The organism is Acetomicrobium thermoterrenum DSM 13490, assembly GCF_900107215.1.
GTDB classification, from domain to species: Bacteria; Synergistota; Synergistia; order Synergistales; family Acetomicrobiaceae; genus Acetomicrobium; species Acetomicrobium thermoterrenum.
Map to the genome: position 1 here is coordinate 173,015 of NZ_FNPD01000002.1, position 57,671 is coordinate 230,685.

Here is a 57,671-nt window from a genome sequence, read left to right on the forward strand (position 1 = left end):
GGAAAGGTAATAAACGTATCGGGAGAGATCTTGAAACAAGAAATAACCGTAATACCTCAGAAAAAGAGCAAAACCCTATCTTCGTTAATCAAAGCACTCACAGAAATCTGAAAAACGTCAGAAAATGCAAAATAATTAAGCGGGAGGATTCTCCCGCTTAATTATTATATTCGAGCTAGGGATACAAAGTATATTTACTCTTCTTCCGCCTCAGCTTGAGCCTGAGCTATTATCTTTTTGGCCAGGTCTTGAGGGACTTCTTCGTAGTGAGAATATTCCATGGAGAAACTGCCTCGGCCCGAAGTCATGGAACGAAGGACGATGGCATACCTGAACATTTCCGCAAGAGGCACTTGGGCCTTAACCACCTGTAATCTCCCTCTGCTCTCGATACCCATAATTCTCCCTCTTCTAGAGTTCAAATCGCCCATGACATCGCCCAGATACTCCTCGGGCACTACTACTTCCACGTCCATGATCGGTTCAAGTAAGACGGGAGAGCCTTCCATAAAACACTTCTTGAAAGCCATTGAAGCTGCTATTTTAAAGGCCATTTCTGAAGAATCGACTTCATGGTAAGAGCCGTCGTAAAGAACGGCCTTAAAATCTATGGCAGGATAGCCGGCAAGGACACCCTTTTGAGCTGCCTCTCTTAATCCTTTTTCGACGGCAGGAATGTATTGCTTGGGAACGACCCCACCGACAATACGATCCTCAAACTCGACACCGCTGCCCCGCTCTGTAGGCTGCAACTCAAGCCACACGTCCCCGTATTGTCCTCGGCCACCGGTTTGCTTCTTGTATTTGCCTTGCGCTTTAGAGGGCTTTTTGATGGTCTCTCTGTATGGAACTTTGGGTAAACGAGTTTCGAGTTCCACGCCATATCTTTCTTTAATGCGCGACAGGACTACGTCCAGATGTAAATCTCCCATGCCTGAAAGGAGGTGGTCTCCGGTTTCAACGTTTTTCTCATAGCGCAACGTGGAATCCTCTTCGAGCATGCGATGAATAGCGTTAGACAGCTTATCTTCGTCAGCCCTGCTTTTAGGAACGACTGCCAGGCTATAAACGGGATTCGGAAATTGAATCGCGGGAAACGTAAAATCGACTCCCTTGACTGCAACGGTATCCCCGACACCGGCGTTTTGCAACTTGGGGATAGCCACAATGTCTCCCACTGTCACCTCTTTAACGTCCTTCCCTTCCTTGCCCCTCATGAACCTTAGAGAGCTTATCCTTTCCTCGACCTTTTTATTTACAATGAATACAGATTGATCCGAAGTCAAGGTCCCTGAAAATACTCTAACGAATGATAGCTTTCCCACATAGGGATCGACCATGACTTTAAAACAGAGAGAGCTGAATTTCTCATTGGGATCGGGCTTCACTTTTACTTCATTGCCCTCTGCATCTATCGCCTTTCTGGGAAACATATCTACTGGGGAGGGCAGAATATCGGTTATGGTATCTAAAAGCTGGAATATTCCGATATTCGCAAGAGCCGAACCGGGCAATACGGGCATCACTATCCTATTTAACACCGCCTTTTTCAATGCCTCTACCAACTCTTGTTCTTCCAGTTCTTCTCCGTCGAGGTAACGCATCATCAGTTCATCGTCAACTTCCACTACCCTCTCCACCAAGGCTTCACGGGCAGAGGAAAGTCCTTCCTCGAGTTCGGAGGGACAATCAATCTCCTTATACTCTCGACTTCCATCACCTTTATATATAAAGGCCTTTCCGGTCAGCACATTTACTAAGCCTTTAAAATTTGTTTCCTGACCGATGGGTAAAAACAACGGAAGTGCTTTATTCGTCAAAACCTCCTGAATTTCTTTCAATGTCCTGTAAAAATCAGCATTTTCCCTTTCCACTTTATTTATAAAAAACAGTACGGGTACGGAAAAATCCTCGGCAAAATCGAAGGCCTTTTCAGTTTGAACTTCCACGCCATCGACTCCGCTTACAACTATAACCGCCGAGTCAGCCACTCGCATTCCCGAACGCAGATCTCCAATGAAATCGGCATAACCAGGGGTATCAAGAACAAACATCCTTTTGCCATTATAGTCGAAGGTTGCGACAGATGTATTGATAGAAATCTGTCTCTTCTGTTCTTCGGCGTCATAATCGCTGACGGTATTGCCATCCTCTACTTTACCTAAACGTCCAATAACTTCCGCATCGAACAACATTGCCTCGACCAGCGATGTCTTTCCTGCACCTCCGTGAGCTGCTACCGCAATCGTTCTCGTATCCTCAGGTTTGTGCGCTCCCATCGTCCTACCCCCCTAATTTAAATCTTGCTCATGATGAGCGATTGCACCTCTTTCGGATCTGCCTGTCCTTTCGTTTCTCTCATGACAATGCCCTGTAAAAATTTAACTTTTTTACCTTTTTTATCCTTGCCAGCTCTTATCTCTTCTACAACCTCAGCGTTTTCAGCTAGGACTTTGACGACAATTGCTTCCAAATCGGAGCCTGTTAATTTACCTGTGCTTAACCCTAAAGCTCTAATGGCGTCATCGACATTTAATGATTTTTCCAACATCATGGCGAAAACCTCTTTTGCAGCTGTCGTCGAAAGATCCCCTCTATCGATTCGAGACAAAAGAAGGGCCATCTCATCCGGCGGTATCGTAAGCTCCTCTGCAGAAATTGCTCTCTCGTTTAATACCCTCATTATTTCAGTCCTTATCCAGTTTGACGCCACTTTAACGGGAGATCCTCGTTTGACTAGATCATCCATGAGAAGAGCCACATCGCGCCGCTCCGTAAGTACCTCCGCCTCTTCGAGGGATAAACCGTAATCGCTGATAAATCTGTCCCTTACTTCCCACGGAAGTTCGGGCAGTTCCTTGCACAACTGAACTATGGTTCTCTCATCCACGACAAGGGGAGGAAGATCGGGATCGGGAAAATATCTGTAATCCTCGGCTTCTTCCTTGCTGCGGCTTGAAATGGTCTTACCCGAATCGTCATCCCAATGCCTGGTCTCGCGAACTATCGTCTCCCCTTTGCTTTTAACTTCTTTCTGCCTTTCGTATTCGTACTCCAGGGCTCTCTCTAAAGCTTTTAGGGAGTTCATATTTTTTACTTCTACCTTTTCACCCCATTTGCCGCCCGATTCCATTATCGAAATGTTTGCGTCAACTCTCAACGATCCCGACTCCATGTCGCCGTCAGAAACCCCGAGATATCTGACCAATTGACGCAATCTAGACACGAACTCCCTTGCCTGCTTTGGGGATGTTATGTCAGGTTGGGTGACTATTTCCATCAAAGGAACTCCCGACCGGTTATAATCTACAAGAGAATAATCAGCACCCATCAACCTTCCGCCGACAGCAGCATGGACAAGTTTTCCGGCATCTTCTTCCAAATGAAGTCTTTGTATTCTGATCTTGTGCGCCTTTCCGTCATCATTTACCTCAAGATGACCATCAACGGCAAGGGGCAAATCGTATTGACTTATCTGGTAGGCCTTGGGAAGATCGGGATAAAAATAATGTTTTCTATGGAACACGGTATGGGTATTGACTTTGCACCGCATAGCCAAGGCCATCCTGACTGCATACATTATGGCCCTTTCGTTAATGACCGGAAGAGATCCCGGCAAACCCAGGCAGATAGGGCATACATGGTTGTTTGGCCTAGCGCCAATATAATCAGTCGAACAAGAGCAAAACATCTTGGATTTCGTCGATAATTGAACATGAATTTCCAGTCCTATTACAGGAATAAATTCGTTCACTTTCGATCGCCCCCTAAAGCAGTTGCAGCCGGTCCTACTACCTGTTCAATAACCGAAGCCGCTTTTAAGATATCGCCTTCTCCAAACTTCTTTCCTATCAATTGAACGCCCACGGGCAGCCCGGACTGGCTCATCGATGCTCTCATCGACAAAGCTGGCAAGCCCGCCAAATTAACGGGTATAGTAAAAAGGTCTGCCATGTAGGCTTTGACTGGGTCAGTCAGCTTCTCGCCCCGTTTAAAGGGTAACGTAGGCGTTGCAGGAGTTATCAAGACATCGGCTTTTGAAAAGGCTGCATTGAATTCTCTGATGATGAGCTGCCTCACCTTCTGTGCCTGCAAGTAATAGGCATCGTATCTGCTGGAACCTAGGACGAACGTCCCGATCAGTATTCTCCTTTTTACTTCGGGGCCGAAACCTGAGCCGCGGCTTTTGAGGTACAGTTCCTTCAAATCATCGGCAGCCACGGAAAAACCGTATTGCACTCCGTCGAAACGGGCCAAATTGGAGCTTGCTTCGGCTGGCGCTATAGTGTAGTAACAAGGAAGGCCGTATCGTGTCGATATCGGCAAATCGACCTCCACTATTTCAGCACCAGACTCCTGGCATATTTCTATGGTTTGGGAAATTGCTCTTTTTATCTCATCATCAATTTCTAGGGATTCATAACCCGCCAAATATCCAACTTTAAAACCTTCAAGGGAAGTTACGTTTAAAAATTCGGCGTAATTCGGCCTTTCCTTTCTGGCACATGTAGCATCTCTGGCGTCAGGTTCAGATATGACCTGTAAAATTGCCGCTACGTCCTTCAAACTTCTGGCAAAAGGGCCAATTTGATCCAACGAAGAAGCAAAGGCAATTAAGCCGAACCTACTGACTAGGCCGTATGTCGGCTTTAATCCATACACCCCACAAAAGGCAGCAGGTTGCCTAATGGAGCCACCGGTGTCACTTCCCAAAGCAATGGGAGCATAACCTGCAGCAACGGATGCGGCACTACCTCCCGAGCTTCCCCCAGGCACTCTGGACAAATCCCATGGGTTCAAGGCCGGGCCAAAGGCAGAAAACTCCGTCGAGCTTCCCATAGCAAATTCATCCATGTTGGCTTTGCCAATTATCACCGCTCCGGCGCGCTCTAAGCATTCAACTACATGTGCACTGTAGGGAGAAATCCAATTTTCCAGCATCCTACTTCCGCAGGTAGTCCTTACCCCGTCGACTGTAATGTTATCCTTCACTACAACGGGCACTCCGAAAAGGGACCCCAACTCTTCGCCCCTCGCTAAAGCAGCATCCAACATCCACGATCTGGAACGGGCCTCTTCGTAGAGAGGCGTTATAAGGGCGTTCAAATTTCTTTCGTTAACCTCTATGTATTCCAGGGCCGTCTCTATTACATCTGAAACCGTGAAATCACCTTTTTTGTAACCTTCCACAAGATCTAAAGCCGATAACTTCAAAAACTCGCTATTTTTCATCGTGATCGCCCTCCACAATTCGCGGCACCTTGAAGTAGCCCTCTTCGGAGACCGGAGCCTGGGAAAGCACCTCGCTGTATCTGTTCCACGCCACAACTTCGTCTTTACGCCAGGGCATGGGTTCCATATCCTCTAGACTAAAGGGATTTATATCCTTTGCATTAAGTTCGCTTAACGTCTGAAGCTGATCCAAAATATTTTTAAACTGCGTACCGATATGTTTAATTTCATCTTCATTGAGCTCCAGCATGGCCAACTTGGCTACGCGTCTTATTTCTTCGACTAGTCCATCCGATGTCCCACTCATAGCACAAACCTCCTCAATTTCCTTTTTTCGACTTTGCTTCGTCGACCCATATCCAAAAAGTTTGCTCATCAACAATTTTAACACCAAGTTCCTGGGCTTTTGCCAACTTGCTTCCCGGGTTACGACCAACTACGACGAAAGCTACATTCCTGCTCACGGAACTAGATGGAATTGCCCCAAGATCCTTAACTATATTTTCTGCCTCGTTCCTGGTAGCCTTTTCAAGTTCGCCTGTAAAAACTATTTTCCACCCTTCCCAAGGTCCCTCTTGCCTTTCGGACTCTTCCTCCGCCATCTTAATGCCACATCTGGCCAAATCCTTTATGGTAGCAAGGTTTTTTTCATCTCTGAAGAATGCCACGATGGATGAAGCGATCTGGGGGCCAATACCCGGAATGTCCGATAGATCCTGGATGTCCGCCTTGGCCAGGTTATCCATACTTTTAAATCTTTCGGCTAATATTTCTGCCGTCCTGGAACCGACATATCTAATGCCAAGGGCATATATAAGCCTCGAAAGGGGCCTGTCCTTTGAGCTGTTAATGGCATTTATTAATTTTTCAGCAGATTTTGGACCCATTCTGTCGAGGGAAATTAGATCTTCCTTTTTCAGCTTATACAGATCCGCAAATCCACCGACCATCTTTTTATCCACCAACTGCTCTATTATCTTTTCGCCCAAACCCTTTATATCCATAGCGTCACGGGAAGCAAAATGTTTTATACTTTCCTTTATTTGAGCCGGGCATGACTTGTTCGGACATCGATAAGCAACTTCGCCTACCAACCTGACCACTGTTGCTCCGCAAACAGGACAATTCTCCGGTATGGCAAAAGGTCTCTCTTGGCCCGTCCTTGCCGAGTAGTCCACTCGAACTACTTCCGGTATAATTTCGCCCGCCTTGCGCACGTATACGTAATCTCCAACCCGCACATCCAGGCGCTTTATTTCGTCTTCATTGTGTAGGCTTGCACGCTGGACCACGGTACCGGCAAGCCTGACCGGTTCTAGTATTGCAACGGGGGTGAGGGCACCCGTTCTGCCGACTGAAACTTCTATCCTCAAAAGGCGCGTCCTTTGTTCTTCCGCCGGATATTTAAACGCTATCTGCCATCTTGGAGCTTTAGCGGTAGTTCCCAGCAGTTCGTAGGCTGTCAGATCGTCTACTTTAACCACCACGCCATCGGTAGCATAGGCCAAGGAGTGTCTTTTTTCTTTCCATTCTTCTATGTAGTTCCACAACCCTTCAAAGTTTTTACATATCCTCTCATTCCCCTGGGTGGGAAAGCCCTTGTTTCGCAGCCAGGAAAGGACTTGAAATTGAGAAAACAGGCCGTACTCTTCCGGATGGACTACCTGATAGACGAAAATGCGAAGCCTGCGTTTGGCGGTCACGTTAGGATCAAGCTGTCTTAAACTGCCAGCAGCAGCATTCCTCGGGTTGGCAAAAAGGGGCTCCCCATCTTCTTCGCGAGATCTGTTGAGCGAGGCGAAGTCTTCCTTGGTCATGTAAACTTCGCCTCTGACCTCAAGTCTTCCAGGCAAAAGTTCCATAAGCCGCAAGGGAAGGCTCTTGATGGTCCGCAAATTCTCTGTAACGTCCTCGCCGACCCTTCCATCTCCCCTCGTGGCTCCCAAAACAAAGCGTCCATCTTCATAAACTAAAGACACGGCAATGCCGTCTACTTTCAGTTCTGTAGTAAAATCTACTTCTCTTTCCAGAATTCGATGTACCCTGGAGACGAAACTTTGAAGCTCTTCTTGAGTAAAAACGTTGTCCATGGAAAGCATGGGAATCTCGTGAACTACTTTCCTGAATTCCTCTTTCGGTTTCCCGCCCACTCTTTGAGTAGGAGAATCGGGAGTTATAATTTCCGGGAAACGCCTTTCAAGCTCTACCAGCTCTCTGTAAAGGGCATCATATTCCTCATCTGTAATAACCGGAGAATCGAGGACATAATAGTAATAGTTGTGTTTTTCTATCTCTTTTCTCAGCCCTTCTGCCCTTTTTTTAGCTTCCCCCAAATCCACCAACATCACTCCTTGGGACGCATCGTAGGAAACAGAATGACATCTCTGATTGAACTTGAATTGGTCAAAAACATCGTCAATCGATCTATTCCGATGCCCAATCCGCCCGTTGGCGGTAAACCGTGCTCCAGGGCTGTTACAAAGTCCTCATCGAAGGCATGGGCTTCCTCATCTCCTGCTTCTCTCTTTTTAAGTTGATCCAAGAAACGTTCTCTCTGATCCAGTGGATCGTTAAGCTCGCTAAAGGCATTTGCGACCTCAGCTCCGCATATAAAAAGCTCGAACCTTCGGGTAAAGTCGGGGTTTTCAGGATCACGTTTGGCAAGTGGCGATATTTCCACGGGATAACCCAATACGAAAGTAGGTTGTATAAGTTTGTCCTCCACAAAATTATCAAAAAATTCTGTCATGATCAAAAGCCTGCTCTCGTTTCCCTTTATTTCGAGACCCCTTTCCTTTGCTATCCTTCTGGCTTCCTCGTCGGTAATATTTAAAAAATCAACACCACAATGTTCCTTGACCAAATCCACCATGGTTGCCCTCCTAAAAGGGGGTTCGTAATTTATCATATGCTCTCCGTAGGGCAATTGCCTGCTTCCCATGGCATCAGCACAGGCCACTATAATTTCCTCGGTCAGGTTCATCATATCATCGTAGTTGGCATAGGCCCAGTAAACTTCCATTGCCGTAAATTCGGGATTATGCATGGAATCTATGCCTTCGTTTCTGAAATTCTTACCTATTTCATACACGCGTTCATACATGCCGACGATCAGTCGCTTCAGGTAAAGCTCGGTGGCTATCCTAAGATATAGGTTTATGCCCAAAGCATTGTGAAAAGTAATGAAAGGCCTGGCCGTCGCCCCTCCTGCTATGGGAGATAGCATTGGCGTCTCGACCTCGAGCGTCCCGTGGGACTCCAATACTTCTCTGAAGGTCTTTATGATCTTTGCTCGCTTCCGAAAAACTTCCCTAACCTCAGGATTGGCTATGAGATCTAAGTAACGCTGTCTATAACGAACCTCTGTGTCTTTCAGGCCGTGCCATTTTTCGGGCAATGGCCTTAAAGCCTTGCTCAATAACTTGAAATCAGTCACCAAAAGCGATAGCTCGCCCCTCTTCGTTCTGAAGGGATGTCCGACGATTCCAAGATAATCTCCGGTATCTACCCACTTCTTGAACCATTCGTAATCCTCATTGAGAGTATCAAACCTAAAATAAAGTTGAAGCCTGTCGGTATCGTCTTCGAGATGGACAAATGATGCCTTACCATGTTTTCTGATTGCCATTACGCGACCGGCAGTTTTAATGAGGGCGTCTTCGTCCATCTCGTCCGGTCCTAAATGGGAAAAATTAGAACGAACGAAAGATAATTTATGCTCCTTATCCCACTTATCGATCACAAAGGGGTTAAATCCGGCATCCTTGCGAAGCCGTTCTAATTTTTCCATCCGTTGTTTTATTATTTCCCTTTCCGGAGTAGATCGTTCTTCCATATTAGTGTTTTCGGTGCTCATTCATTGCTTCCTCCTTAGCGCAAAAGTCACTAAAATTATTGGCAAAAGAATTAAATAATTCAAAGGCTTGTGTAATGCCATGGGCTCTTGCCATAGAAGATCGCAATTGTGAAGCCCCAGGCATTCCTTTAAAAATACATGATAAGAAGCGACGAAGCAAGTGCATGGCTAAATTATCCTTAACTTGACACAAATCGGATAGAAAAGAACGAAATATCTCCCTCTGAAATTCAAAGGTAGCTTTTCTGTCATTTCGAAAGCCCAACTTAGCCAGGGCATCTAAAACGATGAAAGGATCTTTCAAGGCACCTCGCGCCACTAAAACCCCTATGCAACCCTTTTCCAAATAATCGAGTACGTCGTCTGAGGTAAAAACGTCTCCTGTACCCGTTATTTTACCCGGGAAAGCTCTGGCTACCTCGCCGATAATATTTCTGTCGGAACTTCCCTTATACCCCTGCGAAACGGTTCTTCCATGCAAAGCTACGTTCTTGGCGCCAGCAGAGATCAATAGATCACACCAACTTGCTACATCCTTCAAATTGCGACTGGGAATTCTGGTTTTAACCCATATCGGAAATCCTAAATTTTTGGCCTGTCTAATCATCTCAGCGGCCACATGGGGGCGATTTATTAATGACGCGCCGCCACCGGATGCCATAACTTTTTTCGAAGGACAGGCCATGTTAATGCTTAAGGCCTCAAAGGAGCTGATTCGGAAGGCTTCCTGAGCGGCTTCCAAAAGGGAAGCCACATCTCCAGAAAAAAGCTGCAACACCAACGGACCCTCGTCATGATGCCGTTGCAAAGAATAAAATGCAGAGGAATGTCCTTCCATCAAAGCTCTGGAAGCAACCATCTCTGTATGGGCCAAACCGACACCTACCCGAAAAAACATCCTTCTGACGGGCCAGGATGTTATATCTGCCATTGGGGCAAGCCATAGAGGGTTATTTGGCATTTTGTTCATATATAAGTCTCAAGCCCTCCAACGTTAAATTGGAATCAACTGTATTTATTCTGCTCGACCATCTAGCGACTATCTCGGCATGCCCTCCCGTAGCAATGACTTTTGGCGTTTCCTTCTGCTCTTGCGACATTCGATCAACTAAACCATCTATCAAACCCGCATATCCTATAAGTATACCTGACCTCATCGATTCTGACGTAGATCTGCCAACGACCCTCTTTGGAGGCTCGAGAGTGACGAGGGGGAGTTTTGCCGTCTTTCCGAATAGCGCCTCTATGCTGGCAAGCAAGCCAGGTGCTATTGCACCACCGAGGTAAACGCAGTTTGACGTCACGTAATCAAGGGTAACTGCCGTGCCAAAATCGACAACTATTACAGGACATCCATGATGATGAACAGCCGCCACCGCATTTACAAGCCTGTCTGCTCCGATTTCGGCCGGTGCTTCGTACCCCACTTCGATTCCAAGATCAAGCTCTGAATTTACAACCATAGATTCGATGCCCAAGTATTTGCATATGCCACGGCTCCAGGCAGCTTCCAATGGCGGAACCACACTCGATATTATTGACCCTGAGATGAGATCTTGACTTATTTTAGTCATATTAAGCAATCCCGTAAGGTATATCCCCAGCTCGTCTTCGGTACGCCTTTCAGAGGTGAGTCTCCAATCGGCGATCAGGCAAGCGCCATCAAAGATACCAACGCAAGTGTGGGTATTTCCTATATCTAGCACAAGAAGCATTGCAAAAACCTCCCATCAAATCAAGATAATAACATTATATAAACGAACAACCCACAACTTGAAAGACAAAAATTCCTAAAATTGTTAAAACTTAATCTTTTGGCCAATATAATAAAAAATATTCCAAGGGAAATAAAGGGCCAGGGCCAAACTTCCGTAAGGGTTGCAGGCATCAAAGATGAAATCAGATTAAGCGCCCTTTCAACGGCTACCAACACTCCCTCTATCAAGAGAAGGAAAGGCCTGCCAATTTCGAAGGGCAAGAAAGCAAATGGAGCAAAAAGAATTACTGTCAAAAACAAAATGCCGAACATCGGAATGGCAATGGGATTAATTACAAGCCCTGCCAATGGCAGCGTTCCAAATGTTGCAAGGACACAACCGGCGTTAACAACCCAAAGGAGAGAACTCAGTATAAAGGGCAAAAACTTTTTGGGAAAAATCTCCATGCAACCGATTGTCAGAGCAGACATCACGGATAATTTCCATCCGATATCCCACACGAACCACGGTCTCCACAATATTAAAGATATGGCCGCTAAGCTGACGGCCTGAAGAAGCTTTATCGGTCTTCCGATCAACTTACCGATCAAAGCGAAGGTAACCATCAATCCGGCACGGGTAGCGCTCGCTGCAAAACCTGTAAAGATCAAGTATACAAATAAAAAAAGAATGGATATTTGTACCTTGAGCCTAGATCCTCTTAAAGTCGAAAAGATTACCCCCACAAGAAGGGCTACGTGGAAGCCGGAGACAGCCAACAAGTGAGAGGTGCCCCAGCTTGAATGAAGTTTCACCAATTCCGGGTCCCTCACGCCCAAAAGCATTGCCAAAAGATATCCCCGAACTCTTGGAGGATAATTCAGCAGTATCCATTCTTTCAACGATGATCGCCAACGATAAACGCTCAAAGGAGAGCTCTTGCGGGACTTTTTCACTTGAAGGCCTACCAGACGACCCACTACACCCCTGGACCTCCAATAAGTATAGGGATTAAATCCGATGTTCCTGCGCTCTATCGGCAATACCGACGCCTTTATACCGACGAAGTCTCCTTCCTTTAAAGCTAAAGAAGGAGATGTAAAACCGACAAATTTTCCCTTGGGTGTCTTGAATACGACTGCCCTTTTGCCGCCCCAGGGCCTTTCGAAAGCAACAACGGCCTTTTCCGCGAGCCTGCCGCTTAAAAAGAGATCTGTCTCTACTCTATAGCTCGACCACAGGCTACCAAACATGCTAACAACAAAGCAGAGGATAAAAACATACGAAGAATTCGGTGTTCCATCGTAGGCACAAAATCCTAAGCCTAAAAAAATAAACCCAGAGACAATGCCCGACAGCCAAAAAGGGAAACCCTTTCCCGTCAAAAGGATGGAAATCACTAGGGATAATAACAAGGATAAACAAGGAGCTTCCCTGAATAACTTCATCGATAGCCAACGGTAATCAGAGGCCTGATTTTTTCCATCTTCTTGGGACCTATTCCCTTTACTTCAAGCAGCTCCTCGACAGAACGAAAACCTCCCTTGTCTTCCCGATAGGATAATATCGCTTGAGCTGTCTTGGGCCCTATTCCGGGCAGCGACTGCAACATCTCGGCAGTTGCACTATTCAGATCTATTAAATCGGAACTACCATGATAGTCCTCAAAGGCATCTTCATCTATTTTCGGGGGCTTCAATTTACCATTTTGGTCTATAAAGACCGCTCCATTTTGCTCACTCAACGTTAGCGGGATATGTTCTCCTTTTTCGGGTACATGGACGTGACACCCATCTTTCAAGTTCGCCGCTAAATTGACGGCAACTGAATCGGCTTTCTCGGTAAGCCCCCCTGCTTCTGCCACCAATTCGTATACCCTGGATCCTTCCGGCAGTTTGTATACGCCCGGACTTTTAACTGCTCCCGTGATATACAAAACCCACACCTTCTCGGGAATGGACGTTCCTGCACCATTTGCGTCGTTTTCTCTTTTTACTCCTTCGAATTTGGTGTTTGTAAGCTCATCGAGGCCGTAATATTTTTCATCTGTTTCATGGACTTTCGATTTGCCTAACGAATAGGCTGTCGAAATGCCGATTGCCAAGATTAAGCATAGAAAAGCTGCTGCTATCCCTTTGAATCTTTTCCCTTTGCTGTATTTTTCAATTTTTCTTTTCGCTTCCTGTATTTTAAATTCTGACTTCGAGGACATCGCTAAAATCTCTAAAAGATACTATTTCGCCATATAAATACCAATTAGACGCACCAGTTATGCGCACTTTGCACAATTTGCCGAGCATGCTTTCATCTCCCGGCACAAGCACCACCTTATCCGTAGGCGTCCTGCCCTGCAACATACCTTTGCCCTTAGGGGCAAAGTCGTCGAGCAATACTTCAAAAACCTTACCCTCTAAGATTTTGTTTTTTTTAAATGAAATAGCGTCTTGCAATTCGTTTACGATTGAAAGCCTTCTCTTTTTTTCTTCTTCAGGGATTTGATCGGGCATATTGGCTGCCGGAGTACCCTCTCTCGGAGAATAGGAAGCGGTATGAACTAAGCCGAATTCCATTGTTTTCAACATCTCTAATGTGCATTGAAAGTCTTCCTCCGTCTCACCAGGGAAACCAACGATTAGGTCGCTGGTTATAGAAACTTCGGGCAGGGCCTCTCGCAGGCGCTTTATTATTCTTCCGTAGCCCTCAACTGTGTAACCCCTGTTCATTTTCTTCAAAATCCTGTCGCTCCCCGACTGAATCGGGAGGTTAACGGCCGGACAAATTTTCGATTCCTCTGCCATTGCTTTTATTACGTCTTCGGTGAAGTCGCGTGGGTGAGAAGTGGTAAAACGAACTCTCAATAGTCGGGGAACCTTAGCCACATCTCGCAGGAGATTAGAGAATCGATAACTTTCTTTAAGATCCTTGCCGTAGGAGTCGACGTTCTGCCCTAAAAGAGTGACCTCGAGGACACCATCATCTACGAGCTCGGATACTTCCTTTAATATCTCGTTAGGTCGCCTCGACACAAACCTCCCCCGCACATAGGGCACAATACAATAAGTGCAGAAATTGTCGCATCCATGGGCAATGGTTACGAATGCCTTATAGGGATTGCTTCTGATTACTGGAGCATCATGTAGATCTATCATTTCCCTGGGATCTTCGTCGAGATATAAGACAGTTTTATGCCTCATTGCATTCTCTAAAGCATCGGGAACCCATCCTATATGTCTCGGTCCTGTTACGACCTTCACTTGAGGAAACCTCCGAAGCAAATCAGCTCCCATGTTCTGGGCCATACATCCGATAACTGCCAAAAGAGGCTTACCCTTTGTCTTGTAGAGTTTCCCGTAACGCCCAATCTCGCTTAACACCTTTTGCTCGGCCTTTTCTCTAATGCTACAGGTTACAATTACCACTGCATCAGCTTCGTTTCTATCGGTCTCAATCCAGCCTCTTCGTATTAAGGATGTTCTCAACCGATCTCCATCGTATTGATTCATCTGACAACCGTATATATCGATAGCGAAACTAAAAGCCATTAATATCATTCCCTTTGCTGATCTTATCTTACAAAGATATTATAGGAACTTATCCATGGTCTAACATCACAGACTTAACAACATCCTTATGGCGCTTACCGTCACCACAACAGACAGTATCAACCTTAGCCACCTATTTCCTTTTAAAATGGCAAAATGCGCCCCTGCAATACCCCCCATGAAATTGCCTATTGCCAAAACGACACCTAATGGAAAGTTAACCATCCCGTTAAGGAGGAAAATCGCTAAGCTTAATGTGGTGAACATTGCTATGACTACGACTTTTAACGCATTGGCGTGAAGAAGATCCTTACCTCCCAACCCGACAAGTGCCCATAAAAGTAAAAAACCTACACCCGCCTGTATAAATCCTCCGTAAATACCTATTAGAAACATGGCAAGGATCAAAACCCATCTGGGCAAGGAAATCTCGCGTTCGCGCTCCCACATATCCGGCTTCAATACCAAAAGTACGGCCATGCAACATATCAACACTGCTACTGCTATCCTCAAATATCTCTCATCCAAACTAACCGCTCCAAATGTGCCCAAGGCAGCACCTAAAAGAGAGGGCAACCCAAAAAACAAACAATCTTTGAGACGAAAAAGTGATTTTTTATGAAAGTGTTGGGCAGCAAAGACGTTTTGAAACAAAACACCAACGCGATTAGTTGCGTTAGCCACCGATACATCTAAACCCATAAAAACTAAAAGAGGTATGGTAAGCAGGCTTCCCCCTCCGGCTAACACGTTCAAAAAACCTGAGCAAAAACCAACGGCAATCACCAATGCAACAGACAATATTGACATTAAGATTCCTCCGATATTTTCAAAAAAATTTTAACGAAATGTGCATGATAATTAAACCAAGCCATATGACTTTGTCAAGTATTGTTTTGCTTTAATATCCTGACATTGCACTTTTTATCGCCTTCACCATCGGAAATCGCTGTGAAACCATTGAAATTCTCTCCATTTTGGGATACAATTTAGGTAAACCTAAATTAGAGGTGACATACCATGAAAAAATCAGCAATAGCGGTGTTAGCGGTAACAATACTGATATGCTTTTTTGGCTCAGCTTTGGCTCAGGGAAGTTATGGATTCAATGGAAAACATTTAGGTTATACACAGCACAATATTTATAACCCTAATACGATAAAAGAATGGAACCACGGACATGCGACAAGTCATATTGCAGGATACAGGTATTATTCTGCTGCCGTGCCATATAAAGTCAAAATCCCCACTTACATAAACCATAACATACGTCACATACAACAACATCGATTTAACTTACGATCAACATTGTATACAGATCCGGCAAACAGATTTAGGATATATCGTCTTCACGAATCGATGTTATCTCTTCAAAACGAAATCGATAGTTGGAAACTAAGACAAAAAATCAGACTGCACAACTTATATGAAAAATAAATCGCCACATCCAGCAAAGGAAGACCCTCAACCTCGTCATTTCACGGGCAATTACGATGTTTCGATTGACATAGCCGATAAATGTTGTAAAATTCTTAAAGCCTAAGCGATCCATAAAGCTCTTTCCTCAAGGAGGTAAGGTATATGTCGACACAGAGAACCCAACAAGACGATGTCATCCTTATGACACGTGAGGGATATCAGAAGTTGAGGGCCGAATTGATTAAACTAAGAAGCGAAGGCCGATCGGAAATATCTCAGCAACTCGAAGAGGCCAGATCCTTTGGCGATTTGAGCGAAAACGCAGAATATCATGCAGCTAAAGAGGCCCAGGCAAAACTAGAGGCCAGAATTCAACAGTTGGAAACACAGTTATCCAAAGCTAAGGTGATAGAGAACGACCAAATAGATACCAGCCAGGTGACTTTAGGGACCAAGGTAACATTGAAAGACTTGGACTTGAATAGAGAATTCACCTATGTAATCGTTAATTCGGAAGAAACCGATCCCAATAATCACAAAATTTCTGTCTCCAGTCCCGTAGGACAGGCGATAATAGGAAAGAGCGTGGGAGATGAGGTTATAGCAAGGGCGCCTCGCGGCGTTAGACGTCTTAAAATTCTTAATATAGACGTATAAAGACAAAATGCTTGAAAAAAGTCTATAAGCGTCTTGATTTTTCTTTATATTTAATTAGAGCTTCTTATTCAGCGTATTTTGGATAAGTTCCTTCACAAATCTGTCGAAATCCCATCCGATCGCCTTTGCAGCTTTAGGGACCAAACTGGTACTCGTCAGTCCTGGAACAGTATTTACTTCCAATACATAGGGATTCCCTTGGGTATCGAGGCGCATATCTACCCTGCTATACAGGCCACACCCCAAGCTGATATGGGCCATGAGCGCGGCCTCTTGAGCCTTTTTGGCAATCGAATCCTCTAATTGCGCCGGCACGAAATATGCGCTGTTGCCGGGTGTATATTTCGCTTTATAGCTATAAAGCGAATTTTTGGGGACTATTTCGATCACGGGAAAAGCTTGCGGCTTGTCGTCGTCCCAAACAGCAACGGTTATCTCTTTTCCAGAGATGTAACGCTCTGCAATGATAAGGCTATCGTAGCTTGAAGCCAGCTGAACAGCTTCATATACGTCGCTGGAGGATGTAATGACGGAAACGCCCAATGTACTGCCACACCTCGCCGGTTTGATGACCATTTTACCGCCATTCAAAAAATAATCGTAGTATTCCAAGATTTTTTTGCAAGCGCCATTGATCCCCTCTTGAAATAAATTGGCCTCAACGCCATCGGGGGTGGGAATTCCGTCTCTTTGAAACCTGTATTTACTCAATACTTTATTCATGGCAAGCATACATGCCTCAGATCCCGACCCTGTGTAGGGGATGTCGTAAAAATCAAGAAAGGCCTGCAACCTGCCATCTTCTCCCCAGCTTCCGTGTAAGGCTATAAATATTACATCGCAATCACGCTCATTCATCAGCCTAACTACGTCTTTGACCGTTTCAACACAGCCATCCAATACATCGAACCCACACCTTGAAGCTGCTTCCAATACAGCCTTCCCACTCGCCAAAGAGACCTCACGTTCCGGGCTATCGCCTCCATACAACACTAAAACTTTCATTTTATAAAACCAACCTCCTGGGCCGGACTTCTTATCTCTTCGACCTCTCCTCCAAAGGTAATATTGCTCTCAGGGAAAGCTTTTATAACCAACCTCAAGCCGATCCAGTCGTCTTCATCATCGGAATATAACGGTCTTTCATCTTTATATATTATCTCCCAGGCATAACAATGCTCATCGTATACCAGGCTTCCCACAACCTCATCCAAATGTTCGTCCCTAAAATCGTAAGCCATCCTTACGGCAACCCTCCAGCGACTGCCCAAAGGAATCCCAACAGTCTGGAAGATCTCTCGCCTATCGCTGTAATTGTCCCAACTCATCGGCGATTCGCCCGTCGTCCAACGCTGAGCATAGCTTGTCACCATGGGGAATTCCCCGATACGGTAACGCAAACCCCATATTGCATCGATAATTTCCTGACGTTGACTTGGGTCATCGTACTTGAACCACTGATACCTAGACCAAATGAAGGGAGTGAAATTATTGTTCTTTTTATCCAGGGGCGAAAAAGAAGTAGAAAAGTCGAAACCGTAACCCCATCTGTCGACCGATGCCTCATCTCCACCTCTAACTCCCATAGCTTCATAATGTCCCCAATAAAGGGCGAGCCGCGATTTAGTCTTTGAGGTCAGATCGACCCAGGGAGTGAACAACTCGACTTCGGGAGACCGCCAAAGTATGCCCTTGTAAGTTCTTCCCGATTCTTTTTTTATAGAAACGCTTTCTGCCTGAGTCCAATGAATCCTTCCGGAAAATCCTGCATTATGGTAACCTGCACCCCAGCTGGGACGATATCTCTTTTCGTCCTCATCCGAATTATATAAATAGGCTGCCGAGGCAAACAAATTCCACTGATCAGTAAGAACGTAACTGCCCGATAATATCCACTCTTCATTCATATCAGACCAATAAGCCAGATGGGCATTTACGGACAGTCTGTCGTCCGTGACGATAGGGCCGTATCCTATGATTCCCGTTCCCTTATCCGAGTCGTCCTTGAATTGATAAACGAAGGGACCGCCCGGCTTTCCTTCTTTTAAACTAACTTCATAGTTAAAAATATATGTGAAGAGCAATTTACCGTCCATATAGACTTTGGGACGCTTTAGAACCACTTTATTTCCCGGTATTACAGTCATTTTCGTAGTATAAAGGTGATAATGAGGTTGAGGCGCATCGCAAGTCGTATAGTTCGCCCTTTCCCAGACGGCGACGTGGATCTCTTTGTCGGTCTTTTTTAAATCCTCCTTGCCCAACCAACCTTTCTCTAATGCCGCCTCTGCGGGAGCTACCATGACATCCCCGCCATATACGTAGACAGGGCCTTCTTGGCCCGATCCGTTTTGCATTACACCCTCCTGAGTCATTAAGTTGTACTCTAATTTATCTCCCCTTAAAATCCTTTCGCCCCATTCTAAAACGACAGGCTCGTTATCCTTGCTCTGGGCAAATACCATTGAGTCATTTACGTAATACTCAACATAAGGAGCTGTAAGCGTCATATCGGCTCGCTTTATGACAACGCTCCCTTCGGCCTCAGCACGGTTCTCAGCCTCAAAAAAAACCACCCTATCCGCTTCCAGCGTGATTGGCAAGGAAGCATCTTGAGCAACTGCACAAGTGCTTGCGAAAGATACAAAAAATATCAATAAAAAAATATAAATACCTTTTTTGCGTAGACTCGAATGGTCGCGTCTCATCATATTTATTCCCCTTCTATTGGAACGAAAGTGACGTCATTTGTTTGCCAAGTCTTGCGCTTTATATACTACTTTAACCCTTTCAGACAATTGCATTTCACCGGAAAGGCGCACCACTCCTCTCTGGGACTCTATTTCTATCAAATCGCCAAAGGCACGAATGCCGTTATCAAAGAAAAAAAGTTTTTCGTCAGGTTTCCAGTGTATCTCAGGGGATTCCCAATGATACTTATCCGAACTTACCTGTGTAATGCCTTTGGCATCCTTTAAACTGACAACACCCCCGGACAATTCGGGAACGCTCCCCTTCTTAGCCTGCACCTTCCATTCGGTATCGCTGCTTCCTTTAATGGAAATACTAATATCTTCAAGCACATACATATCTTTCGTCTTCCATCCTTTTTTAGCGTCCAATATGTACAGACTGTCGTCAATTATATTTTGATAATGGATATTTTCTACTGCAAAGACATTTTTATCACCGTCATCACTTTCGACAGTCAAATACAAATCCCTCACCAAAAAAGCAGCGAAGAAGCCGGCAAAAACGATAAAAAGAATTATAAGCCACAGCCTCTTTTTACCAAACAATTCGCCACCTTCTCCTTTCTTCGACAACACCTAACACCTTACTTCGTTCAACTTTTAAAAGGAGCATTTTCTGAATCCCGCTAATTTTTACTCTGTTGTCATTGATCCACGCGAGATCATATCCATCGCTAAAGGCCCATCTGATGTTGGACTCCATCGCTGCTTTCTTGAAATCTTCATATGAATAGGCATTTTGGCTTTCAGTCGATAGAAGCTCATACATTGTTTCAGTATCTCCGGCTATCCAGCTTTCTACAAAAAGCCTTACAACCTCCTCTTTGGTCATGGAAGTTTCTTTTTCGATATCCTTCAACATGTTCTTCAAAAGAACATCCGTATCTGTCTCTTGCGGTTCTTGTGCCCTAAGCAACGGATCGGGCCCGGGGGCTATCCTGGGCACAACAGTCTTATCGCTTTTACCGGCGACATTCTCTTTTTCAGAAGGAATTGTTTCATCAGGGGCTTTCTTCTCCTTCATCCCTGTTTCTTTATCGTCACTTTCTGCCGTGTGTGTAGCGGGAAGCTCTACCACGATCTTCTCAAATTTCGGTTTTTCCCCAGCATTTTCACTTTCATGCCAGGTTTCCTCAGCCTTTGTATGTTTTTGAATATCGGCCTCAGCTTGTAATGTTTTCGACCCAAAGGGGAAAAGCATTTCTCTCGGCTCAAGTCCGCCTAAAAGGACGGTAAATTCTTCGGCGTCGATTTTTGGAAAATATACCAAACCCTGCAATAAACCGTATATGGGTTCATCGAAGCTGCTGTCATAAGCCAATAGGCTCAATCTCTCTCCGTCTTTTTTCAAAAACAGGTGTTCTGATAAAGGATTCAAAGACAGAGACTTTATGCCGAAATTATATATCGTAAGGAGAAAAGGCTCGCTTTCGTCGAGCCTTAAATCTTTGACAAAGGCCCGGCGATACTTTTCTTTATCTTGTTCGCCGAACCCTTGTCTTTTAGCTTCAATGGAAACCCAAGGGTCTACAATATCTTCGGGATAATGAACCAGCCATACCAGGCAATCCGTACCCCAGCAAAAGGCCGTGCTGCCTTGGAGCTTTTCCACCAGTTCTATGGCAACATCTTCTGCCCACGCCCACCCCGCAAAAAGAGGACATAGGCAGAAGAATATCGAAATCAAAGCTATCCAGCTTACCTTCCTCAAAAGATGAACCCCTTCTTTGTACATTTGCGATTATAGCTTGTAATCTATAACAGCAGAAACACCCACTCCTTGAACTCTTCTAAATCGCTCCAAAGGGTTTAGAGAATCAATGGGTATTAAAATTTCTATCCTGAAGCGATCCTGAAACTTGGCATCAATCCTTGCTACAGCTTTCGTATTATCTATGGCCGATTTCGGACCCGAAACCTGGGCAGCACCTATGCGCGTCCCTTGGCCTACGGATACTATTGGCACAACTTTGGTAGATTCTTCGGAAGCCACACCTCTATTTAACGTGACAGTGTTTATGAAATCGTTAAGGGGATCAGCTATAGTCTCTACCAAAAAACCTCCCCCGATAACGCCTATTATATCCGATACATCGAAGGCATATGCAATGCCTCCTCCTGTAGAAATCATTGCAGCCAAAGTCAAAATTAAGATAATTTTCTTCATTACTTTACCCCTCCAACAACATATACATTAGTCGTTAACAACTAGGCATAATGTAATTATCTTTATCCCTATTTGGTTTTATTGATAGTCGTAGATGTATTTTCCGTTTGCTCGACCTCTTCCGCAGGAGGAGGTGTCTGCGACGGGTTAATTATGCTTTGCAATATCTCGGGCACGGGATAGGCCCTTACAGTCGTAGCTTTAGCAGTTTCCAGATAAAAAGGGGTACCTGCCGGTATGTCTTTGACATCGCCCTTAACGAGCATTCCACCTGCAAAACCGAGAGGACCGAGCAAAATAGCGCCGACAAAACTGGCTCCGGCCGCTGCAATTACGCTATCGTCAGCCTGGCTAGCTTTTTCTGCTTCTTCGCCCATCATTACCGGGATTTTATTCACAAGATCTAAAGGTATGATATGATCAAAGGCGATTTTAACCTCTGCAGGTCTACCAAAACTCCTGGGAGGTTTTATGCTGTCAATTCTACCGAGAACGTAGCTTCCTGAAGGGGCGATCAAGGATGTATTTACGACAAAATCGCCCTGCATTACAAGCTCAACGGGATCTCCCACCTTTACGTCCTGAGGCGATAGAGTGTTCTTCAAGGCCACTTTAAAAACCTTTTTGTCGGGAACTTCAACTTCCTCCCATGTTATGCCCTCAGGAAGTATTAATCCTACTATTCGCTCAAGCCTCATCGCAAAGGGCCCGTCTATTTTAGGTTCACCCTCCAGCAGCTTCTCAAGAGCTTCTAGGCGTTCCTTCAAATTACCGTCGCCAATCTTCTGTGTTACGATCCACTCGCATACCCCTAACTTAAAAATGAAGGACGGTTGATCCGGCAATCCATTCTCCAGAAAATTCAAGAAAGCTTGCTGACGTTCCGAAAGGCTTCCCGGCAACTCTCTGCCGAAATAGGCTTTTTCTATTTCGGACAAACGAGACATTAATCCTCCGCTTTTAGGCTGCCCATAGGTCAACTCTTCGATGTGGGATAGAATCTCAAAAGGGGGTTTATCAAGGGCTTCTTCCCCGTATGCAGTCATGTTACTAGAGATAATCATCGCTATTGCCATTACTATAAGCAGACTTTTCAATTTCCCTGTCATGACAGTCGCTCCCTTCAGTTTATAATAGAGCCATTCTTCAAAGCTGCCCCTACAAAAGACGAGAATAGGGGATGCGGTCTCGTAGGGCGAGATTTAAATTCGGGATGAAACTGAACACCGACAAACCACGGGTGATCCCTTAATTCGACAATTTCAACCAAATTTCTGTCGGGGCACACTCCTGAAACAAGTAAACCTTCTTTCTCCAAGCGACTCCTGTAATCGTTATTAAATTCCCATCTATGACGATGTCTTTCGTAGACCATAGCTTCTCCGTATGCCTCATAGGCCAGAGTACCCTGTTTTATTTCGCATGGGTAGGACCCAAGCCTCATACTACCGCCCACATCGGATATGTTTTTTTGTTCTTCCAATAAATGAATGACAGGGTTGGGCGTTCCCGGATCAAATTCGGAGCTATGGGCAGAAACGATGGAACAAACGTTTCTGGAAAATTCTACTACGGCAATTTGCATTCCCAGACACAGCCCGAGGTAAGGTATCCTATTTTCGCGAGCATATCGCGCAGCCATGATCTTTCCTTCAATTCCTCTTCTACCAAATCCGCCGGGCACCAATATGCCATTCACCCCTTTTAGGATGTTAACTCCCTGTCGTTCGAGCTCCTCCGCCTCAACGTAACGAATGCTTACATGAGCACCGTTGTTGACCGACGCGTGTTCCAATGCTTCTTTGACGGAGAGATAAGCGTCTTTGTGTCCTACATATTTCCCCACTAGGGCTATTTCGACATTTTTTGAAGAATTTTCGCTCCGTCGTAAGTAATTTTCCCATTCTTTCAAATCTGGCTCTTCGCTGTTTTCAAGGTTCAACATCTCCATAACCATGGTATCGAATCCCTGGTCGCGCAGCAGCATGGGTATTTTGTAAATATTATCACAATCAATGGCTTCTACAACATTCTTTTTCTTTACATTGCAAAATAGAGCTATTTTATCTCTCAGTTCTTCTTGCAAAGGAAGGCTTGCCCTGCATACAACTACGTCAGGTTGAATTCCAATGCGCCGTAACTCGTTTACGCTATGTTGGGTTGGTTTGGTCTTCAATTCTCCTGCCGTGGGTATAAAGGGAACCAGAGTGACATGACAATATACTACGTTTTCCCTGCCGACCCTGTAACCAAACTGCCTGATGGCTTCCAAAAAAGGCTGACCCTCAATATCCCCTACAGTTCCACCTATCTCTACCAATACTACATCAAAGCCTTCTCCAGCTTTTTGAATCCTCTCCTGTATTTCATTCGTGATGTGCGGTATGACCTGAACGGTGGCCCCCAGATACTTGCCCTCCCGTTCTTTTTTTATTACAGAGGAATACACCTGACCTGTAGTGACATTATTTTTAGCCATTAAAGATTCGTCAATAAACCTCTCGTAATGCCCAAGATCCAAATCCGTTTCTGCACCATCGTCGGTCACAAAAACTTCACCATGCTGATAGGGGTTCATCGTGCCGGCATCCACATTGATGTATGGATCCAATTTAATAGCCGTCACCTTATAGCCTCTTCGTTTAAGCAACAGCCCCAGCGATGCTGCCGTAATGCCTTTTCCAAGAGATGAAACCACGCCTCCGGAAACAAAAACGTACTTACTCATATGTATACCTCCGTAACGAGCCTTAAATTTATTTTAAGATAGTCAATATCATATCATCTAAAAAGGCCGAGGAGGCTCTTCTCTCGGCCAAAGGTAGCAAATATAAATTTATTTGACATGGTAAAAACTGCTTATTTTACATCAAGTCCGAATACGTTCACTGCACTCTCTTTAAATTTTTGTAAGATATCTTCTCCCTTTGCCTCGACATAAAGGCGAACTACGTCTTCAGTTCCCGATGGTCTCAATAAAATCCACGCCCTCTCGCAGATTATTTTCAATCCGTCATCTCTTTTTACAGATATAACAGCATCGCCGCAAAAAGAACGATCCTGCCAACTGTTGATTAGAGAAATTACTTTTTCCTTCTGCTCATGGGCAACTTTGAAATCGAGCCTTGTGGAGACATATTTTGCACCAATTTTATCGTATACTGCTTCAAGCAATTCCTTTAAACTGCGCCCCGTTTCAACGACGGCCTTTAATACCAGAAGGCAGATAAGGATGCCATCTTTTTCAGGGATATGTCCTGCTATGGAGGCTCCCCCGGACTCTTCCCCTGCCAGCAAAACCTTTTCCTTCAAAAGCAATTGGCCTAAATATTTAAATCCTACGGGGGTTTCCCAAACCCGTTGGCCTGTAAGTTTAGCTATTTCGTCCAACATATGTGTCGTAGCCACAGTTCTTGCCACTCCACCGGTGCGGCCGGTTTCCAGCAAATATGAATATAGTATGGCTAATATATAGTTTGCCGGGTAAAATTCACCTTTTTCGTCGACAACTCCAAATCTATCGGCATCGCCATCCGTAGAAAGTCCAATTACATTCAATTCCTTAACCTTACCTATGAGAGACTCCAAAGTCTCTTTTTTGGGCTCCGGACTTAATCCTGCGAAGTCAGGCCTTATATCTTCATTTATAGAGATTGCTTCAAACCCACACTCTCGCAATATTCGAGGCAAATATCTGCCGCCAACACCGTGTAATGTATCGACAACGATCTTTTGGGCATTGCCTTCCAATTGAACGATACCCTTGATGTGGGCTATATATGATTCGGTGGGGTCGGCATATTCTATGTTTTCGTCGGAAGTTTCTACAGAAGACGGCGCCATCGCTATGTAAGACTCAATTTTGCCGGTGATATCGGGAGTGGCCGGACCCGCGAAATAGGGAATATATTTGAGCCCCTGATACTCGGGAGGATTGTGACTTGCAGTGAACATTACTGCTCCTCTTGCCCCATATTCCTTCACAGCATAAGCACACGTTGGAGTAGCTGTCGGTCCTTCCAATATCGTCGGCTTAAGCCCCATAGCTGCCAAAACCCCGGCAGCTATGGCTGCAAATTTTTCGCCCAGAAAACGGCCATCACGAGCCACTATCACACTTGCCCTATCACCGTATTCTTCAAGTATATATTTACCTATCGCCCAACTAACCCTTTTTACATTATCGACGGTAAAATCGTCTGCTATTATTCCACGCCAACCATCGGTCCCAAATTTAATCACAATTATCACCTCAAGTACTTCAAAGGATTGACGGGAGAATTATTTTTTCTGACCTCAAAATGTAGATGTGGTCCCGTAGCCCTGCCAGTCGCTCCAACAGTCGCAATTACCTGACCTGCGCTAACCCTCTGACCTTTCTTTACCGAAATGCTGTTGCAGTGGCCGTATAATGTCCTATATCCTCGACCATGATCTATTACGACTGTGCGGCCATATCCACCCATCCATCCGGCGTGAACAACACGACCTGCCGCAGCAGCAGCTATGCGAGTACCCCTCGGGGCGGCAATGTCCAAACCCGTATGAAGATCTTTACGACCCGAAAAGGGATCTCGCCTATATCCGAATCGGCTCGTAATTCGTCCTCTTACGGGCCATCTAAATCCTATAGAACCGCTGTTTCCATCGGCCCTCGAAGTCCCGCTTGTAAAACTGTTCAGATCCTTTGCTCCCGGCAAGAAGATTTCGCTTCCGGCTATCAAGACTGCATCAGTTTCAATCGAATTCGCAGCCGCAATTGCCTCAATGTAAATTCCGTATTTTTTTGCAATAGAGCTTAGAGTATCTCCCTTGTTTACCTTGTAAAATATACCGTCCTGGTTGGGGATCCTTAATTTGCTGCCTGGTTTCAGTAAGTCAGGATTCTTCAGATCATTACAGCCAAATAAAGTATTGATATCTAAATTCACTTTATTTGCTATCGTCCAGAGGCTGTCCCCTTCTTGGACTGTATAAGTACGGGTTTCTATCTTTGGGGCGGATTTTGCTTCTTCTTCGGCTTTGGCGCGCCTTTTTAACAGCTCTTTCAAAACGACGTCGACATTGTCCTTAGATGTTGGGATTAAGAGAATATCGCCGACATTCAACTTGTGTATGTTGCTAATTTGATTGGCCTTGGCGATATCTTCGATCGAAATTCCATACTCCGTGTATCTTTTGACTATGCTGGCCAAGGTTTCGCCCTGTTGAACTTCATGTACCCGATAATCGGGCGTTACCTCTTCGAGAACTATTTCACCGCTACTATTGTCGTTTCCGGCTTGGAAAGCAGTATCCTGCCCGTTAAAATACTCTTCTTGCAACTTGTTTAGTTTTTCCTGGACATCATTTCCCGGCTCTTTTTCTTGCGTGTCGGCGTTGTTCAAAGTCTTCTCCTTAAACATTATTGCCCCGGAGCCATCGGGCAAAGGACCTATGGCACCCATGTCTCCATCTGGAATAAGTAGGTCTGTCACATCAACGATCAAATACCCCGGCAAGCCAAATTCTTTTGCTTCCAAAAAACTCAAGCTTTCCAGTGCTTCTACTTTTGACCTTTGAAGGGCGGCTCCAGTTATAAATACCGTAGCAGAAATCATTAACGCAACAAATACCAGGAAATCCAACCTTTTCTTAAAGGACTTACCATTAACAGGATCGTGCTCGAACATCTTTCCCCCTCCTAAAGCCTAGGCTACGGTATTGATTTAGCTCCTAAGGTTAAAATTACCTGAAAAACAAAAAGGATGCAACCGTAATTTTGATATTAAACCTTGATAGTCATCAAAAATTCCTTATTTGAGGATGTTTTCCTTAGTTTTTCCAATATCAAATTCAAGACCTCGGCTTCGTCGAGGTTCGCTATTCTCCTCCTCAGAGTCCATATCTTAGCCATCTCCTCTTGACTTAAGAGCAATTCTTCCCTTCTGGTGCCAGATCTGAGAAGGTCCATAGCAGGGAAGATCCTTTGTTCGGCCAACTTTCGAGACAGATGAATTTCCATATTTCCAGTACCCTTGAACTCCTCGTATATTACGTCATCCATCCTGCTTCCAGTGTCCACTAAAGCCGTACCCACTATAGTTAGGCTTCCGCCTTCTTCGATGTTTCTGGCAGCACCAAAGAACCTCTTTGGAAAATATAACGCGACGGGATCCATACCTCCAGACAGAGTCCTGCCCGATGGTGGAACGATCAAATTAGACGCCCGAGCAAGACGAGTAATGGAATCAAGCAATAAAACAACATCCCTATGAACTTCGACCAGACGCTTAGCCTTTTCGATGGCCAAATTAGCTACTCTTATGTGTTCTTCGGCTGGCCTATCAAAGGTAGATGCGATAATCTCCCCATCGACGGAGCGTTGCATATCCGTTACTTCCTCAGGTCTTTCGTCTATAAGCAGCACCATTAGTATGGCTTCGGGGTTATTTGCGGTAACGGCATTGGCTATCTCCTTCAGAAGCGTAGTCTTGCCGGCTTTTGGGGGAGATACTATCAAAGCCCTTTGTCCCTTTCCCATAGGAGCAAAGAGGTCGATTAAACGAGTTGACAATATGTCCAATCTGGTTTCTAATTTAAGCTTTTCGTTCGGAAATATCGGCGTTAGACGTTCGAAATGAGGCCTTTGCCTGGCTATCTCGGGATCGGAGAAATTTACCATCTCGACCCGCAACAACGCATCGTAATGTTCTTGATCCTTCGGGGGTCTAACCATTCCCCAAACTACATCGCCATTACGCAGATCGAATCGCCTGATTTGAGACACAGAAACATATATATCCCGATCACTGGGCAGCAATCCTGAAGGTCTCAAGAAACCATATCCCTCGGGCAGAATTTCCAACGTTCCCCCGCTAAAGCGCAATCCAAGTTTATCAGCCTGCCTAGCTAAAATAGCAACAACCAAGTCATCCTTACGCCTTAAAGTTGTAACAGAAGGAACGGAAATTTCTCTGGCTATCTGGCGTAGATCCTGGATTGTGGCCTTAATCAATTCCCTGAAGGTGTATCTGGGGCGCGGAACTGCCGTTACCACTTCCTGTTCTTCCTCGACCGCTATTTTTTTGGTGCTTTCCGTTGCTTGATCTTCAATGGCATTAGTTCCCATGATGCTTAACGTATACCTCCCAATCAGCTAAAAACTTTTTTAAACCCTTATCCGTCAAAGGATGATTAAACATTTGCTCCAAAACGTTAAAGGGGAGCGTAACAACATGCGCTCCCGCAACGACAGCATCAAAAACATGTCTCGAATGTCTGATGCTCGCTGCAATAATCTCAGTTTTTATGTTATGGATCGAAAATATCTGCGCTATATCTCGAACCAACCCGATTCCATCCTCACCAATATCATCAAGCCGACCGACAAAGGGGCTGACATAGGCAGCTCCCGCCAAGGCTGCAAGCAAAGCCTGTTGAGGCGAAAAAACCAACGTGACGTTTACTGGAATTCCCTCTGAAGATAGCTTTTTAGTAGCTGCTATCCCGTTTTGTATCATAGGGATCTTAACCACGATATTTGGATCCAAAGAACTCAACGATCTTGCCTCTGCAATCATTTCTTCGGTATCCATAGATATTACCTCGGCACTAACGGGACCTTTAACAATCTCCGCTATCTTCTTCACATGTTGACGAAAAGAAATTGATCCCTCTTTCGCAACTAAAGAGGGGTTTGTGGTAACGCCTCTGATGACCCCCCATTCAAGACCTTTTTCAATCTCGTTGATATTTGCAGTGTCAAGAAATAATTTCACTCTCAGAACCTCCTATCGAAAAGGAAATATCAGCTAATCGCACGCCTTTGCAAGTTATATAAAATTCATACAATCCTTTTTTTAAGGGAGTACCATCGTCGCGAAGTAAATAAAAAACCTTCACCCCTTCTCCATCTAAATAAACACTCTCGTTATGAATCAAATCACCCTCGTAATACCATTCAACACAAGAATCAAAGTAACTGCTGCCCCGGTAGGTAAAGGCGACACACACTTGCGTTATACCATAGGAAAAACCGGAAGAACTCGAAACTACATTAACGGGCACGAGATCACTAGTTAAATCCTCACATACTATGATATTAGTAATCTCTACTGCACCAGAAATCATGTCGCTACGAACCGTAACGACAAAGGAGGGAACTAACAATATAGCGACTGCAAGAATAAATATTAAAGGCTTTTTAGTCGTACCATCCATTAATAAATACCACACCTTCCAAGTTATGGCAAGTAGTTATTGGCCCTTTTTGCGTTATTCTTCCCGGTATTTCCATGATGTCAACTAAAAACATCAGCTTTATATACAGTTCATACGGTTTTTAGTGGTCCAATAGCAAAAATGTACTGTTGCCTACTGCTCGAGGGTGCTGTTTAATGATACTACAATAGGAAAAATTTTTCAGTATATATAAACTGTACGTAATTTATTTGTGAAATTTTTGGAGTGAATTTGACTCTTTTTCAAAAAAACAACGTTAGATTTTATTGTCGAAAACTTGAGAAGCGATCTCTCAGATACCTACACGGGTCTTTCCGTGTAATAGTCTTAAATTTCCCGATGACAACTCATACCAGGGGCCTGTAACTTCCTCCGCAAAATCCGTATCGTGGGAAGCCATAATAATGGTTTTATCAAGATGAGTTAAAATTCCCGACAGATTGTTAGCAGCCTCTTCGTCGAGACCGCTTGAAGGTTCATCGAGTAAAAGAAGTTGCGGATCCATAGCAAGAATCGCCGCCAGAGCACCTAGCCTTTTTTGCCCTCCCGAAAGCGTGTAGGGGGGATTATGGGCCAGATCCTCTATTTTAAGTTCCTTCAAAACGCTCCATGCCCTATCCGTAGCCTCTTCCCTGCTAAGCCCCATATTCAATGGGCCAAAAAGCACATCATCGAGCAAAGTGGGACAAAAAAGTTGGTCCTCGGGATCCTGAAAGAGAAAACCGACTTTTTGGCGTAAATATCGCAGATCTTCCTTAGTCCGAATGCTTTTGCCTTCAAAAATAATTTCTCCCTGGAGTTGTCCGAGCAAACCCATGATCGCATAAAAAAATGTCGTCTTGCCGGCCCCATTTTTGCCAATAATACACACTTTTTCCTTTGCATAAATTTCGAAGTTAAGTCCATTAAAAATCGGAGGTTTGCCCGGATAAGCAAAGATAAGATCTTTTACAACTAACAACGGCTTCATACCATCAAACACCCCACAAGAATGGCGTAAAGGACAGCTAGCTTTAAAAAGTCGGGTCGTGAAAGCCTGGATTTAAAGGTCAGAAAGGTATAGGTTCCATTAAAACCCCTAAGCAGCATAGCACTATAAACTCTTTGCGATCTAACAAAACTTCGAAATAGTAACATGCCAATTAAATATCCGTAGGCTCTAAAGGTTCGCAAATTCAAAGAAGGCTCAAAACCCCTCAATGCCATGCTGCGGTGTATCCTTGAAGACTCCTCAGCCAATACATGAATATATCTGTAGGTAAAATGAAGCAAAGCTACCAATTTTGACGGAAAACGCAGTTGACATAAAGCCTGCAATATCTCAGGCATGGAAGTCGTCTGGAGAAGTGCCATAAATGCCAATACAGCTGCATGGATGCGAATTGTTATGAGCGTGGCTGTTGCGACTCCTTCTTCTGAAGAAAAAGGAAGAGTCAACCATAGCATTAAAACGAACCCATCTACAGCCATCAAACGTTTTAAAAGCCTTTTAACCGGTACTCCCGAAAGCCCGACTAAGACAATAGAATACATCAACAAAAAAATCTGAGCCATAAGGGAATTTAAAAGAGCCACACACAAGGCTACGGAAAAAGTTAAAAGCAACTTTACATAAGGCGGAATACGCTCTAAAAAACTCCCCTTTGGCTTACTATGATAATTGATGTAACTAACGTTTATCATGCCCGTCACCGCTTCCCTTTTTAAACCAAAGAGCAATGCCTATCAAGCCAAAAATGTACCCTACGCCGCCCATGATTTGATTAAATCCCGGTTTTGAGAGCTCCTTACGAAGTTGTATAATTTCTGCATGCAACGGTTCTATCTCGCTACGAAGTGCAGATTTTACAATAAACGCAATCTCCTTTTCGTCTAAAGTGACAACCAGGTTTTCTATTTGCTCTTCCTCCATAGGAACTTTATCTGTAGAATTAGAATCAGACATATCGGTACTATTATCAAATGAAGATAAATTTATATTTACTCTTCCAAGATGCCCCATACCTCCATCGACTACTACAGTTACAATTTTCCTATTTGACGGGTCAATATCCACCGAAAACTTGCCATCTTCATCCGTCCATCCTCTTCCTACAACAGAGCCGTCCCCTTCTGCCTTGACCAATACCTCGCAATTTCTGGCCGGTGCCCCATCGTTGAAGTAAGCCTCCCCAAGGATCGAGCTGTCCTCCGAGTAGGCAAATACGTTAAGTTTATGAGCCATAGCAATGGTCGCCGGATAAACGATAACGAACAATGCTAGAATAACCGCGAAGAATAAAGGTGCCCTGTTTACTCTCATTTTTCGTCCACCCCTAACAATGAAGGCATCATTTTGTAGATAAATGACGCGATAAAAGCACCTATCAAGGATTCAAGAATCACAACAGGAATATGGGCAATCAACACCAATTTAGCCGTTATCAAAAAAACCTCTCCGCTAAAAGCCAAGGCAAGCGCAGTAAAAAGAGTGGCTAAAACAACCCCTATCCCTCCAGCCACGGCCCCGCCAAGCCAGGACGGTTTTCCTGAGATTATAACGCATCTCCCCAAACGACCGCCTACAAGTCCGGAAATAGCCATTGTGCAGATGTTAACCCCGAGAACCGCCAAACCGCCGAATTGAAACAACAATACCTGCAAAAAAAGCGCAACAAGATATGCGGGAAACAACTTCATTCCCAACAAAAGGCCACCTATGCCGTTAAGCAGGAGATGCACGCTGGCTGGCCCGATATTAATATGAATTAAAGACGAAACGAACAAAGCTGCAGATACAATCCCCACTCGAGGAACTTCATCTATTTCCATTTTCTTCAGTCCAGCCGCTATGCCGACAACTGCCCCAACTGCTCCGATTGTCAAAGGGTATAAGGACAGTACACCCTCTGAGATATGCATTAGTTCCCCCTCTCCGCCTTTATCCAAATAACTGCCCCAAGCTCTATATCAGCATCTTTTCCGCCAGGAGACTTCATTTTTTCGGGAGCATCAACCAGTGCAGCAAAACCCCACCAACCATCCCAGGGCATGGCATAGGTAAATACACCCTGATCATCGGTCCGCACTACCTGTGTAACATAAACATCTGAGGGAGCCTTAACTTTTTTTCCTTCATTGTAATACTCCACTTCTACTACGGCACCTGCCAAGGGCTTCCCCTCCATAATAACCTTACCTTGAAAAACATTGCCGGGCCACAATCCGTAAGGCCTCGTCAACGGCACTATCTCAGCCCTGAGCCCGAGGGGTTTCTGCCAACTTTCTTCCATGCCGAAAGCATTGACGACGGTTTTCGCATAGTGGATGATATATTTGTTTTCAGCCTCTTCCCAATAAGGTGAGGGCTCTACATAAAAAATGTGGTCTCCCGGCCGCTTTACATCGAAGACAGTTTCCCAGTATCTTAAACCCGAATCGTTTTTGCGAACCTTTAAATGTTTCATAAGATCAATATTCTCAGAACGAACAAAGACACCAAACTTTTCTGGCTTTTCCATATCCATCATTTCCTGTTCAAAGGGATGAGTAAAAAGAAGCCTTAGGTTTAACTCAGAATTTTCGTTTTGAGAAATTATGTTTTTATCGGGCAAAATTACCTGGAAATGAGCCCACGAAGGAGAAGTCGAGAGACAGACACAAAAAGCTACAAATACCGCAAAGAATATTCTGCTTAAAACTTTGTTCATCAGAAGAGGACCCTCCTTAAGTGTTACGTTTCTTTAGTTTAGTATTACTCATGAAAGTCCGTTTGTCAAGGGACTGCTAAAAAAGTGTTAATATTATGTATAGAAAAAATATCAGGAAGGGAGATGAGGTATCGGCATTCAAGTGCCGAAAATATCATGAAAAAGATTGTTATTTTGCTCGGGAGTCCCAGAAAAAACGGAAACAGCGAGAGGTTGGCCAAATCCTTTGCCACAGGCGCTGAATCTCAAGGTGCCCAGGCCAGATTTTTTAGACTCCACAATATGAATATACAAGGTTGTTCTGATTGCAGGCAATGCTGGTCCAAGGGCAAACATTGTATAGTAGCAGACGATATGTCTCAATTGTACGAGTCCATCGATAATGCCGACGTCGTTGTTTTCGCAACGCCCCTTTACTGGTATAGCTGGAGCGCACAAATTAAAGCGGTTTGGGATAGAATGTTGCCCTATATGTCAGACAAGGCAAAAACCACCGTTAAGGGCAAGCAAAGCGTATTATTAGTCACGGCCGGAGACGAACGCGAAGACGTCTTTGCCGCAGTTTTGGAATCCTTCGACAGATCCGCATCCCTTTTAGGGCTCAAGTTGGCAGGCAAAATATGTGCCCACAATGTTTACGATATTGGAGATATAGAAGAGGGAAATTGGCTAGATCAAGCCAAAGACTTGGGAGCATCCGTCGGCAAAGCTAGTTAGTATAATCTGCTGATTCAAACAAGATAACTGCGTACGCAAACGCTAACGTACGCAGTTATCTTGTTATTCGAAAGAAACATTAATCCACAAGAATTTTCTACGGAACAGCCCAGACTTTAGGGAATATCTCCTACTGTCTTCCAAGAAGCTTTCTAATAGGCCCTTCGATATAGGGCAGAATGACCAGAGCTATTATCGCACCTACGCCGGTTTGGGCCAAATCGGTGAGAAACTCAATGGGAGCAACCTTCCATCCATATAGAATACCTGCAACCAATGTATATCCTGCAATCATTACGCATGCGCCCGCTATCACTGCCCTTTTTCGATTCTCTCGCATTTTCCCAACCACAAAACCCTCGATTCCCTTGATCACGAAAGTAAAAGGTGCCCATAGGGGATAGCCAAGCACAATATCGGCAAGAGCTCCTCCGATACCCCCGCAAATAGCTCCATATTTTGCCCCCATCAACATAGCAACACAATATATAACGCCTTCGCCTAAATTAAAATAAATCCTATATCCAGGCACGGGGACATGAATTATTGTTGCTACCGCTACAATTGCCGCAAAAAGAGCACCCAATGCCACTTCCTTGGCGCTTCCCTGTGAAGAAGTCATTTCTTGCCACCCTCTCTATATTTGAAAAATAAAAACATCATTTCCAACTGATTTATTTTATACCACATTATAGACGTAACCGGTAGTATCAGTAAAAGATCCCAACCATTCCAATCTGTCTTGAATATAAATTGCGCATTTGCATCATATGTGATAATATTGCCACATATCTGTCAAGGAGGGTTAATAATGGATATGGAAACTCAAGGCAAAAAGGCGACGCTGTTAAAGGCCATGGGGCATCCAGTCCGTATCGAAATCATCGAACTGTTGGGCAATAAGGAGATGTGTGCCTGTGAAATTGCAAGTTTATTTGACTGCGACAGGACTACTGTGAGCAAACATTTGGCCATCCTGAAAGATTTGGAAATTATCGAGCAAAGACGAGAGGGTTTATATATTTACTACAGACTTAAATTGCATTGCTTAGTTCCCATGCTTCAGTGTATAGAGCATGCCATTTTTGGCGATCCGGTGAAAATTCAATTTGACTGTAAATGTTCGTGCTCCCAAGATAACTGCGAAATTTAACATAAATATATTATTTTTAGTTAGTTAGGAGGCATTTTTATGAGCGACAACAAGAAATTAGCTTTAATTCTTCTTACATTTCTCTTTTTTTACTTTATACCGGCCGATTCACCCAGAGTAACAGTCGCTGCTTCGGAAGCCCTGGCAATGCTTCATGAATATGCCAGACAACACGTCCTGCTTTGCCTGGTTCCTGCTTTTTTCATAGCGGGCGCCATTTCCGTTTTCATCAGTCAACAGTCCGTCATGAAATATCTCGGAAGCCATGCAAAAAAGTTCGTATCCTATGCCGTTGCAGCGGTTTCTGGCACAATTTTAGCCGTATGCTCCTGCACCGTTCTTCCCTTGTTTGCCGGAATTTATACCCGAGGAGCCGGAATAGGCCCTGCTTCCGCATTTCTTTACTCCGGACCGGCTATCAATGTGTTGGCCATAATTTTAACGGCGAGAGTACTGGGTTTTGAGATGGGCCTGGCCAGAGCGGTTGGAGCCATTCTTTTCAGCGTTGTCATCGGATTAGCAATGTCAATTATATTTAGAAAAGACGAAGAGAAAAGGCAGGAAGCTTTTGCCTTCCCAGCCGAAGATGGTACATCTCATCCTCTATGGCAATCGGCATCAGTTATGGCAGGCATGATTTGCTTTTTGATATTCGCAAACCTTGCAGCTCCAAAGGCGGATATCGGTTTTTGGGCACAACTTTATAACGTTAAATGGATAGTAGCAACGATCAGTATTTCCTTTACTGCCCTAGTGATTAAAAAATGGTTTTCAGCAGAGGAAAGATCCGAATGGTATAGCGCCACTTGGGGATATGCGCTTCAAGTATTGCCATTGCTTTTCGCTGGGGTCCTGATTGCCGGTTTTCTCCTCGGTCGCCCCGGGCACGAGGGTATCATCCCAGGTGCATACGTATCTTATCTAGTGGGCGGCAACTCAATCTTTTCTAACTTTTTCGCGTCTATCGTTGGAGCCTTCATGTATTTTGCCACGCTAACGGAAGTGCCGATATTGCAGGGTCTTTTGGGCGCAGGAATGGGTAAGGGACCGGCACTTGCCCTTCTTTTGGCAGGCCCGGCTTTATCATTGCCAAATATGCTGGTGATACGAACAGTACTGGGAACAAAGAAAACAGTAACATACGTTATCCTCGTAGTGCTGCTTTCTACGCTGGCTGGAATAATTTATGGTAATCTTTAGCGTAGGATAATAATCTCTTTATGATTAACAGGAGGAAGTTAAAGTCATGAATTACGTTACTGGATTCATTAATTGCAAGGTCTACGGGGACATCGGGAATAGCCGGCATTTTGAAGCCTTTTTGGTCGTTAATGGTAAAATCGCCTCCACAGGATCAAACATAGAGATTTCGGAGCAAACCAAATCTTTGACAGGTGAAACAGTAGACTTGGGAGGGAAAATTGTCCTACCCGGTTTCATTGATTCTCATTTGCACATCGATGAACTTGGAATGTACATTAACTCTCTGAATTTAAGAAACACGGCAAGCATCGAAGATCTTCGAGATAAACTAAATAATTTCTCTTCAAAGGCTTCAACTTCGTGGATCTTAGGACATGGTTGGGACCAAGAGCTTTTCAGAGAAAAAAGATGGCCTACAAAAGACGACTTAGATGCCGTTGAGAAAGAAAGACCTGTTATTCTCTCAAGGGTATGTCTTCATGCCGCGGTCCTAAATTCAAAAGCCTTAGAGATGACGGGCATAACTTCCTCCACGGGCATAGTGGTGGAGAGTGAATTTCAACGAGCCAGGGAAATATTTAAAGATAGCCTTTCTATTTCCGAGTGCAAAAAAATCCTGAAAGATGCCCTCATTTATGCTTCCAAACAGGGGTTGACCTGTCTTGGGTTTGTAAGCTGTGACGCAAAGATGCTGTCTGCTTTAATGTCACTATGGCATGACGGAGAAATTACCACAAGAGTCAGGGCATATCTGGAGCCAGGAAAAAGATGTCAAACCGGGGAAAAAATGTACGAAAATACCGAGATCTTATCCGCCTTAGACAAACTAGGCATAAAGAGGTGCTTCGGCGACGACATGTTAAGGATACAGGGAATTAAAATACTCGCCGACGGGTCGCTCGGTGCCCGCACAGCATGGCTTACCAAGCCCTATTCGGATATGGCTGACCTGCAGGGATTCCCAAACATAGGCAAAGAAGAACTTTTACAGTTGGTCAAATCAGCTGATGCTGCTGATTTACAGATCGCTGTTCACGGAATAGGCGATGCCACAATAGACATGATACTTGACACATTTCAGGAAGCTAAAATTTATGATCGAGGACACCGAATCGAGCACCTTTCCGTTTTAAGACCAGACCAAATTAAACGCATGAAGGATATAGGCTTGTATGCCTCAATCCAACCGCATTTCGTGATCACGGACTGGTGGGCCATTGACCGATTAGGCTCAGATAGGGCAGAGTTCATACACCCCTTTAAAAGTATTTTCTCTTACGGAATATCGACTGCATTTGGAACAGATTCGCCTGTGGAAGAACTCAATCCCTGGGAGACCGTCTATGCTGCAGTTACAAGGGGCAAGTACGAGGATATTCCTCTCGCAGCAGCGACACCAAACGAAGCGCTGGACATAACAGACGCCATTTATTGCTATACTGCAGGAGGAGGCAATATCATGCTAGACCCCGATATAGGAAATTTGGGAATAGGCATGCCAGCTGATTTTATAGTGTTAGACAAAGACCCCTTTGAAACTGACCCTAGATATATTAAAGATATAAGGGTCCAAAAAACATACATTGGGGGCAAGGAGGTTCGATAGATTCGATTATAATTGGTGCCTATAGATAACAAAATATTTGCCTCACGTTAACCTCAGTAAAAATTGCCTCTCCCACTCAGTTAAAAAGAGGTTGTTGGAATAATCTCAAAGAGCTAATTCAAGCTTATTTAAATTCCAATAACCTCTTTTTATTTGTGAGTCATATATCATTAATAAGAGATATCTTCTGCTATATAATGCATAAACTTATATAATCGTTTAGTTTAATATTTGACTTTTTATTAAAAGTGCTATATAAACATGGATTATTAAATTCAGCCCATGGGTCACACTTATGTTATACATATGCATGTGCGCATCATGCAGCCTAAATGTCTATTTGTTTTAATAACATTATGAAGGAGTGATCTTTATATGCAGCTTAATCCATATGAAATGCTAAAAAAACAAATCGATGATGCCGCAAGATACATCGACATTGATCCGGAGTATTTCGATATTCTAAAAGAACCAAGAGAAATTTTAGAGGTATCTCTTCCGGTTCGTTTGAGCGATGGCTCAATAAAGATTTTCAAGGGATGGCGCTGTCACTATAATAATGCTCTTGGACCCTATAAAGGCGGAATACGCTATCATGTTCAGGTAAACAGGGATGAGGTAATTGCTCTAGCCGGATGGATGACTATAAAATGCGCTGTAGCCCAACTGCCCTTCGGAGGCGGAAAGGGAGGTATAAATTGCTCACCTGCAGATCTATCGATTGACGAGCTGGAAAAGTTGACCAGGGCATATGCCTTGGGAATATCGCGCTTCATAGGCACAGATTACGATGTCCCCGCTCCCGATGTAAATACCAATCCTCAAATCATGGCATGGATAGCCGATACCTACGAAAAGATCAAGGGCTTCAGTCAGCCCTCCGTCATTACGGGCAAACCAGTCGAAGTGGGCGGTTCTTTGGGTCGAAGCAAAGCAACTGCACAGGGCGGAGTATACGTTCTTACTGAAGCGTTAAAAGCGCTAAATTTCAATAATAAAGATCTCTCCTGCGCCATCGAAGGATATGGAAACGCCGGAAGTTATATGCATCTTTTATTGGAAAAGATGGGAATAAAAGTTATCGCTGTATCGGATACCAGAGGTGGAATTTATAATCCAAAGGGCTTGCCTGCTAGCGAGCTAAAGGAACATAAAATGAAAAACAGGACAGTTGCCAATTTTCCGGAGGGCGAGAATATAACAGACAAAGAATTATTGTCGAGTAATGCGGATATCCTAATACCCGCCGCCTTGGAAGGGATGATAAACGAGACAAACGTCAGCGATATAAAGGCCAAAATTATTTTAGAATTGGCAAACGGCCCTGTCACTCCGCAGGCGGAGAAAACGCTTTCCGACAATGGAGTCTTAATAATTCCTGATGTTTTGGCAAATTCCGGCGGAGTGATCGTTAGCTACTTCGAGTGGGTCCAGGGAAGATCGGGGGAATATTGGGACGAATCGACCGTGGATAAAAAACTTTACAACAGGATAACCGAGGCATTCCGGGAGATATGGGAAATTAAAGGCAGAAGAAAAATAAAAATGCGCGAAGCTGCATACGTAACAGCAATCGGAAGAATATCACAAGCAATGCGCATACGCGGAATTTGGCCATAAATTATAATTACATGCATAGCAACTATGCCTCTACGAGCCTGCCTCTGCTGCGTTAAATTCCATCATTAGGCAGGCTCGTTAAAGTTATGTTCAGAGGTTATCTAATTACCCGATAAGTTTCTAAATGTATCTTTCAGCGCCCCTTCCGACGGAACTTTACCTGCAATGACAACCTTCCCGTCAACAGCTAAGGCAGGGGTAGCCATTACTCCAAAAGATATTATTTTATTAATATCTGTAACCTTTTCGACTTCATAATCTAGACCGAGTTCTCGCGCAACTTTTTCAGCCATATCCGCAAGTTTCTTACACTTAGGGCACCCCGTGCCAAGAACTTGTATCTTCAACTCAAGATCAACTCCTTTGTTCATGAGATATGTGGCAATTATATCACACATAATGGCTTTTCAGAAACAAGCTTGTTTCAAGACAATTTTCGAGGGATAATTTTATAGAATGCAATAACAATTATTAAAGGAGGGACAGAATTGTTTGCAATAAAGGACTTTTTGCGAACGGAAGTGGTGCCTGCGCTTGGTTGTACCGAGCCCGGCGCTGTAGCGCTGGCCGCAGCCCGGGCAAGAAAAGAAATAGGTTCCGAGGAAATCAAAAGAATAGAAGTCGATGTAAGCCCTAATATTTACAAGAATGGCTATGCAGTAGGCATTCCGGGTGTCAAGGATTTAAAGGGGAATGCTGTGGCAGCAGCGCTAGGGGCTATTTGCGGCAAATCGGAGTATGGCCTGGAAGCGTTAAAATCTTGCGATAAAAGCGACATCGAAAAAGCTATACAACTTGTCAAAGCAGGCCTTGTTACCGTATCTCCAAATTTTGCAAAAAACGGAGTATATGTAAAAGTTTCGATAATAACCGACAAACGTACATGTTCTTGTTTTATTGAGGATAGGCATGATAACATTACAAAAATTATGATGGATGGGAAACTTATACTTTCAAAACGCAAAAGACTCCCCGTAATCCAAAATTCGGAAAAAGCAAGCATATTTGATGCTATTAAAAATATGACATTCAATGAATTGACTTCCCTATTAAACGACATAGATGGTGAAGATATAAAGTATATTTACGACGGGATAAAAATGAATATGGCTGTCGCGCATATAGGTCTAGACCCCGACAACGATTATGGTCTTGGAGTAGGAAAAACTATTTTCAAGATGATCAAATCCGACGATCTTTCCGCCCTTCCGCTAAAAATAAAAGCTTACGCCGCAGCTGCCGCAGACGCAAGAATGGCAGGAATTTCTAAACCGGTAATGAGCAGCGCCGGAAGCGGAAATCACGGTATAACAGCGATTCTTCCGGTTTGCCTGGTGGCAGATTTTTACAAAAAATCAATGGAAGAAACTGCCAAAGCCGTGACCTTGAGCCATCTCACTACAAGTTTCTTAAAAAGCAGAACTGGGCGGCTAAGTCCGATCTGCGGATGCACCGTTGCCGCAGGCGCTGGAGCCGCAGCCGGAATTACATACCTTCTTTCTCAAGATATGACTAAAGTGGAGGATGCAATTGAAATTCACGTCAGCAACCTGATTGGCATGATATGTGACGGTGCAAAAGACACTTGTGCCCTTAAGGTAGCTACCGGTGCCTATGAAGCCTTTACGGCAGCGATGATTGCCTTAGAAAAAAACGGACACGATATCCCGAGGGGCATCATAGGAGAGACTCTCGAAGAAACTGTAGACAATATGGCCGAATTGAGCAATAAGGGAATGAAGAATGTTGACACTATAATAATCAGCCTACTTCAGAATAACATTTTATAGCAATTCCTTATTTGATAACTTCATACCGAACAAAATAAAATATAAACACGAGTCCAATAGGCGTGACAGCTTACATGAACTCGTGTTTATATTTGTTATTTTATAGAATCAATTTGTTGCCCGGCTTGCCTCCTTTGGTTATTTTATCCAGTTCGGATAATATTGCCGGAGATGCCACATCCAGGCGCGGTTTCTTGTTTTCCTGAGAGGTTAGTTCGCGAAGCTTTTGTTCGTATTCTTCCATGCTCTTTTTAATCGTATCAGCGTCTCCCTTGAGCCATAGAAGGATATTTTCCGCTATGGCCTTTACCTCTTCATCGGTCAGATCGTTTTGCGTAGCACCAATTGCCTTCATGAGCTTTCCCTGCTCTCTGACCGCATCTACAATGTCGTCATCGGTTATAATGCCCTTCTTATAAAGGGCTCGACCCAATACATCGAACTTGGTCTTCATGCTCTCTTCGGACATGGCCACGCTGTCTATACGAGCCATCATCAAAGAAAGCATATCTTCCAATGTCATTTGCATTGCTCTGGGTTGCATTATATATTCCCCCTTATGGTAGATAAATTTCTAATATTTCCGTTCTTGCCTACGCGTCAAGCACGTGTATTTTAACAGAAACAGAATGAATTATAAATGGAAGTTTAATAAAAAAGGGACCTCAACGGGTCCCTTTTTTTGAGGAGGAGATAGGGTTTGGATACGGTATTTGGCTTTGTCTTCCATTGCCGCACCCAGCAAATGAGAGTTTAATCACCTATAGCTGTTTTGTCAACTTGAAAATTATATTCTATATTTTTCCATTATTTATAATTTTCAGAATATTTTTTGAGATAATACAGTATTGTTATGCTATGGCAATCACTTCCATCTCAAGTAGAGCCTTTTCCTTTGGTAGTTTGCTCACTTCAACGAGAGATCTGGCAGGTCTATGATCGCCAAAGAATTCTGAATACACCTTGTTGATGGCCTGAAAATTGGCAATATCGGTTACAAAAACTGTGGTTTTAACGACTTTCGATATATCAGACCCGGCACTTTCCAGAATTGCCTCAATGTTTTGCAACACCCTGACCGTCTGCTCCTCTGCAGAACCTTCTACAATCAAGCCGCTTTCCGGGTCTAGAGGCAGCTGCCCCGAAACGAAGACAAATCCGTTTACTTTTACAGCAAGCGAATAGGGCCCAACTGCTTTAGGTGCTTTATCACTATGGATATATTGCATTTACTTCGCCTCCCAAAAAGAGATAATCTATATAGTTAAATCATATTACCACACCTCGTAAACCCCTTTGAAGTACTTATTTCGCAAGCGTCTTCGACCACCTATTTTTGCTAACTTTTCCCCAAAAATGATATATTTTAAGAGACCCAAGACATTAGTAATAAAAATCCAGTGGATTTAGAAAACAAAACAATTTTAAGGAGGTGTGAAAGGTGGGAAGAGTTATCGCCGAGATAGTCGTGGTTCCCCTGGGAACGAACAGTCCCAGTATAAGCTCTTACGTGGCCGAGGTGGAAAGAACCTTGAGAAAATTCAATCTGAAAGTCAGGTTAACGCCTATGAGCACTGTCTTGGAAGGTGAACTGGATGAGGTGCTCAATGCCGCTAAAGTAGCCCACAATTGCTTATTCGAAAAAGGAGTGTCAAGAGTTTCAACTAATCTCAGAATTGATGAAAGAAGAGATAAAGAATTAACTATGGACGGCAAAATTAAAGCCGTCGAGGAAAAGCTTTAGCTTCCCGCTAAATATTCAAATGCCCCGCAAGCTTGCGGGGCATTTGAATATGTTCAATTTATAACTTTTGCATTTTAGAGTCCTTGATATAATTGCCTAAAAAATCAACTTCCGCCTTCGGAGCATATTTTTTGATTATTTCTTCAAGCAAAGGTGCATCGGAACGCTTAAACAATAACTTCCATCCAGTGATTCCTCTTTCAAAAAAGACCATCACCATATCGCCCTTGTAGGCAAAAGTAGCTGCTTTTACATCTTCCCATGGAAGAAATTCTTTGGATATTCCAAGTATTCCATATACTTCTTTTGTTATTCCATTAGATGAAATGTAGATTTTCTTTTTATACATAATACCGTAAAAGGAAACGATGATTAATATTATCTTATAAAAAGAAAAATCTAATACTGCCGAAAAAATGCAATAACACCCGAAAACAAATAAAATGAATTTCATCCAAATGGGAGTCGAATAGCTTGATCGTGATTCGATGATGGTCTCCATCGGTCATACCTCCGTAGACAATTCTACTATACGTTTACGATATCCTCATCCGTATCCTTGCGCCAGAATATCGATTTGCCCATAGCTGTTAAAGCAATGGCCACGATCGGGTTAAGGTAATTAAGAAAAGCGTAGGGCAAATACTGAATAGTAGGCACTCCTAAGACGCTTGTATGATAAGCTCCGCATGTATTCCATGGGACTAAAACCGATGTCAATGTGCCGCTATCTTCCAAACTTCTGGAAAGCATTCTCGGGTGAAGCCCTCTTTCATCGAAGGCGGGCTTAAACATCCTGCCAGGCAACACTATTGAAACATACTGATCCCCCAAGAAAATGTTGGAAACTATACAAGAAATTATTACCGATGTAACCAGTCCTGTAACGCTTTTTACATGGCGCAAGAGGGCCTGCAGTAATACCTCCAATATTCCGCAGCGCTCCATGACACCACCGAAGGAAAGTGCGCATAGTATCAAAGAAACAGTCCACATCATGGAATCGAGTCCGCCACGTTCGAGTAAATCGCTGAGCATCCCTCCCACTTCTTGAGCAAGTTCGGGGGCGACATCGCTGACACCCTGCGCAGCGAGGATGCCCGCTACGGCATCGAGACTCTCCGCTCCTGCAACTTCCGCGCTAAAGGCAGGGCTGTAACCGTAATGAATTGCAGTGACCATCGTTCCCAGTCCGCTGCCTTGAAGAAGTATCATTATACCGCCCAGTACCACACCTGCAAATAAACTTGGTATTGCCGGAAATCTTAAAGCTGCCAGCAAAACTACCACTATAGGGGGAATAAGACCCACGACGCTTATGTTAAATTCTGCAGCTAGCAGCTTTTGAAAAGCGGCTATCCTCGACACATCTAAAGTCCCGCCTGCAAACCTGAGGCCCAATACTACGGTAATAATGGCAACTATAACGTAGGTGGGCAAAGTTGTGGAAACCATGGCCCTTATGTGACTAAAAAGAGTCGTCCCCGAAACTGCGGGTGCAAGATTTGTAGTGTCAGAAAGAGGCGACATTTTATCGCCAAAGTATGCCCCGGAAATAACTACGCCGGCTGCCAGCGGCATTGGAACTCCTAGCCCCGCAGCAATACCTATCAAGGCCAAACCTACAGTGCCTGAGGTGCCCCACGAGGTGCCCGTAGCCAATGAAACTATAGAACAGATTATCAAAGTTGCAAGTAAAAATATGCTGGGCGAGAGGATGCCCAAACCATAATATATGAGCGTCGGCACGATGCCGCCCTGTATCCATGAGCCAATTATCATTCCCACTATCATTAATATCAAAACAGCCTGAAGCCCTGCAAGGATACCGCGAAACATGCCCTCTTCCATATCTTTCCATTGAAAATGCAACAAATAACGGCCCATTAAACACACAAAGGCAGCAGAGAATACCAGGGGAATGTGCACATCTACGCCCAAAACCAAAACACCGGTTCCAATACAGACAGCAGCTACGCAAACTGCCAGAACAGCTTCAAAAAGAGTAGGTTTTCTCGTCGAACTTCTATTTTCGCTCATTCTCATTTCTACCTCCTCTCATATTTTAATTATTGCCATGAAAACAATATTGCACGGGTAATATGTCCTCTTCACCTCCTCTCCTATCGACTGCACTGCTTGTACAATTGTCGAACGCACATGCAACTGTGCGTCTCATTTATGATATATTTTATCATGTAGACATAGGAACGACATATATTTATATAACCACTTAAAGTTTCTATATCAGGACTACTTAACGCGTTTTCTGAAACTACGCCAAATATCTGCAGACATCAAAATTATTCTTTCCCATTAGATGTCGGACGTTGATAAGGCATGGGAACATATTGAACGGAGGGGCGTCTCTGTCCGGCTTGAGGATATAGATGCATCAAAGATGCTACCTCCTCAGGAATTCCACTCGTTACATTGAGGCCCAACCGTTTTGCTTCTTCATACATAATAGGATAATCATGGGTCCACCTGCCATCGGTTAATGCAGTGGAGAGTTCTTCTGCTTTTTCCTCGGGGACGTCATTGCTTATCAAGAGGTCGTATACAAAGCGCCGAGTTTGTGTAATGGCTTTCTTTGACATATCAGCCAATATGATAGTATTGTCATCGACCTCTGAAATTGGTTTCTGTTCAAGGACCTTTAGAATGGAAACAGCTGCGTATTGACCTATTTGAGGATCTACCGGGCCCAAAACTGCATTTTCATCCATCACTATTTCGTCCGCAGCAAGGGCAATTAGCGTTCCACCAGACATAGCATAATGGGGAACGAAGACAGTAACCTTTGCATCATGCTTAGACAATGCGTTTGCAATTTGTTCGGCTGCCAAGAGGATGCCTCCGGGTGTATGAATTATTAAGTCTATCGGCATATCTTTAGGAGTTAATTTTATTGCCCGAAGCACTTCCTCGGAATCCTCGATGCTAATGAAATTCCGTGCGAACATTCCTAAAAAACCGATGGATTCCTGTCTGTGGATTAGCGTAATGACTCGACTTCTGCGTTTCTGCTCTATTTTCTTGATCAGTCCTTGTCGGAGCCGTTCGAGGTTCCATTGCCTGAAGGAGGGAAGCACTAACAAAAAAAGAAAGAGCAACCAAAAAATATCGAAACCGTACATTTCAATTACACCACCTTAATATAAAATATAGTTATCGGATGAACTGAAAAAACTTTCAGCTTTCATGATTATAATAGCAAAAGGCCACGGAAAAGTAACTATCCGCGGCCTTAAACTATATTTCACACTTTTAGTGTGCACTAGTACTATGCAGATTCTTTGGAGACAGCTTTCTTTTTATTGTTGTTCTTTCCCTTCGCTACAGGAATAAAAGTAATATTGTCTTCTGAGACATCGACTTTGATTACGCTTTCCGGTTTTATTTTTCCTTCAAGCAAAATGTCAGCCAGCCTGTCTTCGATGTATCGCTGTATGGTCCTTCGCAAGGGTCGCGCGCCAAATTTAGGCTCGTACCCCTTTTTCAACAAAAACCCCTTTGCAGCCTCGCTAACTTCGATGAATATTCCCTTTTCGGCCAATCTTTCAGCTACGTCATCGATCATGATATCTACAATCTGAAGAAGTTCCTTTTCGCCTAAAGGCTTAAAGACCACTATTTCGTCTATTCTGTTTATAAACTCCGGTCTAAAGGTCCTTCTTACCGCATCCAATATATTTTTCTTTGCGGCCTCGAAATCGATCTGATTTTCCGATTCGGCAGCAAACCCAATGGCCGGACCTTTCATCAAATCCTGCGCTCCGAGGTTACTCGTCATAATGATCACCGTGTTTTTGAAATCGACAACACGACCCTGTCCATCGGTTAACCTTCCATCCTCCAGGATTTGCAAAAGTATATTAAACACATCGGGATGGGCCTTTTCTATCTCGTCGAAAAGAACCACAGCATAGGGACGCCTTCTGACAGCCTCGGTCAATTTGCCTCCTTCTTCATATCCCACATAACCGGGAGGTGCACCTATGAGTTTGGAAACCTCATGGCGTTCCATAAATTCGCTCATGTCGAGACGGATCATGGAATTTTCGTCGCCGAACATAAATTCCGCCAAAGCTTTGCTCAGCTCAGTTTTGCCAACGCCAGTAGGGCCTAAAAACAGGAAACTCCCTATGGGTCGCCGGGGATCCTTCAAGCCGCTTCGGGCCCTCCTGATCGCTTTGGCCACTATGGATACAGCTTCCTCTTGATCTATAATGCGTTTATGAATTTCTTCTTCCATGCGAAGCAGCCGTTGGCTTTCTTCTTCCGTCATTTGCGTGACGGGAATGCCTGTCCATTCTGAAACCACCAATGCGATGTCTTCCTCGTCGACTATTGGTTCTTCTTGCGACTTCTTGGCCTGCCATTCCTTCCGTTTTTCTTCCAGCTCTTCTGATAATTTTCTTTCTTCGTCCCTTAAGTCAGCGGCTTTTTCAAATTCTTGAGACGCTACTGCTGCTTCCTTTTCCTTTCTCACCGTCTCGAGCTTCTTTTCCAGCTCCTTTATAAACTCCGGCGGATTCATAGTAGAAAGTCGCACCCTCGCACCAGCTTCGTCGATAAGATCGATAGCCTTGTCAGGCAAATATCTGTCGCTTATGTAACGAGCAGAAAGCCTTGCTGCTGCCTCCAAAGCTTTATCCGTTATTTTGACCCGATGGTGCGCCTCATATTTATCTCTCAAACCCTTTAAGATCTCTATGGTGTCTTCTATAGTGGGCTCACCCACAAAAACAGGTTGAAATCTCCTCTCTAAAGCTGCATCTTTTTCGATGTATTTTCTGTATTCGTCCAAAGTCGTAGCCCCAATTACTTGAAATTCTCCCTTGGCAAGGCTTGGCTTTAAGATATTGGCAGCGTCGACGGCTCCTTCTGCTCCGCCTGCACCAACTAATGTGTGAATTTCATCGATGAAGACGATCACGTCTTTGGAGTCGCGAACCTCCTTGACCAGTTTTCTCATGCGCTCCTCGAATTCACCTCTGTATTTGGTTCCCGCTACCAAATTGCCAATATTAAGTTGGACTATTCTTTTGTTTTTAAGAACTTCCGGGACCTCACCTGTAGCTATTCTCTGAGCCAATCCTTCGACAATTGCAGTCTTTCCTACGCCTGGATCACCAATGAGGCAGGGGTTGTTTTTAGTCCTGCGCGACAAAATTTGAATTACTCGCTGTATCTCCCGCTCACGACCGATAACGGGATCGAGTTCGCCTTGACGAGCCATCTCAACTAAATCGATGCCTAATTGGTCGAGAGTCGGAGTCTTGGTATGAGATTTCTTTCTTGACAAACCTTGGCTTTGGCTCATTTGATCTACCTCCCCTCCGGAGAGATATCGAACAACTTCCTGATACACCTTTTGCATATCCAACCCCATGCTGGTAAGAACCTGAGCTGCGATTCCTTCCCCCTCGGCTAACAACCCCAGGAGGATATGCTCTGTTCCAACGTAGTTGACACCCATATTTCGAGCTTCCCTCATAGCCAAGTCCAGAACTCGCTTTGCCCTGGGACTTAAAGGCAGATCTATCGGTTTGTCCTTTGCTTGTCCTTTGCCAACCAATTGTTCAACCCTCTTGCGAACTTCATCTAAATCTATGCCCAAGGACATCAGCACATGGGCTGCTACTCCATCGCCTTCGGCCAATAAGCCCAGCAATATATGTTCCGTACCTATTACATCGTGACCCAACCTCAGCGCTTCTCTATGAGCTAATTGGACCACCCTTCTTGCTCGCTCCGTAAAAAATTGCCACATTCTACATCACCCCTCTTATCCTTACTTAGGCTCTATGCTTTTAAGACGTTCCCGCAAAAAGGTTGCCCTGTACACATCCCTTTCATCCGGGGTCAGTTCCTTGCCCGCAAATAACTGAACATGGTTCGGTTGTACGCCAAGAACAAGATTATTCCAATCCTCCACGGAAAGTTTAGGAGTTATTTCCATGTCACTGCCCATCTTGATTAGCGAAATCAGTTCAAGAGCTTCTCTCGTGCTGATGTTTCTGCAATATCTCATTACGCCAAATGCCCTCCAAACCCTGTCATCTAAGGAACTGCCTAATTTACGCTTCATCACCGCTCTGGCGCGTTCTTCCTCCGTAACAATTTGTCGTACAGCAGAAGCTACCTTATCAATCAGCTCTTCCTCACCGAGGCCCAAGGTAATTTGATTTGAGATTTGATATAATGAGCCCAGCACATCGCTTCCTTCCCCATAGGTTCCCCTCACTGTAAGGCCAATGCGATTACATTCATTTATCAAAGTAGCGATTTGCTTTGACATCTCAAGCGCCGGTATATGAACCATTACCGAGGCACGCATTCCAGTTCCGACGTTCGTCGGGCATGCCGTCAGATAGCCGAAATCAGAATCGAAGGCATAATCCAACTTTTCAAACGTCATTTCGACCTTTTTTGCTATTCTCCACACTTCGTTAAGCTCAAGACCTGCCAAAATAACCTGAATCCTAAGATGATCTTCCTCATTGACCATTATCGATATGACACCTTTTGAATCCACTACTACTACTCTGCCAGGTCCGTCGCCTGCGAAGGGAGGACTAATAAGGTGTTTCTCTACCAACACCCACCTGGACAAGGAATCCAGGGCGTTCATTTCTACAACATCGCTATCTTTTAAAAGGTCCGAATCTGATATCACTTGTTTAACATTATCAACAATGGCATATAATTTTTCATGATCACATCGATGGGTAAAAGGAAAATCACTTAAATTTCGCGCTAATCTTATTCTGCTGGAAACAGCTATATTAGAATTGCTTCCTTTCCCCTTTACCCACTCTATTGGATGTGCTAACAAGTCACGCTTTGCCATCGCTACCATCACCTTTCGATGTTAATTCGCGGATACGATCGCGAATTTTCGCCGCACGTTCGTACTCCTCTTTTTCTACCGCTTCTTTAAGCTCCTTTTTTAATTGTTCCAGTTCGTCTCCTGTAGCATCTTTTTCTATGTAACTCAACTCAGGCTTACTCCCCCTATGACGATCAGCTCCATGAATTTTTCGAAGCAAGGGCTTAATATAATCTCGGAAAGACTCGTAGCATTTTGGACATCCAAACTTGCCGGTTTTTTGAAAAGTCGAATAATCCAACCCGCAGCCTTGGCATTTAATCTCAGTTCTCACGGGCCTGCGCAATTCTTTGGCAGCGAAGGGTTCGAAGAGGGAACCCAAGAGATTTTCCCATGACAAATCAAAATTAAAATGAGGAAATAGATCGATACCCTCCAGACCCATAGTCTCTGCGCATTCTCTGCATAGATGATATTCCTTTACCTCACCGTTTATAATTTGCTTGATATGCACCTCTGCTTCCCGTTTCTGACATCGTTCGCACATCATTGTAAATTCCCCCTATATAATGGCCAGGCTTTTGAGCACCCGTCTAACCAGTTCAGTATTAATTTCATCTCTGCGATAGGCGGGTAGATCGAAAAAGGATACCAACACTTCATCGACAAATCTCAAGATAACTTCTAACATGGTGCGTTCCCTCAGCGTCAACAGTTCACGTTCTTCCAAATTTTTCAAAAGACGCCTTGTTTCCTGCGGTGTCATTACTCCATCAACTATCTCTTCAATGTGATTGAGTCTGTCCTCCACGCCGGAAAGACATACCCGTATAATTCTAATGTAACCGTTTCCTCCCCTTTGACTCTCTACGATAAAACCTCTTTCAGGCGTAAATCTGCTTTGCAAGACATAGTTTATTTGACTTGGCACACAACCGAAAACATTTGCCAACTCCTTGCGTCGCAATATGATCTCATCCGCCGAATTAGCCTCAAGCAGGCTTCGTATATATTTTTCTATCTTTTCAGTGAGGCTTTCCATATCTATGTACCCCCATCCTGCCTATGGCATTAGTGCGACCATGCTCATTATATGCATGAAGGTCAAAATATGTCAAGAATATTTTTAGGGATACAAAACATTTTTAGGGGAATTAAAGTGAGGAAATCTCGGTCGTTACAAGAATAGCATCTTGACTCCTACAAGACAAATTACAAGACCGCCAAAAACACAAGCCCATCGGCCTAAAAGAAAGCCCAGAGTTCTGCCGAAGTATACTCCCAATAAACACATGCATAAAGTAACAAAACCAACAACAGAGGAAAAGAACATGATGGAAATATTCGCCACTGCAATACCAATTCCAACGGACAATGCATCGATCGAAGTGGCAATCGCAAGAAATAACAATGCCAGCCCCTTAGTAATGTCCCTAGGACTGCATTGTTCTTCCCTTTTTGAATCCTTAAGCATTTTAAGGCCGATACAAATAAGAACAACCGAAGCTATCCATTCGTCATAGGGAGAAAACTTGCGCAAAATATAGTAACCCAGAAAATATCCAAAGATGGGCATAATAAACTGAAAAATACCGAACACACTCCCCATTCGTAGGGCAACCGTAAGATGACTATCCTTTCGGCAAGCTCCAACACTCAAGCATACCGAAAATGCATCCATCGATAAAGATAGGCCAATTAGTATAATGTAAACAATAGGCAAATGTGCGAAACTCCCTTCTCAATCTTTTAAATACCCTTCAACAGCAAATGGTCATTATACTCCTTTCGAATTATATAATCATGCGCTCCAAAACCTTAAGTGGCTCTTTCGCCAACTTTATGCTCGGTCCCTGCTAATAATCTTCTGATATTTGCATGATGTCTAACTATTGTAAGGAACGCCAAAAAGGACGAGGCCACGATATAAGAAATATCGGCGCCAAACAACTTCAACCATATCGGCGTTGAAGCAAGGGATATCATAGATGCTAAAGAAACGTAACGACTCACCCTCATCACGCAATACCACACAACCCCGCCAAGGATCGAAGCGAGGGGGTAAAACATAAATATAACGCCGAAGGAAGTTGCCACTCCCTTTCCGCCTTTAAATTTCAACCACACAGGAAAATTGTGTCCCAAAACAGCTACAACTCCTAAAAAAGACAGCAATTGCGGAGAAGATACCCCCAAGACCCTTGCAATTAGTAAGGCCAATCCGCCTTTTGTTATGTCGAAGATACCCACAGCGATTGCCCACTTTTTACCCATCACTCTCCCGACATTTGTAGCTCCTATATTGCCTGAACCATACTTCCTAATGTCATCGCCCTTTACTAGTTTGACAACCAAATATCCCATAGGAGCTGATCCCAGCAAATAGGCCAATAGTATCAGAAACACCGACACCTGACATCACTCCTTCTCTTTGCGCAATATTAGAGCATCCGCAACTAACACTCCTTTTCCTTCGTCTAGTACAAAAACCGGATTTGCATCCAATTCTTTTAGCTCACTTTCTATACATGCCATTCTCGATATTAAACTAACTGCTTTTGCCAAAGCGTTTATGTCCTTTCGTTTTTGACCACGTGCTCCTGCAAGCAGGGGGTAACCTTTAAGTTCCTCTATCATTTCCATAGCGGTATTCTCATCGATGGGGGCGCGTCGCAACGAAACATCTCTCAGCACTTCGACATATATTCCTCCCAAACCGACGGCGACAATCGGGCCAAAAATCGGGTCTCTTTTGACACCTATCATACATTCCAAACCGCTACCGACCATTTCTTGAACTAATACTCCCTCTATGTTGGCTTCAGCGTTAAATTTCCTGGCCTTTTCCAATATTCTGCCGTAGGCATTGCGAATTTGTTCTTCATTTTGCAAGTTTAGGGCAATTACTCCAGCCTCAGTTTTGTGAAGAATTTGAGGAGACATAACCTTTAAAGCCACGGGATACCCAATCTCTTCGCTTGCTTCTATGGCCTCTTCCAAGGACAAGCAAAGTCTCTCATTTGTCACCGGAACGCCCCAATGCTCCAACAATTTCTTTGAGTCGTATTCCGTCATCATTAATGGAAGTTTGGGCAAAAATGGTTCTCCCTTGACCTCTATGTCTTTCGTAGGTTTCAACATGACTTCATACCAGTTGGCAAGTGTGCTCAGTGCAAAAGCACTTCTGCGCAAACTTTGAAATAACGGTACACCTGCAGCCTTAAGCTGTTTCAAAAAAACTTCCCCATGTTTACGGTCAATCAGCCAGGTACAATTGATAGGTTTTTTGGTCCCTTGACTCGCAGCTATGAGGTCCTGGACCATCTGTTCGCCCGATTTACCGGTAATCATGGATATAATGACGGTGACCATGTCTATGTCAGGACATTCGAGCACCGCATCCAAACAGCCAGGGAAACCTTTGGGGTCATTTATCACCTGCGCAGTCATGTCTATAGGGTTTGAGCTGGAGCCGAAGGGGGGTATATAGGGTTTTATCTTCTCTTGCGTGTTTTCATCCAAAACCGGCACATTCAGGCCATAGTCGTCCAACAAATCCGTCATGATTATACCTGCTCCTCCGGAAGTAGTTAACACCGCTACCTTTTTGCCTGTAGCTCTTTTGGGAGAAGAAAATATCGTTCCCAGATCGATGATATCTTCTACGTCAGAAATGCTTATAACACCATATTGCTTAAATACGGCATCCCAAACTTCCCTATCACCCGTAAGAGCAGCTGTGTGACTTTTCGCTGCCTCTTTAGCCACATCGCTCTTACCGACTTTCAGTACTGCAATTGGAATTTCCCTCTTTTTGGCTTGTTGCACTAAATCCAGGAACTTTGAGCCGTCTTTCAAACCTTCCATGTAAAGGATAAGAAGTTTCACTTCTCTGTCCTCAATAATGAACCGCCCAAAATCAACTACATCTAAATCTACTTGATTGCCAGTAGTTACTACATAGCGAAACTTTACACCACTGTCGGCACCTAGGGCAAAAGAGGCAAATCCAAAAGCTCCACTTTGCGAGACGTAAGCAATATGTCCAGGTTCCAGGGGTTCTGCGTCTAGTGAAGCAGAAAAACTCAGAGGAACACCGTCGACAAAATTTACCAAACCTTGACAATTCGGACCTACCAAACGGATATTCCATTTATTTGCTATATAAATTATTTTATCCTGAAGTTGAGTGTCGTCAGCTTCAGCAAACCCCGAAGAAAATATGACAGCGAAGGGAACGTTTTTCTCTCCGCATTGTTCCAAAATATCGGGCACAAGGGCAGCTCTTACTCCAATAATGACAACATCCGGAGACGCCGGAAGGGATCTAATATCTGGATAACATTTGAATCCATGAAGTGAATCGTATTTAGGATTCACAGGAAAAATATCCCCTCTATAATTGTATCGGTTCAGCAATTTTAAAGGTCGACCTGATATGCTATCCATGTTAGATGATGCGCCAACTATGGCAATTTTTTTAGGCTTAAAAAGGCGGTTTAGGTCCACAAATGATGACATTTCATCCCCTCCTAACAATATCGGATATGTAAATATATTATCATATCTCCTTTATTAACAGATTCAGGAGAGGAAACTTATTGCCCACAAATTGCGAAACTCACTTCTCATTAACGCTATCAAAAAAAGAAGGAGCCTGTTGTGGCTCCTTCTTTTTTTGATCTATGGTGCCGAGGGGGGGATTTGAACCCCCACGGGAAATCCCACACGCCCCTCAAACGTGCGTGTCTACCAATTCCACCACCTCGGCGTTGCAATCGCATTATACGCAACTTATTTTTATTAGTCAATACTGATGAGAAATGGATCAATTGGGTATGGCGCTTTTAGTAAGCAATTTAGCATATTAGCCCTAAACTTAAAAGGGTTAAGATTTTTCAATTGGCAATGTGGTCTTTTAGAATACATATTTTACAATTGGTTGCATCCAAATGCGCCTTCAGACCTATGGGTACGGTAATTTTAGAATCACAATGCCCAGCTGAAAAGTTAGCTATTGTGGGTTTTCTGAGGGGGATAATGTAATCAGCGAATACTTCCTCAAGATTAAGGCTTTTGGAAGCATCTGTCTCTTCGCAATTTCTAAAATCTCCCAAAATAAAACCTGCAGCCTCTTCCAGTTTCCCGGCCAAGCGCATTTGCAGAAGCATTTTATCTACCTTGTACGGTTTTTCGTCGATATCCTCCAGCAAAAGCAGTTTCCCCCGAGTATCTATTTCATAGGGCGTTCCTAACGTAGCAGCAACTATGGACAAATTTCCCCCGACAATTTCTCCCTCTGCTTCTCCCTGAGATAAAGCCCGAAGTGGTCGGCCTTCGGGATTGGATAGGATCATATTTTCCGTTGAACCGCAAACTGCTGATATGAAACTATTTTTAGTAAATTCATCTAAACCCTTCGCGAAATCTATTCCCATAGGTCCGTGAAAGGTGGGCATTTTTGCCCTTTGAAAAAAGGTTACAAGTAGAGCCGTTATATCGCTATACCCTATAAAAGGTTTAGGGTTGTCTTTGATAATATCGAAATCCAGCATATCGAGTATTCTCATGCTCCCGTATCCGCCACGCAGGCAAATTATTCCGTCAATATCTTCATTAACGAACATTTTGTTTACATCACTGGCTCTTAAGTGATCATCACCCGACAAATAGCCCCTACGGGCATAACAAGATTCGCCAACGATGACCTTAAACCCCAACTCTTTAATTGCGATCTCGGCCTTCTTTAGGTCCTCCTCATTGGTTGGGCTCGCAGGCGCCAGCATTCCAAGGGTATCGTGTCGTTTTAAAGCCCTAATTTGCATTCTTGTTTGTCCTCCTCTAAACAAAATTTCATTTTTCCTTTGGCATTTGTATGTAATTTATAGTAAAATATTTCTTAGAAAAGCCCTTCCTCATCGGGACATACATACATAGGCGTTGCCGTTCCCTCCTGCCTATGTATGTATGTCTTTATTTTTAGGCATTTATCGAGGGGTAATAAAAAGGATACGCTCAAACTACAAAGAACGCTTCACTATGTTTCCCTCGACCATAACAAGGAGAAGATGACTGGAGTAGCTTAAAGGATCCCCGTCCCACACCAGAAGATCGGCTACTTTGCCCTTATCTATTGATCCGAGCTCCTTCTCCATTCCGATATGTTCGGCTGCTTTTATTGTAATGGCTGCCAAAGCCTCATCTGAAGGCATGCCTGCCGAGACAGCTAAAGAGGCATGCAAAACCAGGTGATTTAACGGAACAACCGGATGGTCAGTAGTAAAACACAGATGAACGCCTTTTTCGTATTGTTCTACGGCACCTTCCCACGATCTGTTTTGAAGTTCCAACTTAGATCTTGAGGTGATACCCGGACCATAAGCTACAGGAATTTGCCTCGGAGCGAGGACCTCGGTTATCTTGTCCCCTTCTGTACCATGCTCTAATGTAAACTTGAGGTTAAACTCATCGGCTATACGAATGGCTGTTATCATGTCATCGGCCCTATGGGCATGAATCCTTAAGGGCAATTCGCCCCTCAATACGGGAAGCAAAGCTTCCCATTTCATATTTCTGTCAAAAATATTGCCTTCTCTTTGAGCACGATCTTTCCTTTGAGCATAATCTTGAGCCGTCATAAACGATTCTCTCAAAATTGCAGCCACTGACATCCTCGTGGCGGGAGAACGGTCTTTCTTTTTGTATAAATTTTTCGGGTTTTCTCCGAAAGCCGCTTTCATACCTGAAGGAAATCTTCTAACCATTTTATCTATTATTCGACCATAAGTTTTGATGATAGCTCCCTGACCACCCAAAACATTTGCACTTCCGGGCAAAACCTGCACTGTCGTCACTCCGCCTGATATAGCTTCGTCAAAAGCTCTATCATAGGGATTTATCGCATCAATGACGCGCAGATGTGGCGTTACAGGATCGGTGTGTTCGTTTACACTTTCTTCATCTTGCGGATAACCTTCCTCTATTAGACCGATATGTGTGTGAGGGTCGATAAAACCGGGTGTGACAATACGATCTGTCACGTCAACCACTTCGCACTCGGAAACGCCTTTGAGTCCTTTGCCTATGTCTTTAATAATCCCCTCTTCGATCAATATATCAACGTTTTCTAATACACCCTTGGTTACAGTAAATACAACGCCGCCCTTCAATATAACTGATGAATTTTTCACTTTTCTTTAAGACCCTCCGCTCTTTAATTTTTGGCCAATACCAATTATGAACTCTATCATCGATTAATTCAAATTAAACTTATTTTCCAACGGGTTTATTATTTGAAATATCTGCTGATTATTGATATATTTACTTAAAACATTTTTAAAAAAGGGAGTGGAAAAGGTGATTACCTTACCCCAAGGTAAGAATGAGGACATCTCGATAGTTGTTACAGGAGCAGCCGGTCAAGGCATTCAAACGGTCGAGGATATTCTTGGAAAAGTACTTAAAAGAAGCGGGCTTAACGTATTTGCCACTAAAGAATATATGTCCCGAGTCAGAGGAGGAAATAACTCTACTGAAATTCGAGTTTCATCAAAGAGCGTACGAGCCTTCGTAAATCGCATAGATCTGCTCATTTGTTTAAACAAAGGACTCAGGAATTACCTTAAGGAACGCATCAGCAGCGATACTGTTATAATAGGCGACATAGAGGAAATGGGAAAGGAATTGGCAGGAAGGGGCCAAATGTTTTTTGACGTACCCTTGCTACATTTTGCCAAAGAGTTAGGTAGCCCCCTATTCGCCAACG

General features: G+C 44.0%; 55 protein-coding genes and 1 tRNA gene (2 of these 56 running past the window's edge). 10 read left to right on the top strand and 46 right to left on the bottom strand.

The genetic code is table 11. The features are described 5' to 3' along the window. A protein-coding gene (locus BLU12_RS02465; protein WP_091460329.1) for an FAD-dependent oxidoreductase crosses the window boundary here: on the top strand, positions 1–111 show its end. 3,123 nt of this gene lie to the left of the window's left edge; the window shows 111 of its 3,234 coding nt (coding positions 3,124–3,234); its start codon lies beyond the left edge, outside the window; the stop codon is at positions 109–111. An 83-nt stretch (positions 112–194) separates the two neighbouring features. Here BLU12_RS02465 and fusA read toward each other — a convergent pair whose 3' ends face one another. The 12 genes from fusA to BLU12_RS02525 are packed head-to-tail and all read right to left on the bottom strand — an operon-like array spanning position 195 to position 15,137. After that, positions 195–2,279 (bottom strand): elongation factor G, encoded by a 2,085-nt coding sequence (fusA, locus tag BLU12_RS02470; RefSeq protein ID WP_091460330.1) that lies wholly within the window; start codon positions 2,277–2,279, stop codon positions 195–197. A gap of 17 nt (positions 2,280–2,296) precedes the next feature. Continuing rightward, the gene (gatB, locus tag BLU12_RS02475) at positions 2,297–3,754 is read right to left on the bottom strand and encodes an Asp-tRNA(Asn)/Glu-tRNA(Gln) amidotransferase subunit GatB (RefSeq protein ID WP_091460332.1); all 1,458 of its coding nucleotides are present in this window, start codon (positions 3,752–3,754) and stop codon (positions 2,297–2,299) included. Next, complete coding sequence (gene gatA, locus BLU12_RS02480) at positions 3,751–5,232, bottom strand: Asp-tRNA(Asn)/Glu-tRNA(Gln) amidotransferase subunit GatA (RefSeq protein ID WP_091460334.1); 1,482 nt, start codon at positions 5,230–5,232, stop codon at positions 3,751–3,753. Before gatA ends, gatB begins: the two co-directional genes overlap by 4 nt. Next, positions 5,222–5,539 carry an Asp-tRNA(Asn)/Glu-tRNA(Gln) amidotransferase subunit GatC gene (gene gatC, locus BLU12_RS02485; protein WP_091460336.1) on the bottom strand — a complete coding sequence of 106 codons (318 nt, stop codon included), beginning with the start codon at positions 5,537–5,539 and terminating at the stop codon, positions 5,222–5,224. Before gatC ends, gatA begins: the two co-directional genes overlap by 11 nt. A 13-nt stretch (positions 5,540–5,552) precedes the next feature. Then, positions 5,553–7,577, bottom strand: a complete 2,025-nt coding sequence (ligA, locus tag BLU12_RS02490; RefSeq protein ID WP_091460338.1) for an NAD-dependent DNA ligase LigA — start codon at positions 7,575–7,577, stop codon at positions 5,553–5,555. Next, positions 7,577–9,088, bottom strand: a complete 1,512-nt coding sequence (gene lysS, locus BLU12_RS02495; protein WP_091460339.1) for a lysine--tRNA ligase — start codon at positions 9,086–9,088, stop codon at positions 7,577–7,579. The genes ligA and lysS overlap by 1 nt, the downstream gene beginning before the upstream one ends. Next, on the bottom strand, positions 9,069–10,058 hold the full coding sequence (locus tag BLU12_RS02500; RefSeq protein WP_091460341.1) for a tRNA dihydrouridine synthase: 990 nt from the start codon (positions 10,056–10,058) through the stop codon (positions 9,069–9,071). The genes lysS and BLU12_RS02500 overlap by 20 nt, the downstream gene beginning before the upstream one ends. Then, positions 10,039–10,803: a type III pantothenate kinase gene (locus BLU12_RS02505; protein ID WP_091460343.1), complete on the bottom strand. Its 765-nt coding sequence runs from the start codon at positions 10,801–10,803 to the stop codon at positions 10,039–10,041. The genes BLU12_RS02500 and BLU12_RS02505 overlap by 20 nt, the downstream gene beginning before the upstream one ends. A 20-nt stretch (positions 10,804–10,823) precedes the next feature. Next, positions 10,824–12,200 carry a ComEC/Rec2 family competence protein gene (locus BLU12_RS02510; RefSeq protein ID WP_234945384.1) on the bottom strand — a complete coding sequence of 459 codons (1,377 nt, stop codon included), beginning with the start codon at positions 12,198–12,200 and terminating at the stop codon, positions 10,824–10,826. A 29-nt stretch (positions 12,201–12,229) separates the two neighbouring features. Next, positions 12,230–12,997 (bottom strand): helix-hairpin-helix domain-containing protein, encoded by a 768-nt coding sequence (locus tag BLU12_RS02515; RefSeq protein ID WP_091460344.1) that lies wholly within the window; start codon positions 12,995–12,997, stop codon positions 12,230–12,232. Continuing rightward, positions 12,975–14,336, bottom strand: a complete 1,362-nt coding sequence (miaB, locus tag BLU12_RS02520) for a tRNA (N6-isopentenyl adenosine(37)-C2)-methylthiotransferase MiaB (RefSeq protein ID WP_091460346.1) — start codon at positions 14,334–14,336, stop codon at positions 12,975–12,977. Before miaB ends, BLU12_RS02515 begins: the two co-directional genes overlap by 23 nt. 57 nt (positions 14,337–14,393) lie before the next feature. After that, positions 14,394–15,137 carry a sulfite exporter TauE/SafE family protein gene (locus tag BLU12_RS02525; RefSeq protein WP_091460347.1) on the bottom strand — a complete coding sequence of 248 codons (744 nt, stop codon included), beginning with the start codon at positions 15,135–15,137 and terminating at the stop codon, positions 14,394–14,396. A 771-nt stretch (positions 15,138–15,908) separates the two neighbouring features. On the opposite strand from BLU12_RS02525, the gene greA reads away from it, so the two are divergent. Next, complete coding sequence (greA, locus tag BLU12_RS02535; protein ID WP_091460350.1) at positions 15,909–16,403, top strand: transcription elongation factor GreA; 495 nt, start codon at positions 15,909–15,911, stop codon at positions 16,401–16,403. 54 nt (positions 16,404–16,457) lie between these two features. Here greA and BLU12_RS02540 read toward each other — a convergent pair whose 3' ends face one another. From BLU12_RS02540 to BLU12_RS02620, 17 genes are all read right to left on the bottom strand, one after another. Beyond that, entirely contained in the window at positions 16,458–17,408 is a 951-nt protein-coding gene (locus tag BLU12_RS02540) for a D-alanine--D-alanine ligase family protein (protein ID WP_091460352.1), read from the bottom strand. After that, positions 17,405–19,114: an OstA-like protein gene (locus BLU12_RS02545; protein ID WP_091460354.1), complete on the bottom strand. Its 1,710-nt coding sequence runs from the start codon at positions 19,112–19,114 to the stop codon at positions 17,405–17,407. The genes BLU12_RS02540 and BLU12_RS02545 overlap by 4 nt, the downstream gene beginning before the upstream one ends. A gap of 33 nt (positions 19,115–19,147) precedes the next feature. Then, positions 19,148–19,702 (bottom strand): LPS export ABC transporter periplasmic protein LptC, encoded by a 555-nt coding sequence (locus tag BLU12_RS02550; RefSeq protein ID WP_234945385.1) that lies wholly within the window; start codon positions 19,700–19,702, stop codon positions 19,148–19,150. Further along, positions 19,692–20,867, bottom strand: coding sequence for a hypothetical protein (locus BLU12_RS02555; protein WP_234945386.1), 1,176 nt, complete (start codon positions 20,865–20,867; stop codon positions 19,692–19,694). Before BLU12_RS02555 ends, BLU12_RS02550 begins: the two co-directional genes overlap by 11 nt. A 30-nt stretch (positions 20,868–20,897) precedes the next feature. Then, entirely contained in the window at positions 20,898–21,323 is a 426-nt protein-coding gene (locus BLU12_RS02560; RefSeq protein ID WP_009200460.1) for a hypothetical protein, read from the bottom strand. Between the two features lie 68 nt (positions 21,324–21,391). Then, positions 21,392–22,432, bottom strand: coding sequence for a hypothetical protein (locus BLU12_RS02565; protein WP_091460358.1), 1,041 nt, complete (start codon positions 22,430–22,432; stop codon positions 21,392–21,394). Positions 22,433–22,446: 14 nt separating this feature from the next. After that, positions 22,447–24,051 (bottom strand): CTP synthase, encoded by a 1,605-nt coding sequence (locus BLU12_RS02570; RefSeq protein WP_091460360.1) that lies wholly within the window; start codon positions 24,049–24,051, stop codon positions 22,447–22,449. 131 nt (positions 24,052–24,182) lie between these two features. Continuing rightward, positions 24,183–25,565, bottom strand: a complete 1,383-nt coding sequence (locus tag BLU12_RS02575; protein WP_234945387.1) for a phosphohexomutase domain-containing protein — start codon at positions 25,563–25,565, stop codon at positions 24,183–24,185. Between the two features lie 5 nt (positions 25,566–25,570). Beyond that, on the bottom strand, positions 25,571–26,995 hold the full coding sequence (locus tag BLU12_RS02580; protein WP_091460363.1) for a LysM peptidoglycan-binding domain-containing protein: 1,425 nt from the start codon (positions 26,993–26,995) through the stop codon (positions 25,571–25,573). Between the two features lie 95 nt (positions 26,996–27,090). Continuing rightward, complete coding sequence (gene rho / locus BLU12_RS02585; RefSeq protein WP_091460365.1) at positions 27,091–28,434, bottom strand: transcription termination factor Rho; 1,344 nt, start codon at positions 28,432–28,434, stop codon at positions 27,091–27,093. Continuing rightward, entirely contained in the window at positions 28,424–29,083 is a 660-nt protein-coding gene (gene fsa / locus BLU12_RS02590; protein WP_091460367.1) for a fructose-6-phosphate aldolase, read from the bottom strand. The genes rho and fsa overlap by 11 nt, the downstream gene beginning before the upstream one ends. After that, positions 29,067–29,525, bottom strand: a complete 459-nt coding sequence (locus tag BLU12_RS02595) for a hypothetical protein (RefSeq protein ID WP_091460368.1) — start codon at positions 29,523–29,525, stop codon at positions 29,067–29,069. Before BLU12_RS02595 ends, fsa begins: the two co-directional genes overlap by 17 nt. A 313-nt stretch (positions 29,526–29,838) precedes the next feature. Further along, entirely contained in the window at positions 29,839–30,516 is a 678-nt protein-coding gene (locus tag BLU12_RS02600) for an energy-coupling factor ABC transporter ATP-binding protein (RefSeq protein WP_091460370.1), read from the bottom strand. After that, positions 30,513–31,229, bottom strand: a complete 717-nt coding sequence (gene cbiQ, locus BLU12_RS02605; RefSeq protein ID WP_091460372.1) for a cobalt ECF transporter T component CbiQ — start codon at positions 31,227–31,229, stop codon at positions 30,513–30,515. The genes BLU12_RS02600 and cbiQ overlap by 4 nt, the downstream gene beginning before the upstream one ends. Next, positions 31,216–31,848 carry a hypothetical protein gene (locus BLU12_RS02610; RefSeq protein WP_091460374.1) on the bottom strand — a complete coding sequence of 211 codons (633 nt, stop codon included), beginning with the start codon at positions 31,846–31,848 and terminating at the stop codon, positions 31,216–31,218. The genes cbiQ and BLU12_RS02610 overlap by 14 nt, the downstream gene beginning before the upstream one ends. Continuing rightward, positions 31,845–32,447: a cobalt transporter CbiM gene (gene cbiM / locus BLU12_RS02615; RefSeq protein WP_091460375.1), complete on the bottom strand. Its 603-nt coding sequence runs from the start codon at positions 32,445–32,447 to the stop codon at positions 31,845–31,847. The genes BLU12_RS02610 and cbiM overlap by 4 nt, the downstream gene beginning before the upstream one ends. Further along, positions 32,447–33,235, bottom strand: a complete 789-nt coding sequence (locus BLU12_RS02620) for a DUF4198 domain-containing protein (RefSeq protein WP_091460377.1) — start codon at positions 33,233–33,235, stop codon at positions 32,447–32,449. Before BLU12_RS02620 ends, cbiM begins: the two co-directional genes overlap by 1 nt. A 156-nt stretch (positions 33,236–33,391) precedes the next feature. Here BLU12_RS02620 and BLU12_RS02625 point away from each other — a divergent pair, with 156 nt between their 5' ends. Continuing rightward, positions 33,392–33,952 (top strand): flavodoxin family protein, encoded by a 561-nt coding sequence (locus BLU12_RS02625; protein ID WP_091460460.1) that lies wholly within the window; start codon positions 33,392–33,394, stop codon positions 33,950–33,952. A gap of 130 nt (positions 33,953–34,082) precedes the next feature. Here the strand turns inward: BLU12_RS02625 and BLU12_RS02630 are convergent, their stop codons facing one another. Next, positions 34,083–34,574, bottom strand: coding sequence for an ECF transporter S component (locus BLU12_RS02630; RefSeq protein ID WP_091460379.1), 492 nt, complete (start codon positions 34,572–34,574; stop codon positions 34,083–34,085). 189 nt (positions 34,575–34,763) lie between these two features. On the opposite strand from BLU12_RS02630, the gene BLU12_RS02635 reads away from it, so the two are divergent. The 4 genes from BLU12_RS02635 to BLU12_RS02650 all read left to right on the top strand — a co-directional run bounded on the left by BLU12_RS02635 (position 34,764) and on the right by BLU12_RS02650 (position 39,534). Then, the gene (locus tag BLU12_RS02635; protein ID WP_091460380.1) at positions 34,764–35,105 is read left to right on the top strand and encodes an ArsR/SmtB family transcription factor; all 342 of its coding nucleotides are present in this window, start codon (positions 34,764–34,766) and stop codon (positions 35,103–35,105) included. Between the two features lie 39 nt (positions 35,106–35,144). Further along, on the top strand, positions 35,145–36,305 hold the full coding sequence (locus BLU12_RS02640) for a permease (RefSeq protein ID WP_091460382.1): 1,161 nt from the start codon (positions 35,145–35,147) through the stop codon (positions 36,303–36,305). 46 nt (positions 36,306–36,351) lie between these two features. Continuing rightward, on the top strand, positions 36,352–37,914 hold the full coding sequence (locus BLU12_RS02645) for an amidohydrolase (protein ID WP_091460384.1): 1,563 nt from the start codon (positions 36,352–36,354) through the stop codon (positions 37,912–37,914). Positions 37,915–38,289: 375 nt separating this feature from the next. After that, the gene (locus BLU12_RS02650) at positions 38,290–39,534 is read left to right on the top strand and encodes a Glu/Leu/Phe/Val family dehydrogenase (RefSeq protein ID WP_091460385.1); all 1,245 of its coding nucleotides are present in this window, start codon (positions 38,290–38,292) and stop codon (positions 39,532–39,534) included. Positions 39,535–39,635: 101 nt separating this feature from the next. Here the strand turns inward: BLU12_RS02650 and BLU12_RS02655 are convergent, their stop codons facing one another. Further along, the gene (locus tag BLU12_RS02655; RefSeq protein WP_091460387.1) at positions 39,636–39,881 is read right to left on the bottom strand and encodes a thioredoxin family protein; all 246 of its coding nucleotides are present in this window, start codon (positions 39,879–39,881) and stop codon (positions 39,636–39,638) included. 141 nt (positions 39,882–40,022) lie between these two features. Between BLU12_RS02655 and BLU12_RS02660 the strand changes: the two genes are divergently transcribed. Continuing rightward, positions 40,023–41,324, top strand: a complete 1,302-nt coding sequence (locus BLU12_RS02660; protein ID WP_091460389.1) for an L-cysteine desulfidase family protein — start codon at positions 40,023–40,025, stop codon at positions 41,322–41,324. 100 nt (positions 41,325–41,424) lie between these two features. Here BLU12_RS02660 and BLU12_RS02665 read toward each other — a convergent pair whose 3' ends face one another. Next, positions 41,425–41,868 carry a hypothetical protein gene (locus BLU12_RS02665; RefSeq protein WP_234945388.1) on the bottom strand — a complete coding sequence of 148 codons (444 nt, stop codon included), beginning with the start codon at positions 41,866–41,868 and terminating at the stop codon, positions 41,425–41,427. 307 nt (positions 41,869–42,175) lie between these two features. After that, positions 42,176–42,553 carry a RidA family protein gene (locus BLU12_RS02670; protein ID WP_091460391.1) on the bottom strand — a complete coding sequence of 126 codons (378 nt, stop codon included), beginning with the start codon at positions 42,551–42,553 and terminating at the stop codon, positions 42,176–42,178. A 212-nt stretch (positions 42,554–42,765) separates the two neighbouring features. Between BLU12_RS02670 and BLU12_RS02675 the strand changes: the two genes are divergently transcribed. Beyond that, complete coding sequence (locus BLU12_RS02675) at positions 42,766–43,068, top strand: MTH1187 family thiamine-binding protein (protein ID WP_091460393.1); 303 nt, start codon at positions 42,766–42,768, stop codon at positions 43,066–43,068. A gap of 58 nt (positions 43,069–43,126) precedes the next feature. On the opposite strand, the gene BLU12_RS02680 is transcribed toward BLU12_RS02675, so the two are convergent. The 13 genes from BLU12_RS02680 to BLU12_RS02740 form a co-directional block, all read right to left on the bottom strand. Continuing rightward, complete coding sequence (locus tag BLU12_RS02680; RefSeq protein WP_234945389.1) at positions 43,127–43,570, bottom strand: hypothetical protein; 444 nt, start codon at positions 43,568–43,570, stop codon at positions 43,127–43,129. 26 nt (positions 43,571–43,596) lie between these two features. Then, complete coding sequence (gene nhaC, locus BLU12_RS02685; RefSeq protein ID WP_091460395.1) at positions 43,597–45,108, bottom strand: Na+/H+ antiporter NhaC; 1,512 nt, start codon at positions 45,106–45,108, stop codon at positions 43,597–43,599. 263 nt (positions 45,109–45,371) lie between these two features. Continuing rightward, positions 45,372–46,208 carry an SDH family Clp fold serine proteinase gene (locus BLU12_RS02690; RefSeq protein ID WP_091460397.1) on the bottom strand — a complete coding sequence of 279 codons (837 nt, stop codon included), beginning with the start codon at positions 46,206–46,208 and terminating at the stop codon, positions 45,372–45,374. Positions 46,209–46,354: 146 nt separating this feature from the next. Continuing rightward, positions 46,355–48,847, bottom strand: a complete 2,493-nt coding sequence (locus BLU12_RS02695) for an ATP-dependent Clp protease ATP-binding subunit (protein WP_091460399.1) — start codon at positions 48,845–48,847, stop codon at positions 46,355–46,357. A gap of 21 nt (positions 48,848–48,868) precedes the next feature. Beyond that, on the bottom strand, positions 48,869–49,927 hold the full coding sequence (locus tag BLU12_RS02700; RefSeq protein WP_091460401.1) for a protein arginine kinase: 1,059 nt from the start codon (positions 49,925–49,927) through the stop codon (positions 48,869–48,871). After that, positions 49,914–50,456, bottom strand: coding sequence for a UvrB/UvrC motif-containing protein (locus tag BLU12_RS02705; protein ID WP_091460403.1), 543 nt, complete (start codon positions 50,454–50,456; stop codon positions 49,914–49,916). The genes BLU12_RS02700 and BLU12_RS02705 overlap by 14 nt, the downstream gene beginning before the upstream one ends. 12 nt (positions 50,457–50,468) lie before the next feature. Continuing rightward, complete coding sequence (locus tag BLU12_RS02710; protein WP_091460406.1) at positions 50,469–50,948, bottom strand: CtsR family transcriptional regulator; 480 nt, start codon at positions 50,946–50,948, stop codon at positions 50,469–50,471. 135 nt (positions 50,949–51,083) lie between these two features. Continuing rightward, entirely contained in the window at positions 51,084–51,587 is a 504-nt protein-coding gene (locus tag BLU12_RS02715; protein WP_091460465.1) for a manganese efflux pump MntP, read from the bottom strand. A 137-nt stretch (positions 51,588–51,724) separates the two neighbouring features. Continuing rightward, positions 51,725–52,318 (bottom strand): glycerol-3-phosphate 1-O-acyltransferase PlsY, encoded by a 594-nt coding sequence (plsY, locus tag BLU12_RS02720; protein ID WP_091460407.1) that lies wholly within the window; start codon positions 52,316–52,318, stop codon positions 51,725–51,727. A 6-nt stretch (positions 52,319–52,324) separates the two neighbouring features. After that, positions 52,325–54,427 (bottom strand): acetate--CoA ligase family protein, encoded by a 2,103-nt coding sequence (locus BLU12_RS02725; protein ID WP_091460409.1) that lies wholly within the window; start codon positions 54,425–54,427, stop codon positions 52,325–52,327. Between the two features lie 165 nt (positions 54,428–54,592). Further along, a tRNA-Leu gene (locus BLU12_RS02730) sits at positions 54,593–54,677 on the bottom strand. A 127-nt stretch (positions 54,678–54,804) separates the two neighbouring features. Then, positions 54,805–55,731: a S66 peptidase family protein gene (locus tag BLU12_RS02735; RefSeq protein WP_091460411.1), complete on the bottom strand. Its 927-nt coding sequence runs from the start codon at positions 55,729–55,731 to the stop codon at positions 54,805–54,807. A 195-nt stretch (positions 55,732–55,926) separates the two neighbouring features. After that, positions 55,927–57,096: an amidohydrolase gene (locus BLU12_RS02740; RefSeq protein ID WP_091460413.1), complete on the bottom strand. Its 1,170-nt coding sequence runs from the start codon at positions 57,094–57,096 to the stop codon at positions 55,927–55,929. A gap of 166 nt (positions 57,097–57,262) precedes the next feature. Here BLU12_RS02740 and BLU12_RS02745 point away from each other — a divergent pair, with 166 nt between their 5' ends. Further along, positions 57,263–57,671, top strand: partial view of a 2-oxoacid:acceptor oxidoreductase subunit alpha gene (locus BLU12_RS02745; RefSeq protein ID WP_234945390.1) — the beginning only. It continues 1,316 nt past the right edge of the window; 409 of the gene's 1,725 nt are visible here — the first part of the coding sequence; its start codon is at positions 57,263–57,265; the stop codon falls past the right edge of the window.

What these genes read in the sequence shown, in the direction of transcription:
- fusA (WP_091460330.1), bottom strand. Translation starts at nt 2,279, where the DNA reads ATGGGAGCGCACAAACCTGAGGATACGAGAACGATTGCGGTAGCAGCT.
- gatA (WP_091460334.1), bottom strand. Translation starts at nt 5,232, where the DNA reads ATGAAAAATAGCGAGTTTTTGAAGTTATCGGCTTTAGATCTTGTGGAA.
- gatC (WP_091460336.1), bottom strand. Translation starts at nt 5,539, where the DNA reads ATGAGTGGGACATCGGATGGACTAGTCGAAGAAATAAGACGCGTAGCC.
- ligA (WP_091460338.1), bottom strand. Translation starts at nt 7,577, where the DNA reads ATGTTGGTGGATTTGGGGGAAGCTAAAAAAAGGGCAGAAGGGCTGAGA.
- lysS (WP_091460339.1), bottom strand. Translation starts at nt 9,088, where the DNA reads ATGAGCACCGAAAACACTAATATGGAAGAACGATCTACTCCGGAAAGG.
- BLU12_RS02500 (WP_091460341.1), bottom strand. Translation starts at nt 10,058, where the DNA reads ATGAACAAAATGCCAAATAACCCTCTATGGCTTGCCCCAATGGCAGAT.
- BLU12_RS02505 (WP_091460343.1), bottom strand. Translation starts at nt 10,803, where the DNA reads ATGCTTCTTGTGCTAGATATAGGAAATACCCACACTTGCGTTGGTATC.
- BLU12_RS02515 (WP_091460344.1), bottom strand. Translation starts at nt 12,997, where the DNA reads ATGTCCTCGAAGTCAGAATTTAAAATACAGGAAGCGAAAAGAAAAATT.
- miaB (WP_091460346.1), bottom strand. Translation starts at nt 14,336, where the DNA reads ATGATATTAATGGCTTTTAGTTTCGCTATCGATATATACGGTTGTCAG.
- BLU12_RS02525 (WP_091460347.1), bottom strand. Translation starts at nt 15,137, where the DNA reads ATGTCAATATTGTCTGTTGCATTGGTGATTGCCGTTGGTTTTTGCTCA.
- greA (WP_091460350.1), top strand. Translation starts at nt 15,909, where the DNA reads ATGTCGACACAGAGAACCCAACAAGACGATGTCATCCTTATGACACGT.
- BLU12_RS02540 (WP_091460352.1), bottom strand. Translation starts at nt 17,408, where the DNA reads ATGAAAGTTTTAGTGTTGTATGGAGGCGATAGCCCGGAACGTGAGGTC.
- BLU12_RS02545 (WP_091460354.1), bottom strand. Translation starts at nt 19,114, where the DNA reads ATGATGAGACGCGACCATTCGAGTCTACGCAAAAAAGGTATTTATATT.
- BLU12_RS02560 (WP_009200460.1), bottom strand. Translation starts at nt 21,323, where the DNA reads ATGAAGAAAATTATCTTAATTTTGACTTTGGCTGCAATGATTTCTACA.
- BLU12_RS02565 (WP_091460358.1), bottom strand. Translation starts at nt 22,432, where the DNA reads ATGACAGGGAAATTGAAAAGTCTGCTTATAGTAATGGCAATAGCGATG.
- BLU12_RS02570 (WP_091460360.1), bottom strand. Translation starts at nt 24,051, where the DNA reads ATGAGTAAGTACGTTTTTGTTTCCGGAGGCGTGGTTTCATCTCTTGGA.
- BLU12_RS02580 (WP_091460363.1), bottom strand. Translation starts at nt 26,995, where the DNA reads ATGTTCGAGCACGATCCTGTTAATGGTAAGTCCTTTAAGAAAAGGTTG.
- rho (WP_091460365.1), bottom strand. Translation starts at nt 28,434, where the DNA reads ATGGGAACTAATGCCATTGAAGATCAAGCAACGGAAAGCACCAAAAAA.
- BLU12_RS02595 (WP_091460368.1), bottom strand. Translation starts at nt 29,525, where the DNA reads ATGGATGGTACGACTAAAAAGCCTTTAATATTTATTCTTGCAGTCGCT.
- BLU12_RS02600 (WP_091460370.1), bottom strand. Translation starts at nt 30,516, where the DNA reads ATGAAGCCGTTGTTAGTTGTAAAAGATCTTATCTTTGCTTATCCGGGC.
- cbiQ (WP_091460372.1), bottom strand. Translation starts at nt 31,229, where the DNA reads ATGATAAACGTTAGTTACATCAATTATCATAGTAAGCCAAAGGGGAGT.
- BLU12_RS02610 (WP_091460374.1), bottom strand. Translation starts at nt 31,848, where the DNA reads ATGAGAGTAAACAGGGCACCTTTATTCTTCGCGGTTATTCTAGCATTG.
- cbiM (WP_091460375.1), bottom strand. Translation starts at nt 32,447, where the DNA reads ATGCATATCTCAGAGGGTGTACTGTCCTTATACCCTTTGACAATCGGA.
- BLU12_RS02620 (WP_091460377.1), bottom strand. Translation starts at nt 33,235, where the DNA reads ATGAACAAAGTTTTAAGCAGAATATTCTTTGCGGTATTTGTAGCTTTT.
- BLU12_RS02625 (WP_091460460.1), top strand. Translation starts at nt 33,392, where the DNA reads ATGAAAAAGATTGTTATTTTGCTCGGGAGTCCCAGAAAAAACGGAAAC.
- BLU12_RS02630 (WP_091460379.1), bottom strand. Translation starts at nt 34,574, where the DNA reads ATGACTTCTTCACAGGGAAGCGCCAAGGAAGTGGCATTGGGTGCTCTT.
- BLU12_RS02635 (WP_091460380.1), top strand. Translation starts at nt 34,764, where the DNA reads ATGGATATGGAAACTCAAGGCAAAAAGGCGACGCTGTTAAAGGCCATG.
- BLU12_RS02640 (WP_091460382.1), top strand. Translation starts at nt 35,145, where the DNA reads ATGAGCGACAACAAGAAATTAGCTTTAATTCTTCTTACATTTCTCTTT.
- BLU12_RS02645 (WP_091460384.1), top strand. Translation starts at nt 36,352, where the DNA reads ATGAATTACGTTACTGGATTCATTAATTGCAAGGTCTACGGGGACATC.
- BLU12_RS02650 (WP_091460385.1), top strand. Translation starts at nt 38,290, where the DNA reads ATGCAGCTTAATCCATATGAAATGCTAAAAAAACAAATCGATGATGCC.
- BLU12_RS02665 (WP_234945388.1), bottom strand. Translation starts at nt 41,868, where the DNA reads ATGCAACCCAGAGCAATGCAAATGACATTGGAAGATATGCTTTCTTTG.
- BLU12_RS02670 (WP_091460391.1), bottom strand. Translation starts at nt 42,553, where the DNA reads ATGCAATATATCCATAGTGATAAAGCACCTAAAGCAGTTGGGCCCTAT.
- BLU12_RS02680 (WP_234945389.1), bottom strand. Translation starts at nt 43,570, where the DNA reads ATGGAGACCATCATCGAATCACGATCAAGCTATTCGACTCCCATTTGG.
- nhaC (WP_091460395.1), bottom strand. Translation starts at nt 45,108, where the DNA reads ATGAGCGAAAATAGAAGTTCGACGAGAAAACCTACTCTTTTTGAAGCT.
- BLU12_RS02690 (WP_091460397.1), bottom strand. Translation starts at nt 46,208, where the DNA reads ATGTACGGTTTCGATATTTTTTGGTTGCTCTTTCTTTTTTTGTTAGTG.
- BLU12_RS02695 (WP_091460399.1), bottom strand. Translation starts at nt 48,847, where the DNA reads ATGTGGCAATTTTTTACGGAGCGAGCAAGAAGGGTGGTCCAATTAGCT.
- BLU12_RS02700 (WP_091460401.1), bottom strand. Translation starts at nt 49,927, where the DNA reads ATGGCAAAGCGTGACTTGTTAGCACATCCAATAGAGTGGGTAAAGGGG.
- BLU12_RS02705 (WP_091460403.1), bottom strand. Translation starts at nt 50,456, where the DNA reads ATGATGTGCGAACGATGTCAGAAACGGGAAGCAGAGGTGCATATCAAG.
- BLU12_RS02710 (WP_091460406.1), bottom strand. Translation starts at nt 50,948, where the DNA reads ATGGAAAGCCTCACTGAAAAGATAGAAAAATATATACGAAGCCTGCTT.
- BLU12_RS02715 (WP_091460465.1), bottom strand. Translation starts at nt 51,587, where the DNA reads ATGGATGCATTTTCGGTATGCTTGAGTGTTGGAGCTTGCCGAAAGGAT.
- BLU12_RS02725 (WP_091460409.1), bottom strand. Translation starts at nt 54,427, where the DNA reads ATGTCATCATTTGTGGACCTAAACCGCCTTTTTAAGCCTAAAAAAATT.
- BLU12_RS02735 (WP_091460411.1), bottom strand. Translation starts at nt 55,731, where the DNA reads ATGCAAATTAGGGCTTTAAAACGACACGATACCCTTGGAATGCTGGCG.